Raw genomic sequence first — 56,883 nt, forward strand, 5'->3', positions numbered from 1 at the left:
CCACGGCCCGGCCCGGCCGTCGCCCCGCAGCCGTACGGTCAGCGGGGCGCGGGTCGGGTTGGTCACCGAGAGCCGGTCCTGGAGCACCGTCGCGGGAGCGCCCTCCAGGTAGACGTACGGCCGGGCATCCCGGCCGGCGCTCCCGCCGCCCGCGGGCCGGGCCGTCCAGCCCGCCGGGGCGCCGGGGCCGTCGTCGGCCGCCGCCGCAGGTGCGAGGAGCAGCGCCGGCAGCAGGGCGGCGAGCAGGCGTACGCACAGGGTCCACGGCAGGCGTACGTACGGGGTCGACGGATCCATGGCGGCTCCCTCACGCTGACGGTCGCGGCGTTCAGCCCGTGGGTCGCTGTCCTCGCCGGGTCAGCCAGAGCACTCCGGCCGCCCCGGTCAGGAGCACGGTTCCGCCGAGGGTGCCGAGCGCCGCCGCCGAGTCGAGCGGGCCGGTCTTCGGCAGTTCGCCGCCGCCGGAGGTACTGCCTCCGGTGCCGGTCGAGCCGCCTGCCGTGGAGCCCCCCGATCCCCCTGATCCCCCGGCGCCCTGGACGTCGAGTCGCAGGGAGGGGCCCGGGCTGTTCTTCGGCGTACAGGTCGTGGTCGTACCGAGCGCCTTGATGGTGAGCACCCCGGCGGTGAAGGTGACCTTGCCGCTCTTCTTCGGGGTGTACGTCCCCGACAAGTCACTGATCTTGATGGGGGTGTTGGCCGGAATCGCCTCGGCGTTCGCCGGTCCCGAGACCTGGACCCTCCCCGTCTCCGCACCGCCGACCTCGATCGCGGCGCTCGGGTCCATGGCCCCCCTGCCCAGCTCGACCGGGCTGGAGGAGACGCCCTTCCGGAAGGACATGGTGAGCTTGTAGCCGCTGCCGCTCTTGACGCTCTTGATGTCTATGGGCGAGACGGCCCCCTTGGGCCCGATGGGCGTCTCGCACTGGTAATTGACGTCCACGACCTCTGCGTGGGCGGCGGGCGCGGCCATCAGGGCCACCGAGCCCGCCATCGCGACCGTGAGCGCGGCCGTCAGAGCGAGAGCTGTCCGCTTCTGGTTCGACACCTCGTGTTCCCCTCATGCCGGACGTCGCCGCGCGCCACGATCCGTACGGGCGCTCGTTGCTGACGACACATCAGATTGGGCGCTCAAGGTACGCCCGGGGCCTGATGGAGGGAAGACAAAGAGCGCGCCGGATCGGCGCGCTCCTCGATGTGCGGGATGCCTCTGCTGCTACGCGGGGGCGGCGAGCTCCGCCCAGACGGTCTTGCCCGGCGTCTCCGGCGTACGCTGCACGCCCCAGTCAAGGCAGAGGCGCTGCACAATGAACATGCCGTGCCCGCCGGGGCGGCCGGCGCGGTGCGGCGTACGGGGGGCGGGCTGGCCGGCCCCCCGGTCGACGACCTCGACTCGCAGCGCCTCGGGCGTACGGCCGATCCGGAGCTCTTCGGGACCCTCGGCATGCAGGCAGGCATTGGTCACGAGCTCGGAGACGACCAGCAGGACGTCCTCGGCCGCCGCCCGGCGGTCCGCGCTGGACGCCGGGAGCCATCCCCAGTCGTGCAGGGCCTGCCGGGCGAAATCACGGGCCATGGGGACGATGCCACTGGCCTGCCCGAGTGAGAGCGTGCGCCACTGCCGCTCGGCCGGAACGGGCGAGGCTGCGCCCGCTCCTTCCGGCTCGCGGCCGAGGTCGCCCGGCGGATGCTGCCGGGTGGTGCTCATCAGCGCTTCACCTCACCGATTCGCCATGTCGCGTTTGAACAGAAATGATCAGTTGTCGACTGTGCCGGATCTTTGCGGGATGCCGACGGGGGTCTCCTGCCCGGCCGAACCCTTACGACACCCACTTCGGGCTGTCGATCGCTCAACACGGCCGCCATCCGGGACGACGCGCGAAGCGCACCGTACCGGATCTAGGTCCGTAGAGCGTCTTCGAGCGTGGCGTGGACGGTGAAGACCGCCTCCGCGCCGGTGATCTCGAAGACTCTCGCCACGACCGGTTGCATTCCGGCCAGATGAACCGCCCCTCCGGCCGCCTCCGCCTTGAGGCGGGCACCGAGCAGCACGTTCAGCCCGGTGGAGTCGCAGAAGTCCAGGCGTGAGCAGTCGACCACGAGGCGTGACCGCCCTTGCTCGACCGCGCTCTCCAGCGGCTCCCGCAGCAGATCGGCGGTGTGGTGATCGAGCTCACCCACCGGAGTCACGACCTCGCTGCGCCCCTCGGTCCGGGCCTCGACCTGAAGCCGACCCCGGTTCGCACTGCCGACCGTCCCGCGGTCCATGCCCATGTACCTCTTCGCCGTCCGTCACCGTGCGCGTCAATGCCTGTGCGGCTGAATGCAGAGCTGCCGCCGACGTGCCTAAAACAGTACGCGTTTCGTGGGCCACGCGGTAGTCGGAGACCTCAACAAACCGGACATATACGGTCAATTGGCGCTTGTAACTGCTGGCAGGAACCGGGTAAGGGTAGAGGGACACCTCAAACACGACCGGCTTTGGAGGCGCCGCTTCACCGCAGGAACACGTATGGGCATCGGCAGCCATATGCCGAGAACGATGGAGGAGACCCATGTCACCCCGGCTCGACGAAGCGCGTACCCCCAACGCGCCGTCGGCATGTCCTCAGGGACCGACCAATTCCGACTCCCCCGCCGCGACCGCCGTTCCCGGCCCGCGCACCAGCTCCACCACCAGCATCATCAGCACCACCCCTGACTCTTCCGGCGAGGGGCTCGATGGCTTCACGGGGCTCTTCACGGGGCTCGAAGGACTGCCCGAGATCCCGCCCTACGCCGAAGTGGGGGCTCTGGACGCCAGGGCCCTGTCGAAGACGCTCTTCGAGCGCCTCGAATCCCTCGAAGAGGGCACGCACGAGTACGCGTACGTCCGCAACACCCTCGTCGAGCTCAACCTCGCGCTCGTCAAGTTCGCCGCCTCCCGGTTCCGCTCGCGCAGCGAGCCGATGGAGGACATCGTCCAGGTCGGCACCATCGGCCTGATCAAGGCGATCGACCGCTTCGAGCTGAGCCGCGGTGTCGAGTTCCCGACGTTCGCGATGCCGACCATCGTCGGCGAGATCAAGAGGTTCTTCCGCGACACCAGCTGGTCCGTGCGCGTCCCGCGCCGGCTCCAGGAGCTCCGGCTCGACCTGGCCAAGGCGACGGACGAGCTCTCCCAGCAGCTGGACCGCGCGCCCACCGTGGCGGAGCTGTCCGAGCGCCTCGGCATCACGCCGGACGAGGTCGTCGAGGGCATGTCCGCGAGCAACGCGTACACCGCGAGCTCACTGGACGCCAAGCCCGAGGAGGACGACAGCGAGGGCGCCCTCGCCGACCGCCTCGGCTACGAGGACCACGGGCTCGAAGGCATCGAGTACGTCGAGTCCCTGAAGCCGCTGATCGCCGCGCTGCCCGCGCGGGACCGGATGATCCTCTCGCTCCGCTTCGTCAGCAATATGACGCAGTCGGAGATCGGGGAGGAGCTGGGCATCTCGCAGATGCACGTGTCCCGGCTGCTCTCGCGCACGCTGGTCAAGCTCCGCAAGGGGCTGACCCTGGAGGAGTAGCCGAACCCGGTCCGCCGCCCTTCGCGGGGCCGCGCGGGCCGGTGCCGAGCATGCGGAAGGACCCGGCCCGGATACGGGAGCGGGTCCTTCCGCATGCCGGACACCCAGCGACTACTCCACCCGCTCCCCGCCCCGCCACACCGCGCTGACCAGCGGGACGCCCGGGCGGTAGGCGAGGTGGACGTGGCTCGGGGCGTCCAGGAGGACCAGGTCGGCGCGGGCGCCCGGGGTGATGCGGCCGATGTCCGTGCGGCGCAGGGCCGCGGCGCCGCCCGCGGTGGCGGACCAGAGGGCCTCGTCGGGCGTCATCCCCATGTCGCGCACGGCCAGGGCGATGCAGAACGGCATGGACGAGGTGAACGACGAGCCGGGGTTGCAGTCCGTGGAGAGCGCGACCGTGGCTCCGGCGTCCAGCAGGCGGCGGGCGTCGGGCCAGGTGGCGCGGGTGGAGAACTCGGCGCCGGGGAGCAGCGTGGCGACCGTGTCGCCCTGGCCGAGCGCGTCCACGTCCGCGTCGGTGAGGTGGGTGCAGTGGTCGGCGGAGGCGGCGTCGAGCTCCACGGCGAGCTGGACGCCGGGGCCGTACGTCAGCTGGTTGGCGTGGATGCGGGGATGCAGGCCCTTGGCGCGGCCCGCCGTGAGGATGGCGCGGGCCTGGTCGCCGTCGAAGGCGCCGCGTTCGCAGAAGACGTCGATCCAGCGGGCGTGCGGGGCGCAGGCCTCCAGCATGGGGCCGGTGACCAGGTCGACGTAGCCGGCCGGGTCGTCGGTGTAGTCCGGGGAGACGACGTGGGCGCCGAGGTAGGTGACCTCGGCGGTGTGGCGGGAGGCGATGCGCAGGGCGCGGGCCTCGTCCTCGACGGTGAGGCCGTAGCCGGACTTGGTCTCCAGGGTGGTGGTGCCCTGGCGCAGGGCCTCGGCGAGGTAGCGGGCGACGTTGTCGGAGAGCTGCTCGTCGGAGGCCTGGCGGGTGGCGGCGACCGTGGTGCGGATGCCGCCGGCGGTGTAGGGCTGCCCGGACATCCGGGCGTTGAACTCCTGGGTGCGGTCGCCCGCGAAGACCAGGTGCGAGTGGGAGTCGACGAAGCCCGGAATCATGGCCCGGCCCGCCGCGTCGAGGACGTTGTCAGTGGCGGGTGCTTTGCTTGATTCACCGGTCCAGACGATGCGGTCGCCCTCGATGACGACGGCCGCGTCCTGGATCAGGCCCAGGGGGGTCCCGTTGCCGAGGGAGGGGTCATTGGTGACCAGGCTGGCGATGTGGGTGACGGCGGTGGTCGTCATCTGGAGAGTGTTCTCCTTGCGTTCCGGGAGGTCCGCGGTCGGTGGGGTGGGGTGGCCGTCGGTCAGCCGTGCAGGGCTGCCACAGCGGCCGCCAGCGCTCCGGGCACGTCCTCGATCAGCGCGTGACGGCCGTCGCGGACGATGTGACGGCCCGCCACGACCGTGTGCCGCACATCAGCGGCGGAGGCGGCGAATACGGCGGTCTCCGCTGCCAGTCGGGGCGCCGGTCCCGCCGTTCTGACGGAGTCCAGGGCGATCGTCGTCAGGTCGGCGCGGGCGCCCGGTTCCAGGACGCCCGCGTCGGGGCGGCCGAGTGCGGCGTGCCCGTCGGCGGAGGCGGCCCTCAGCAGAGCGGCGGCCGTCCAGTGTCCCCGGATGTGGGTGCGCAGCCGCTCGTCGAGCTCCATCGCGCGCGCCTCTTCGAAGAGGTCGATGACGGCGTGGCTGTCGCTGCCCAGCGAGAGCGGCGAGCCCGCCTTCTGGAGTGCGGCGGCGGGGCCGATGCCGTCGGCGAGGTCGCGCTCCGTCGTGGGGCACATGCAGGTGCCGGTGGTGGAGGAGCCGAGCAGCGCTATGTCCTCCTCCGTCAGATGCGTGTTGTGGATGCCGGTGGTGCGCGGGCCGAGGACCCCGTGGTCGGCCAGGAGCCGGGTGGGGGTGCGGCCGTGGGCGGCCCGGCAGGCGTCGTTCTCCGCCGGCTGCTCGGAGAGGTGGACATGGAGGGGGGCGTTCCGCTCCTCGGCCCACTGCGCGACGGTCGCCAGCTGGTCGGCCGGGACCGCGCGGACGGAGTGGATGGCCGCGCCGATCAGGGTGTGGTCGTCGCCCTTGAGGAGGGAGGCGCGTTCGGCCCAGGCCTCGGCGGTGGTGTCGGAGAAGCGCAGTTGGTGCCGGTTGGGCTTCTCGCCGAAGCCGGCGGCGAGGTAGGCGGTGTCCAGCAGGGTGATCCGGATGCCGGCCTCGGCCGCCGCCGCGATCAGCGCCTCGCCCATGGCGTTGGGGTTGGCGTAGGGAATGCCGCCGGGCGCGTGGTGCAGATAGTGGAATTCGCCGACGGAGGTGATGCCGGCCAGAGCCATTTCCGCGTACGTGGCGCGGGCCAGGTCGAAGTAGGTGTCCGGGGTGAGCCGGGACGCCACCTGGTACATCAGCTCGCGCCAGGTCCAGAAGGTGCCGGACCCCACCTGGACCGTGGCGCGCAGGGCCCGGTGGAAGGCATGGGAGTGGGCGTTGGCCAGGCCGGGGAGGGTCAGGCCGCGCAGCGCCGTGGCGCCGGGCGGGGGCGTCTCGACCCCGGTCCTGACCCCGGCGATGCGGCCGCCGGCCACCTCCACGGTGACGTCGGGCTCGACATGGGTCCCGAGCCAGGCGTGGTCCATCCAGTACGTCGCGGTGACGGGCCCGCCCGCCGCCCGGGTTGTCAGCTGCACGCGAGACCTTCCAGTACGTCGGCGAGTGCCCGCACCCCGGCCGTGCAGTCGTCCTCTGCGGCGTGCTCGGCCGGAGAGTGCGAGATGCCGGTGGGGTTCCGTACGAAGAGCATGGCGGTGGGCACCGAGGCGGACAAAATACCCGCATCGTGGCCCGCGCCGGTGCCGAGGACGGGGACGGGGCGCCCCGTGTCGCCGCTCCCCTCCAGGATCTTGGCCAGCTCGTCCCTCAGCGCGTGCTCGAACTCGACCACGGGCGTGAAGGACTCCCGTACGACGTCGAGGTCGATCCCCACCCGCTCGGCGTACTCCCGGGCGGCCCGCTCGATCCCGGTGACGACGGCGTCCAGGGTGGCCTGGTCGGCGGCGCGGGAGTCGAGCCAGCCACGGACGAGGGAGGGGATGGCGTTGACCCCGTTGGGCTCGACCGCGATCTTGCCGAAGGTGGCGAGGGCGCCGGTGAGTTCGGCCTCGCGACGGGCGGCGAGCACGGTCTCGGCGTACGTGAGCATCGGGTCGCGGCGGTCGGCCAGGCGGGTGGTGCCCGCGTGGTTGGCCTCGCCCCGGAAGTCGAACCGCCAGCGGCCGTGCGGCCAGATGGCGGAGGCGATGCCGACGGGGTCGCCGGTCAGGTCGAGGTCGCGGCCCTGCTCGACGTGGAGTTCGACGAACGCGCCGATCCGGGCGAGCCGTTCGGGGTCGGGGCCGATGGTCTCGGGGTCGTATCCGGCGCTCTCCATGGCGGCGGGCAGGGCGATCCCGTCCGCGTCCCGGAGGCGGTGGGCGTCGGCGACGGTGAGCTGTCCGGCGGCGAGCCGGGACCCGACACAGGCGAGACCGAAGCGGGCGCCCTCCTCGTCACCGAAGTTGGTGATGGCCAGGGGGCGCGTGAACACCACGCCCCGGGAGCGGAGTTCGTCGAGCGCGGCGAAGGAGGAGACCACACCCAGCGGCCCGTCGAAGGCGCCGCCGTCCGGTACGGAGTCCAGGTGCGAGCCGGTGACGACGGCGTCGCCGGCCAGGGGGTCGCCGAGCCAGGCCCACTGGTTGCCGTTGCGGTCCCTCTCGTAGGTGAGGCCGCGCGCCTCGGCCTGCGTACGGAACCAGGCCCGGCAGTCGAGGTCCGCCGCCGACCAGGCGTAACGCCGGTAGCCGCCGCTGTCGGGGTGGCGGCCGACGGGGGCCAGCTCGCGCCACATGGAGAGGAAGGAGTCACCCGTACGCCACATGGCGCCCGACGTGCTCTCCGTCGTGCCGGACGGCATCAGTTGCCCTCCGCCATCGGGACGCGTACGCCCTTGTCCGTGGCGACGGACTCCGCGATGTCGTATCCGGCGTCGACGTGGCGGATGACGCCCATGCCGGGGTCGTTCGTCAGGACGCGGCGGATCTTCTCGCCCGCGAGCTTCGTGCCGTCGGCGACGGTGACCTGGCCCGCGTGGATGGAGCGGCCCATGCCGACACCGCCGCCGTGGTGGAGGGAGACCCAGGAGGCACCGGAGGCGACGTTGACCATGGCGTTCAGAAGCGGCCAGTCGGCGATGGCGTCGGAGCCGTCCAGCATGGCCTCGGTCTCGCGGTACGGGGAGGCGACCGAGCCGCAGTCCAGGTGGTCGCGGCCGATGGCCAGCGGGGCGGCCAGTTCGCCGCTCGCGACCATGTCGTTGAAGCGCTCGCCGGCCTTGTCGCGCTCGCCGTAGCCGAGCCAGCAGATGCGGGCGGGCAGGCCCTGGAAGTGGACACGTTCGCCGGCCATCTTGATCCAGCGGTGCAGCGACTCGTTCTCCGGGAAGAGCTCCAGCATCGCCTTGTCGGTCTTGTGGATGTCGGACGCCTCGCCGGAGAGGGCGGCCCAGCGGAAGGGGCCCTTGCCCTCGCAGAAGAGGGGCCGGATGTAGGCGGGGACGAAGCCGGGGAAGTCGAAGGCGCGGTGGTACCCGGCGAGCTGGGCCTCGCCGCGGATGGAGTTGCCGTAGTCGAAGACCTCGGCCCCGGCGTCCATGAAGCCGACCATGGCCTCGACGTGGCGGGCCATCGACTCGCGGGCGCGCTGGGTGAAGTCGGCGGGCTTCTCGGCGGCGAGGGTGGACATGTCGTCGAAGTCGACGCCGATCGGGAGGTAGGCCAGCGGGTCGTGGGCGCTGGTCTGGTCGGTGACGATGTCGACCGGCGCACCTTCGGCGAGCATCCGGGGCAGCAGCTCCGCAGCGTTGCCGAGGAGGCCGATGGAGAGCGGGCGGCGGGCGTCACGGGCCTCGACGGCGAGCTGGAGGGCGTGCTCCAGGTTGTCCGCCTTGACGTCCAGGAAGCGGTGTTCGATGCGGCGCTCGATGGCGCGCGGGTCGCAGTCGACACAGATCGCGACGCCGTCGTTCATGGTGACGGCGAGCGGCTGGGCGCCGCCCATGCCGCCGAGCCCGGCCGTCAGCGTGATCGTCCCGGCCAGGGTACCGCCGAACTTCTTCGCGGCGACGGCGGCGAAGGTCTCGTAGGTGCCCTGGAGGATGCCCTGGGTGCCGATGTAGATCCAGGACCCGGCGGTCATCTGGCCGTACATGGTGAGGCCGAGCGCCTCCAGGCGGCGGAACTCCTCCCAGTTGGCCCAGTCGCCGACCAGGTTGGAGTTGGCGATCAGGACGCGCGGCGCCCACTCGTGGGTCTGCATGACGCCGACCGGCCGCCCGGACTGGACGAGCATCGTCTCGTCCTGCTTGAGCGTCCGCAGGGTCCGGACCATCGCGTCGAACGAGCGCCAGTCGCGGGCCGCCTTGCCCGTGCCGCCGTAGACGACGAGCTTGTCGGGGTGCTCGGCGACCTCGGGGTCCAGGTTGTTCTGGAGCATGCGCAGGGCGGCTTCCTGCTGCCATCCCAGGGTGCTGAGGGCGCTGCCGCGCGGCGCTCGTACGGGGCGGGGTCCTGACATGGCGGTGTCTCCTCGCGACGGTGAACATCTATTCACATCCTGAGGCGCTGAATACTCGTAGTCAACAGGTGCGGTTCGCGCCACGTCCGGGAAAGCGTCTCCCGACCCGTCGCAGGCCCGTCCCGGAGGCACCGATGAGCACGCCCGGCACACCCGCACCCGCAGCTCCCGAGGCGTCGCCACCCCTCAAACGGGTGCTCGGCCCCAAGCTGCTGATCCTCTTCGTCATCGGCGACATCCTCGGCACCGGCATCTACGCCACCACCGGGGACGTGGCGGGCAAGGTGGGCGGCGCGCTCTGGCTGCCGTTCGCGATCGGGTTCGTCGTGGCACTCCTGACGGCGGCCTCGTACGTGGAGCTCGTCGGTAAGTACCCGAAGGCCGCCGGGGCCGCGCTCTACACCCAGAAGGCGTTCAGGATCCCCTTCCTGACCTTCATCATCGCCTTCATGGTCATGTGCTCGGGGCTCTCCTCGGCGAGCGCGGCGGCCCGGGCGTTCGGCGGCGACTACCTGGGGGAATTCACCGACGCCGTGCCGCCGACCCTTATCGCGGTCCTGTTCATCCTCGCGCTGGCCGCGATCAACCTGCGCGGGGTCTCCGAGTCGGTGAAGGCGAACGTCGTCCTGACCCTGGTGGAGGTCAGCGGGCTCGCGGTGATCCTGGCGATCGGCGCGTACGCGGTGTTCAGCGGCGACGGGGAGCCCTCCCGGCTGACCCAGATCGAGTCCGGCGGGACCGGATACGCCCTGCTCACCGGCGTGCTCGGCGCCACCGCGCTCGGCTTCTTCGCCTTCGTCGGTTTCGAGGACTCGGTCAACATGGCCGAGGAGACCAAGGACCCCACCCGCAACTTCCCCCGTGCCATCTTCATCGGCGTGGCCGTCACCGGCACCATCTACATCCTGGTCGCGCTGGTCTCCTCGCTCCTGGTCGACTCCCGCACCCTGGCCGACTCCAGCGGCCCGCTGCTGGAAGTGGTGAAGGCGGGCGGCGTCGCTTTTCCGCCGAAACTGTTCGCACTGATCGCTCTCTTCGCGGTCACCAACTCGGCGTTGATCAACCTCATGATGGCCTCGCGGCTCTGCTACGGCATGGCCAACGAACGCATCCTCCCGCCCCAGATGGGCAAGGTGCTGGCGGGCCGGCGCACCCCCTGGGTCGGCATCGTCTTCGTCTCCGTCCTGGCGATCGGCCTGGTCTCCACCGGCGAGATCGAAGGGCTCGGCGACACCACCTCGTTCCTGCTGCTCTGCGTCTTCGGCGTGGTCAACATCGCCGTACTGGTCCTGCGCAAGGACCGGGTGGAGCACCGCCACTTCCGCACACCGACCGCGCTGCCGGTGCTCGGTGCGATCACCTCGCTGATCCTGGCGAGCCCGCTCGCCGACCGGGGCACCGACGTCTATGTACGCGCGGGGGTCCTGCTGTTGATCGGCATCGGGCTGTGGGCGGTGAACAAGGCGGTGATGACGGCCCGCGAGAAGTCCGACACCACGAGGGACTGACGCGACGTCACCTCGTCCTGGCCAATGCTTTCCAGCCGCTCCTTTACACCCTGGGACGCATGTACCAAAGGAAAATGCCAGAACCTCCACCTGCCGTGAGTACGTTGCGTAGCCTCAGGGTCACAGCCGTACGCCGCGTCGGGAGGGAATCCGCGTGCCCGGAATCGACGAGTGCCTGCTCGAAGTCATGAGGCTGCCCGGCGCCCGGGGCGCCTCGGTGGTCGACTGGACGAGCGGCCTCGCGCTCGGCACCATCGGCGAGTCCCCCAACGGCGACCACGAGGCGACGGCGGCCGAAACGGCGGAGGTCGCCCGGATGACCGCCGAACAGCCCGCCTTCGCCCACCTGGCCGCAGGGGGCGGAAGCGAACGTTCCGGGGAAGCGCCGAGCACCTCCGTCGAGGACGTCATCGTCACCACACAAGACGGTTACCACATGCTCCGCTTCGTCGAGACGGCTTTCGACAGCAGCGTCTTCCTCCACCTCTGGCTGAGCCGCTCCGAGGGCAACCTCGCGATGGCCCGGTTACGTCTGGGCGAGCTGGCCGAGCGGCTGGTGCTGGCATGAGCGCGATAGCCGCCGACCCCGGCGCCCCCGGGACGGACCGACTCCCGGTCCTCTCCCCGATGCTCCAGCGCCTCGCCGCCGAACGGGCCACCGGCGCCCTGATGCGCGACCGCGGCACGCTCTACCTCGCCGACGGCCAGGTGGTGCATGCCGAGAGCCCCGCCACCCCCGGCATCGACGTCCTCCTCACCACCGGCGGCACGTTGCGGCACGAGGGCTGGTGGGACGCGGTGGCGCAGGCCGGGGCGGGGCGGCGGGTCGGCCGCTACCTCGTGGACAGCGGTCATGTGCCGGGCGGAGCGCTGGAGTTGTGCCACCTGGGCGCGCTGTACGACGCCGCGTTCTTCGCCCTCGCTCCGACCGGGACACCCGCCCGCTTCCGTTACGGGGTGTCCCACTGGATCGGCCCGGTGCGGCCGGTCCCGGTGGCCGCCGTCCAGCGCGAGACGCTGCGAAGACGGGAGCTGCTGGACCGGATCTGGCCCGACGCCGCCTGCGACAGCGCCCCGGTCGTCCGGTCGGCGGCGCACCCGGGCGGCAGCCCCGTCCCCGCCCGCCAGCGTGCCGTCCTGGAGCTGGCCGACGGTCTGCGTACGGCGTCGGACATCGCCCTGGCACTGGGCCGTTCGGCGTTTCACATCCTGGTCGACCTGCGGCGGCTCGCCGCGGCCGGCCTGGTGGAGGCGGTCCGCGCGCAGCCCTTACCCGCCGCCGCCTCGGCACACGGCCGGGTCACGCTCCCCGAGGTGACGGCCGACCCCGATATCGCCCTGCTGCGCCGGCTCCGAGACGCATTGGAGGCCCTGTGATACGCGCGCTCAGACAGCGTGCCGGGAGGAGACAGCCGATGGTTCCCGAGGCCGAGACGCGCGGTGTCCTCGACGAGCTCCAGCGGTTACGGGCCAGGGTCCCCCTCCTCGCCGGGGCGCTGGCCGCCTCCACCGACGGACTGGTCCTGGCCCACGACACCCCGGGCATCGAGGCCGAGGGCGTCGCCGCCCTCACCGCCGCCGCGCTCGGCGTCTCGATCCGGATGACGGAGGCCACCGGCCGCGGCGGCTTCCGGGAGCTCCTGGTCCGCGGCGAGAGCGGCTACATCGCCACCTACGCCGCCGGCTCCTCCGCCGTCCTGACGCTGCTGGCCGAGGACCGCATCAACGTCGGCCGGCTCCACCTGGAGGGCCGGCGCGCGGGCGCCCGCATCGGCGAACTCGTCGACACCGCCTTGGAACGCGCCGAGCGCACGCCCCCCATGCCACGCACCGTACCCTCGCGCGGCGCCCCCAACCGCACGCTCCCGCAGCGCCCCACGTGACCGCTTCCCCCCACCCGTACGCCCCAGACCACCGGGACCCACGCCATCACGCGGAACCCCACGCCACGCACACAGAAACGGACCCGGTCACCACGACCGGCCACGGAAAGGAAACGAGCCTCCATGGCGAACACCGAAGCCTCACTGAAGGAAGCGATGAGCTCGATCGAGGGCACCACGGGTGTCGCCCTCGTCGACTACACGAGCGGGATGGCCCTGGGCACGCTCGGCGGCGGCAAGGACTTCAACCTGGAGGTCGCGGCCGCGGGCAACACCGACGTGATCCGCGCCAAGCTCCGCACCATGGAGCACCTGGGGCTCAAGGAGGAGATCGAGGACATCCTCATCACGCTGGGCACCCAGTACCACCTCATCCGGCTGCTCAAGACCCGGGGTAGCAACGGCCTCTTCCTCTACCTGGTGCTGGACGCGAGCCGCGCGAACCTGGCGATGGCCCGCCACCAGCTGAAGAAGATCGAGGCCGAGCTGGAGGTCTGACCCCTCCGGAACCCCTCACCGGCGGCGACGCCGCGCCCCGCCCGGCGCGGCGTCCCCCGCCACCGGACCCGTCGTGCGGTGCCCCTGCACCCGCTTCGCGACCGGGCTGCCGCGCCCGGCCCAGTCGGTGCGCACCCAGTACAGGACGTCGTCCCGGCGCTCCCGCTGCCCGATCCGCACCGCCTTGGCCCAGAGACCGGCGCCCACTCCCGCGAGCACCAGCCCACCGGCGCCCGGCAGCGCGAACGAGGACGCCACCGCCGGCACGAACGCCCCCAGCAGCCACCACCGGTGCCCGCGCCGCCACACCCGTACGGTCACGGCCCGGTCCTGGAGGAAGTCGCCGCGCCCCGCCCGGGAGGCGCCCCGCGCCAACTCCGGGTACCGCCCGCCGCGCGCCAGGACCACGACGGCCGCGGTGACGATGAAGAGCGCCGCCCCCGTCAGCAGCCCGATCCGGCGTCCGGTCAGCCCCGGTACGAACGCTCCCGCGGCGGCGGCCACCAGCCCGGCCCACCACAGCGGCGCCGCTCCGGCCCGTACGATCACGGCCACTCTCGCCAGCGACTGTCCTCCGCGCCCCACGTTCGTACCCCTCTCGCTCCACGCCCGCCGGTCCCTGTGCCGGTCGTTCCGGTCGTTCGGTCGCGGAGATTAGCGGTCGCGGATGAGGGGTGCGTGAGAATCCGCGAAGTCGCTGGGCTCGGGCCTTCGCCGAAGAGTCCGGCCGCGGGCCCTCACTCCACGAACAGGCCCCGCGCCGCCGCCCGTACGTCGAACTCCTCCAGCCGTGCCTGGGCGTCGGGCAGTTCGTCGCACATAGCCTCCAGCAGCACCCGCCCCAGCAGCATCGGCGCGCAGACGGTGTCGAAGGAGAGCCCGGAGCCGATGGCCGCCGGGAGGAGCAGATCGCTGTGTTTGGCGACGGGCGCGAAGGCGGAGTCGGCGACGGCGACGACGGTGAGCCCCTGCTCCCCGGCGTACGCCAGCGCCTCCACACACTCCCTGGGGTGGCGCGGCAGCGCGAAGCACATCAGGGCGGTGGCTCCGGCCCGGCGGACGGAGTCGATCCGGTCCAGGAGCATGGAGCCGCCCTCGTCGAGGACGCGGACGTCGGGGTGCACCTTGGCGGCGAAGTAGCCGAAGCCTCGTGCCTGCGAGGAGGCCGCGCGCAGCCCCAGCACGGGCAGCGGCCGGGACCCGGCCAGCAGGCGGCCCGCCCGCTCCACGGGTCCGGGGTCGGCGAGGAGGTCCGAGAGGTGCTGGAGGTTCTCGATCTCGGCGCGGACGGCCTGCTGGTACTCGTTGTACGTCTCCCCGGCCTCCTCCTGCTCCGCGTCGGCGGGTGCGACCTCGCGGAGGTGGCGGCGGAGCGCCGGGTAGCCGTCGAAGCCGAGGGCGACGGCGAAGCGGGTGACGGAGGGCTGGCTGACGCCGGCGAGCTCGGCCAGCTCGACGCTGGAGAGGAACGGCGCGTCGGCCGCCCGGCGGACCATGCAGTGCGCGATGCGCCGCTGGGTGGGCGTGAGCCGGTGCCCCTCGAAGAGCTGCTGCAACCGCGCGGCGGGGCTGCTCCCACTCATGCTGTCCCCTTGCTGGATCCGTCGCGCCACGATCGGCGCCGACAGATCCATTCAGCCAGGAAGGTTCCTGCATGTCCATATGCAGCGGGTGGACGGGCGGCTTCCTCCCCGGGAAATACGGGGGCTAGCCCCCGTGTTCCGGCCCGCCACCGCTCGTAACGTAACGGGTATGGAAGCCCGTGACCACGAGATCGAGAAGGAGCTCGCCGCCACTCTCCAGGCGCGCCGCGAGCTGGGGCCGGAGTACGAGTCCGCGCTCGTCGACTCGTTCCTGGAGAAGGTCGAGCAGCGCCTCGACGCCACCCTGGACCGCCGGGTCCGGCGCCACCTCGCCGAGCAGCAGGTGACGGCCGCCCGGGACCCCCGGTCCATACGGACGCCGTCCGCGGGGGCACCGACCGGCTTCGGGGAGCGGTTCGGGTTCGGGGTCGTCTCGCTCGTCCTGGCCGTCCCGCTCTCCGCGATCGGGGTCGTCAACGCGGGCATCGAGGGGCTGGTGGTGGCCTGGCTGGGCATCGTCGGCGTGAACGCGGTCCACGCGGCGCGCAGCGGGGGCCTGTTCCGGCAGCGGGAGCGGCGCGCGGCCCCGGCCTCGGAGTGGCAGGACTGACCGGGTGAGGTCGCCGCGTAGGTGACGTAGCCGGGGACGACGGCGCGGCCGGGCCCACGGGGGGTCCGGCCGCGCGTCGAAGTACGTCGCGGGGGCCGCCGCACCCCCGGTGGCCCGGGGGGCGGGACGACGGCGGTCCCCGCGAAGGACGCGGTCCGGGTCAGGGCCGGGTGCCCGCGTCCGGGCGACGGTGGAGGTCCGGGAGCCGCTCCGTAGTCCGGTGTCGCCGTTCTGGGTGCCGGCGGGTTTCCCTGCCGACACCCACCAATGTGCCGGAGCCGTGTTAAGCGGGTGCTGCGCGGACGTGACGCGCTCGTACCGTTTTCGCGAAGCCCCGAAGCCGGTCGGTCAGACCTTCGCCGCCCCGGCGTCCTTCGCGAGGAACGCCAGCACGTCCTGCCTGCTCACGACGCCCTTCGGCTTGCCCTCGACCAGCACGATCGCCGCGTCGGCACCATCGGCACCGCTGAGCGCGGCCATCAGGTCCTCGACCGGCTCACCCGAGCCGACCTGCGGCAGCGGGGCCGACATGTGCTTCTCCAGCGGGTCGCCGAGCGAGGCGCGCTGGGTGAACAGGGCGTCCAGCAGCTGCCGCTCCACGACGGAGCCGATGACCTCGGCGGCCATCACGTCCGGGTGTCCGGCGCCCGGCTTCACAATCGGCATCTGGGAGACGCCGTACTCGCGCAGGACGTCGATCGCCTGACCGACCGTCTCGTCCGGGTGCATGTGGACGAGGGAGGGCAGCGGGCCCTCCTTGTAGTTCAGCACCGCGCTGACCTGCGGGGAGGAGCTGGTGTCCTCCAGGAAGCCGTAGTCGGCCATCCACTCGTCGTTGAAGATCTTGCTGAGGTAGCCGCGGCCGCTGTCAGGCAGCAGCACCACCACGACGTCGTCCGGGCCGAGCCGCTTGGCGACCTCCAGGGCCCCGACGACCGCCATGCCGCAGGAGCCGCCGACGAGCAGGCCCTCCTCCTTGGCGAGGCGGCGGGTCATCTGGAAGGTGTCCTTGTCGGAGACCGCGACGATCTCGTCGGTGACGCTCGCGTCGTAGGCGGAGGGCCAGAAGTCCTCGCCGACGCCCTCGACCAGGTAAGGCCGGCCGGAGCCGCCGGAGTAGACCGAGCCCTCCGGGTCGGTGCCGATGACCTTCACTGCGCCGTTGCTGACCTCCTTGAGGTAGCGCCCGGTGCCGGTGATCGTGCCGCCGGTGCCGACGCCCGCGACGAAGTGGGTGATCTTCCCCTCCGTCTGCTCCCACAGCTCGGGACCGGTGGTCTCGTAGTGCGAGCGCGGGTTGTTCGGGTTGGAGTACTGGTCCGGCTTCCAGGACCCCGGCGTCTCGGCGACCAGCCGGTCGGAGACGTTGTAGTACGAGTCCGGGTGCTCCGGGTCAACCGCGCTGGGGCATACGACGACCTCGGCCCCGTACGCGCGCAGCACGTTGATCTTGTCCGTGGACACCTTGTCCGGGCAGACGAAGATGCACTTGTAGCCCTTCTGCTGGGCGACGATCGCGAGGCCGACGCCCGTGTTGCCGCTGGTCGGCTCGATGATCGTGCCGCCGGGCTTGAGCTCGCCGCTCTGCTCGGCCGCCTCGATCATGCGCAGGGCGATGCGGTCCTTCACCGACCCGCCGGGGTTGAAGTACTCGACCTTGGCCAGGACGGTCGCCTGGATACCTGCCGTGACGTTGCGCAGCCTCACCAGCGGGGTGTTGCCGACAAGAGTGATCAGCGAATCGTGGAATTGCACCGTGTACTCCGGGATCTCCGAGATGGTCCGGCCCAGAGTATGCGTACGAGCCGGACGATGCGTACGTACAAGCTCCGTCCGGGAAAGGGAGGCCGGAAAGCGAGGTCGGACACGGAGCGTACGGGCCGGGAAACGCCCGGTGCGATTGGGCGGCGCACTGCACGGGGCAGGTAGGTACATGTAGGGCGGTACGGCGAGAAGGAGGTGGACCGGACTGTGTCGAGAGCAAGGGTGGCACGGCGGATCGCGGCGGGCGCGGCTTACGGCGGCGGCAGCATCGGACTGGTCGGTGCGGCGGCCGTCGGCGTGTTCCTGGCGGAGGTCCAGCTCGCGAAGAGGCAGGTGGGCGGCGGTACGGCTCCGGTTCCGCCGAGCGCGGACGGGCGGTACGGGGTGGCGTTCGCCGGCCCGAACGATCCGTTGCGGCTCGGGATGCTCGGGGATTCGACGGCGGCGGGCCAGGGCGTGCGGCGGGCCGGGCAGACCCCGGGGGCGCTGCTCGCCTCGGGGCTCGCGGCGGTCTCCGAGCGGCCGGTGGACCTGCGGAACGTGGCCCTTCCGGGGGCCCGGTCGGACGATCTGGAGCGGCAGGTCTCGCTGCTGCTCGCGGACCCGGCCCGCACCCCGGACGTCTGCGTGATCATGATCGGGGCGAACGACGTCACCCACCGGATGCCCGCCACCCAGTCGGTGCGCTGTCTGACGACGGCGGTGCGCAGACTGCGGACGGCGGGGGCGGAGGTGGTCGTGGGGACCTGCCCGGACCTGGGCACGATCGAGCCGGTCTACCAGCCGCTGCGGTGGCTGGCCCGGCGGGTGAGCAGGCAGTTGGCTGCGGCGCAGACGATCGGCTCGGTGGAGCAGGGCGGGCGCACGGTGTCGCTGGGCGACCTGCTGGGCCCGGAGTTCGCGGCGAACCCGCGCGAGCTGTTCGGTCCGGACAACTACCACCCCTCCGCCGAGGGGTACGCGACGGCGGCGATGGCGATGCTGCCGACGCTCTGCGCGGTGCTGGGCCTGTGGCCGGAGTCGGACCGGCTGGACGGCTCGCGCCGCGAGGACATCCTCCCGGTGGCCAAGGCGGCCTCCCAGGCGGTCCGCGAGGCCGGTACGGAGGTCACGGGTGTCCGAGCCCCCTGGGCTCTCCTCAAGCACCGCAGGCGGCGGCGTCTGCCCGTCTCCACGGAGACGGAACCCGCGGCGCCCCATCCGCACCCGGACGCGGCGCACGGGCACGCGTAGGGCTTTCCGGGCCGGGCGGACCCGGCAGACCACGGGGCTGAGCAAGCGCTTAGAAAAGAGTCGCTCATCACACGGCCTGCCGGGTGACCCGGGCCATACGCCCGGGTAGCTTCCAAGGGAGTTCCCCCGTCCACTCAGCTTTCCAGCCCTCATGGAGCCGCGTGATGCCCGAAGCCGTGATCGTCTCTGCCGCCCGTTCGCCGATCGGCCGCGCCTTCAAGGGGTCCCTCAAGGACCTGCGCGCGGACGACCTGACCGCCACGATCATCCAGACCGCGCTGGCCAAGGTCCCCGAGCTGGACCCGAAGGACATCGACGACCTGATGCTGGGCTGCGGCCTGCCCGGGGGCGAGCAGGGCAACAACCTGGGCCGCATCATCGCCGTGCAGATGGGGATGGACCACCTTCCCGGCTGTACGGTCACCCGCTACTGCTCCTCCTCGCTGCAGACCAGCCGCATGGCGCTGCACGCGATCAAGGCGGGCGAGGGCGACGTCTTCATCTCGGCGGGCGTCGAGATGGTGTCCCGCTTCACCAAGGGCAACTCCGACAGCCTCCCGGACACGCACAACCCGCTCTTCGCCGAGGCCGAGGCCCGCACCGCCGCCCGTGCCGAGGAGTCCGGCGCGGGCTGGCACGACCCGCGCGAGGACGGCATCGTCCCGGACGCGTACATCTCGATGGGGCAGACGGCGGAGAACCTGGCCCGGTCCATGGGCGTGACCCGCCAGGACATGGACGAGTTCGGCGTACGGTCGCAGAACCTCGCCGAGGAAGCCCTGAAGAACGGCTTCTGGGAGCGGGAGATCACCCCGGTCACCACCCCCGACGGCACGGTCGTCTCCAAGGACGACGGCCCGCGCGCGGGCGTCACGCTGGAGGGCGTGCAGGGACTGAAGCCGGTCTTCCGCCCCGACGGCCTGGTCACCGCGGGCAACTGCTGCCCGCTCAACGACGGCGCCGCCGCCCTGGTCATCATGTCCGACACCAAGGCGCGCGAGCTGGGACTGACCCCGCTGGCCAGGATCGTCTCCACCGGCGTCTCCGGCCTCTCCCCCGAGATCATGGGCTACGGCCCGGTCGAGGCCAGCAAGCAGGCGCTGAAGCGGGCCGGCCTGACCATCGGCGACATCGACCTCGCCGAGATGAACGAGGCGTTCGCCGCCCAGGTCATCCCCTCCTACCGGGACCTCGGCCTGCCGCTGGAGAAGCTCAACGTCAACGGCGGCGCGATCGCGGTCGGCCACCCCTTCGGCATGACGGGCGCCCGTATCACGGGCACGCTGATCAACAGCCTCCAGTTCCACGACAAGCAGTGGGGCCTGGAGACGATGTGCGTGGGCGGCGGCCAGGGCATGGCGATGGTGATCGAGCGCCTGAGCTAGGGCCTTGAGCTGAGCCTCTCCGGCCCGGGCTTGCTCACGCGCCGCAGGGCTTCCCTCACCATGAGGTGTCCGAATCCGACCGAGCCCCGACCGTGACCGAATCTCCCCCAGGATGTGATCTGCGTCCCGGGGGAGAGTCGTTTTCCCAGGTCACAGCAGTATGGGGGTAAACCTCGGACCGAAAGACCTGTCCATTTCGTGACGTAATGCACTGACAGCCGGTACGGGTACAGGCCAAGCTGATGTAGGAAGTCGGGGGTATCGATAGAAACCGGGAGTTGTCAGTGAGCGCCATGTCATTTGCCCTGTTGCTGACCACCGCCGCTGCCACGGCCGTCGGCGCCGCCGCGCTGCATGCCGCTCACGGGCTGCGCAAGCAGGTCGCGGGCCTGCGCACGGAGTTGGCCGAGGGCCGGGCCCCCGGTGCGTCGGTGCCACCGCAGAGCCGTAGTGCCGCCACTCCCCCCGAGGAGATACGCGCGGCCGTGGCCGAGGCGCTGGCCGAGGAGCGCGAGCGCGAGCTGGCCGAGGCGCGTGCCTTCTGGGCCGCCCAGGAGGCACGCGACGCGGCGGACGCCCCCTCCCTGCTGGGTGGGATGCCGGTGCTCGGCGAGGACGCCCCGTTCTACCTTCCGCGCCAGGCCGACTTCGCGGGCCTGGAGTCGCTGGACCTCGAATCGGCCGAGGCGATGGAGGAGCTGGCGGAGCTGAGCGAGCGGACGCTCGCGGAGCACGAGGCCGGTGAGTTCGCCGGTGAGTTCATGGACCTGCCGGAGATCGCGGACCACCCCGAGGACTCCCCCGAGCTGGCCGCGGCCCGCCGCCGCCACCCCTCGCACCCGGACTTCGTCCCCGTACAGACCCCGGTGGTCACCGACCACGAGCGCACCGTGAGCCGCCTGGAGGAGCTGGCCGACCTGGCCACCGAGCTCACCGATGTACGGCCGGGACCGCTGGGCACGCTCGATGTGTACGTCTTCGCCGACGGCACCACGCTCTGCATGACCCCCGGCCACCGCGAGACGGCAGAGCGGCTCGCGGACGCGCTGCGGGCCGGCCGGCAGCCGGTGCTGCTGGGCGGCTCGGGCGTCTCCGGCGCCTACGCGCTGACCTTCTCCTGCGGCGAGGACAACGTCTACATCCTGGCGGACCGCGTCATCGCCTCGTTCTGATCCCCTGCCGCGCGGGCCCTGCTACGCGAAAGCCCGCGCCGCCGCTTCCTCGACGTATCGCACGGCCTCGTCCAGCTCTCCGGGCGGGGCCGTCACCAGTGCCACGGACAGATCCCGCCCCGCGACGGCGAGTTGGTCGCCCACCGCGAACATCCCGGCGTCCGGCAGCACCCGCGGCTCCACCCCGGGGCTCTCGAAGCGCTGCGCCCGTACGGCGAGTTCGCGGGCGGCGGCCAGCGCCTCGGCGGCGGCACCGCGCTGGAGGCGGCTCTGCGGGGCCGAGCGCAGCCGGTCGGCGAATCGGTCCACGGCCAGGATCAGAGGCGTCGTATCGAGCACGCGCACGACCCTACGCGCCCCTCCCGCAGGGTGGCCAACGGCCCCGACGCTCAGGCACGGTGCCGGAAGGGACAGCAACGCGCACCGCGTCGCAGACCCCGATCACGGACACGCCCTACGGGCACGCCAGGGCGATCACCCACGAGTGCGGCCTCGGGCGGTCCGCACGCACGCTGCCGGACCGCGCAGCGGCACGAACAGGGGACGGCCCGCAGGCTTGGTGCCTGCGGGCCGTCCCGACGTACTCACCGGTGCGTCGCCGGTCAGTCGTCACCGCTGAGGATGGCGACCAGGCGCAGCATCTCGATGTAGATCCACACCAGGGTCACGGTGAGACCGAAGGCGGCCAGCCATGCCTCCTCGCGCGGCGCGCCGTACGCGATGCCGTCCTCGACCTGCTTGAAGTTGAGGGCGAGGATGCACGCGCCGATCACGATGGCCACGATGCCGAAGACGACACCGAGGGCGCCGCTGCGGAAGCCGAGGCCGTCACCGCCGCCGAAGACGGCGAACAGCAGGTTGACCATCATCAGCAGCATGAAGCCGATGGCGGCGGCCATCACGAAGCCGTAGAAACGGCGCGTGACCCGGATCAGCCCGGTGCGGTAGGCGATCAGCACACCGGCGAACACCGCCATCGTGCCGAGCACCGCCTGCATCGCGGCGCCGGGGGCGACGTAGACACTGACGATGTTGCTGACGATGCCGAGGAAGACACCCTCGAACGCCGCGTAGGTAAGGATCAGCGGCGGCGAGGGCCGGCGCTTGAACGAGTTCACCAGCGACAGCACGAAGCCGATGATCGCGGCACCGATGGCGACACCGTAGGCGCTGCCCAGGTTCGCCTGGTCGACCGGCATGACCCACCAGGCGATGGCGGCGGCCACGACGACCAGACCGAGCGTCATCGCCGTACGCGTCACCACGTCGTCGATGGTCATCGCGTCGGTGCGCGCGGGCGCCGGAGCGCCGGGCTGGGTGCCCTGCTGGGCGTAAGGGTTGGTGGCGTACGGGTTTGCGGCGGTGCCCTGCGCGAACGGGTTGGCCCCCGTCGTGGCGGCCCCGGCCTGCGGCGCCGCGCTGAAGCCCGCGTGGCCGTTGTCGCGGCTGAACCCCCGTCGCGAGAAGACCGGGTTGCTGCTCCTCATCTCACTCCTCCATGGCCACACTGCGCGGCCTTGCGACAAGAGTAATGGGTAGGCAAAAGAAGCACCCAGCGCCGGAGGAGGATCTTTGTCACCGTCGACCGCAGGTGAGGGCGCGGCCCGTGCGGGCAGGAGCCGGGGATCTGTCCGCCCGGGGGCCGCCCGGGGCTACGGGGAGAACCGTCCGGGTCACGCTCCGTACTGTGCGTGGTGCCCGGAGCCGGACTCGAACCGGCACGCCCCCGAGGGGCAGCGAGGTTTAAGCTCGCCGTGTCTACGTTCCACCATCCGGGCGTGCCGCGCGGCTCCGCGTTGGCAACTGACCCTATCCGGGGGCATCCCCCGATCAGCGGAACAGTGGCGCGATGTTGTCCTATTTTATTGACCGCTTGAGGGACCGTCAGCATATTCGCGCGGCCTCACCACGCACCAGCACCGGATCCCGGCCGACACGACCCCCTGCGGGATTGACGGAAAGTCGCCGCACCCGTACGGCCCAACGCGCCAGGTGCGCGCCATGCTTCGCCAGGGGGTGCGCCACCCTCGGGATCCGGGACGTCGGGAGCGGCTCCCGTTCCGTGTGCGGGGGCGCCTCCGCCGCCGCGGAGCGGCGGTCACCCTGCGTCACGGGACCACCCCTCGGATGAAGCATCAGGGTCGGTGTCATACCCGAGGAGGACGGCTCCACCCCTGGGATGCGACTCGAGAGGGCCACGGGAACGGGCATCGGGAGTGACGACCTGGGGCGATCGGGACGTGACGATGGAGTAGTCCCCAAGGCCCCGCCGTCAGCGCGGGCCGCGCCACCCCCGTATGCATCCGCATCACCCGAACCAGGAGCGTCCCTGTGACCACCACTCCCACCGTTCACCGCGCCACCGCGGTGGCTGCCCGCGCCACGGAGCTGTCGAAGGTCTACGGCGAGGGGGAGACGCAGGTCGTCGCCCTGGACCGGGTGACCGTGGACTTCCCGCAGGGCGAGTTCACGGCGATCATGGGCCCCTCGGGCTCCGGCAAGTCGACGCTGATGCACTGCGTGGCCGGTCTCGACAGCTTCAGCAGCGGTTCGGTGCGCATCGGTGACACCGAGCTGTCCACGCTGAAGGACAAGCAGCTCACCCAGTTGCGCCGGGACAAGATCGGCTTCATCTTCCAGGCCTTCAACCTGCTGCCGACGCTCACCGCGCTGGAGAACATCACCCTGCCGATGGACATCGCGGGCCGGAAGCCCGACGCCGCGTGGCTCCAGAAGGTCATCGACATGGTGGGGCTCTCGGACCGGCTCAAGCACCGGCCGACCGAGCTCTCCGGCGGCCAGCAGCAGCGCGTCGCCGTGGCCCGCGCCCTGGCCTCGCAGCCCGAGATCATCTTCGGTGACGAGCCGACCGGGAACCTGGACTCCCGCTCGGGCGCCGAGGTCCTGGGCTTCCTGCGCAACTCGGTGCGCGAGCTGGGCCAGACCGTGGTGATGGTGACCCACGACCCGGTCGCCGCCTCCTACGCGGACCGGGTGATCTTCCTCGCGGACGGCGCGGTCGTCGACCAGATGATGCACCCGACCGCCGACGGGGTCCTCGACCGGATGAAGGCGTTCGACGCGAAGGGCCGCACGAGCTGACCCGGGCGGGCCGCCGCACCCCGGCCCCGCCCTCCGCGCTCCACGTCCCCCTTCCGGAACCCATCCCAGGACACACAGACATGTTCCGTACCGCCCTGCGCAATGTGCTCGCGCACAAGGCCAGGCTGCTGATGACCGTGCTCGCCGTCATGCTCGGCGTAGCGTTCGTCTCCGGCACCCTCGTCTTCACCGACACCCTCGGCAACGCCTTCCGCAACCAGTCCGCCAAGAGCTACGACGATGTCGCCGTCGCCGTGGAGACCTACGCCGGCGGGCGCGACGAGAAGACCCCCGGCCTCGACGAGGCCACCCTGGACAAGATCCGCGCGGTGGACGGCGTCGCCTCCGTCACCGGTCGGGTCAACGGCTTCGCCGGGGTCGCCGACCCGGACGGCAAGCTCATCGGCAACGGCTGGTCCAACACCGGCGCCAACTTCGCCCCCGGCAAGGACGGCAGGGACGGCGCGTACGACTTCACCCAGGGCAGCGGTCCGGTGAAGAGCGGTCAGATCGCCCTCGACAAGGACACCGCCTCCCAGGGCAAGTACCGCGTCGGCGACCCCGTGCGCGTCGCCACCAACGGCCCGGTGAAGGAGTACACCCTCTCCGGGGTCTTCACCACCGAGGACGGCGCGGTCAACGCGGGCGGCAGCCTGGTGCTGTTCGACACCAGGACCGCCCAGAAGCTCTACCTGAAGCCCGGCGTCTTCCAGAACGCCACCGTGGCCGCCGCCGCGGGCGCCTCCGACCGGAAGCTGCTGGACGCCATCACGCCGCTGCTGCCGGAGGAAGCCACCGCGCAGACCGGCAAGGCCCTCGCGGACGAGCAGGCCGAGCAGATCGAGTCCGGTCTCAGCAGCCTCAACGCGATGCTGCTGGCCTTCGCGGGCATCGCCCTCTTCGTCGGCGTCTTCCTCATCGCCAACACCTTCACCATGCTGGTCGCCCAGCGCACCCGTGAGCTGGCCCTGATGCGGGCCATCGGCGCCTCCCGCCGCCAGATCAAGCGCTCGGTGCTGGTCGAGGCCGGCGTCGTCGGAACGCTCGCCTCCGTCATCGGCTTCGCCCTCGGCCTGGGCCTCGCCACCGGGCTGCGCTCCGCGATGGGCCTCCTCGGCGGCAAGATCCCGGCCGGACCGCTGGTGATCTCGCCCACCGCGGTCGGCTCCGCCTTCGCCGTCGGCATCCTGATCACCGTCCTGGCCGCCTGGCTGCCCGCCCGCCGGGCCGCGAAGATCGCCCCGGTCGCCGCGATGAGCAGCGTGCACGCCACCGCCTCCGTCAAGTCCCTGGTCGTACGGAACTCGATCGGCGGCGTCATCGCCCTGCTGGGTGCCGTGGGCATCGTCGGCGGCGCGGCGACCGGCGGGGAGAGCGGCCGGTACCTGGTCGCGGCCGGTGCCTTCCTCGCCCTGATCGGGATCATCATCCTGATCCCGCTGCTCTCCCGCCCGGTGATCGCCCTGGTGCGGCCGATGATCACCAAGCTGTTCGGCGTCTCCGGGAAGCTGGCCTCGCAGAACGCGGTCCGCAACCCCCGGCGTACCGGAGCCACCGCCTCCGCCCTGGCCATCGGTCTGACCCTGGTCACCGGCATCTCGGTGCTCGGCGTCACCCTCGGCCAGGCCATCGACAAGATGACCACGGACAACATCAAGGCCGACTACATGGTCTCGATGGCCAGTGGCGACTCCCTCGACGAGTCGGCGCTCACCGCCCTGTCGAAGGCGGACGGCGTCTCCGCGCTCTCCCCGCAGCAGGCGACCTGGTTCGTGGTCGACGGGGAGGACCACGCCGCCTCCGGCGTCACCCCGGGCGCCGTGGAGAAGGTCTTCTCCCTGGACACGGTCTCCGGCTCGCTCGCCTCGCTGAAGGAGGGCCAGATCGCGGTGGGCGCCAAGACCGCGAAGTCGAACGGCTGGAAGACCGGCGACACCCTCCCGGTGAAGTTCGACGACAAGAAGAAGCTTGAGCTGACGATCGGGGCGGTCTACAAGGAGAACGAGTTCCTGTCGCCCTTCGTGATCCCCAAGGAGCTCGCCGACCAGCACAGCGCCGCCTCGCGCCCTGAGATCCGCGAGATCTGGATCAAGGCGGACGGCGGCGCGAGCAAGGCCAACGAGCAGTCCATCGTGGACGCGCTCGGCGACAACCCGGCGATGAGCGTCATGGACCGACAGGACATCCGTGACATGTTCGGCGGCTTCGTGAACACCGCGCTGAACATCATGTACGGGCTGCTCGCCATGGCCCTGCTGATCGCCGTCCTCGGGGTCGTCAACACCCTCGCCATGTCGGTCTTCGAGCGCCAGCAGGAGATCGGCATGCTGCGGGCGATCGGTCTCGACCGGGGCAAGGTCAAGCGCATGATCCGCCTGGAGGCCGTCGTCATCTCGGTCTTCGGCGCGGTGATCGGGGTCGGCCTCGGTGTCTTCCTCGGCTGGGCGATCGGCCAGACCCTGGCCGCCGACATCCCCGGCTACGCCCTGGTCATCCCGTGGGACCGCCTCGCGGTATTCCTGGCCCTGGCCGGCCTGGTGGGCGTCCTCGCCTCGCTGTGGCCCGCCCGCAGCGCCGCGAAGCTCAACATGCTGACGGCGATCAAGACCGAGTAACCGGAGCTCCCGGGGATCAGGACGGGACAGGGACGACGAGGGGCCGGTGCACCGCTGGAAGGCGGCGCACCGGCCCCTCGCCCGTCGCCGTACGGACACACGTGCGCGTACGGGTCAGCTCGGAGACGTACGGTCAGCCGCCCGCCTCCTCCGTCCAGGCCCGGCTCCGCAGCGGCAGCCGGGAGGAGCCGCCCTCCAGCGGGCGCACCGCGAGAATCTGGTTGACGCCGATCTTGTTGCGCTCGAAGGAGAGCGCGGAGGCGGCCATGTAGAGCCGCCAGACCCTGGCCCGGCCCGGGGAGGTGGCGCGTACCGCCTGCTCCCAGTGGCGCTCCAGGTTGGCCACCCACCGGCGCAGGGTCAGCGCGTAGTGCTCGCGGATCGCCTCCACGTCCCGGGCCTCGAACCCGGCCTCCTCCAGTGTGGCCAGGGTGCGTCCGAGTGGGGCGAGTTCGCCGTCGGGGAAGACGTAGGAGTCGATGAACGCGTCGATGCGGTAGGCGTCCTCGTCCTTCTCGGGGCGGCGGGCGATCTGGTGGTTCAGCAGCCGTCCGCCGGGCTTCAGGAGCGCGTGGAGGTCCTCGGCGTACTCGCGGTAGCGGAGCGAGCCGACGTGCTCGGCCATCCCGATCGAGGAGATCGCGTCGTACGGTCCGTCGCGGACGTCCCGGTAGTCCTGGACGCGGATCTCGATCCGGTCGGTCAGCCCCTCCTCGGCGATGCGCTTGCGGGCGTGGGTGGCCTGCTCCTGGGAGAGGGTGATGCCGGTGACCCGCGCCCCGTACTCGCGGGCCGCGTGGATGGCCATCGAGCCCCAGCCGCAGCCGACGTCCAGGAGGCGGTCGCCCTCCTTCAGGGCCAGCTTGCGGCAGACCAGGTCCAGCTTGTCGCGCTGGGCGTCCTCCAGGGTCCCGCCGTCCTGCCAGTAGGCGCAGGAGTAGACCATGGACGGGCCGAGGACCAGGGCGTAGAAATCGTTGCCCACGTCGTAGTGGTGGCTGATGGCCTCCTTGTCCCGCCGCTTGGTGTGCAGCGGGCCGCTGCGGCGGCGGACCTCCTCGGCGGGCGGGGCGGGCGGCGGCCAGGGGCCGGCCAGCTGGAGGAGGCCGGCCGCGAAGGCGCGGACGGCGCGGTCGCGGACCGGGTGGACGGCGTCCTTGGCGTCGGCGCCCCGGTCCCACAGGAGCCCGGCGATCCGGTCGAGCACCTCGTACAGATCGCCCTCGACATCGATCTCACCGGCCACCCAGGCGCGGGCGAGACCCAGTTCGCCGGGCTTCCACAGGAGTCTGCGCAGGGCGCGGCGGTGGCGGATCACGAGGACGGGGGCGCCGGGCGGACCCGATTCGCTGCCGTCCCAGGCCCGGATGCGGACCGGTAGGGGTTCCGAGAGCAACTCTTCGGCAAGAGCGGTCAGCCGCGATGCGGCGCGTGCCATGGCGCACACCTCCGTGGTGGTGTTCCCGACAAACACAACAAGCCCGATGCATACGTACGTGCCCATAGTCCCGCCGTGGCAGGGGTCGGTGCCACGGCGAGGTACTTCTGTGTCAACTCTCCCTCCACGCTCCGTCATCCCGCTACCGGACAACGAAAGGGCAAAACGCGCGCCGGCCCCCGGTGGACACGGCCACGGATACGCCGAAGGGGCCGTCCGCACCACGGATGGCGGACGGCCCCTTCGGGCGTCGTACGGTGCGCTCCGCGCGGAGCGCTTCACCGGTGGGTCAGGAGGCCTTGGCCTTCTCGCCCTCGGACTTGGCGGCGACGGCCGGGGCCGGGGCCGGCTTGGCGGCCTCGTAGAACTCCTCGCGCGGCGTCTCCATGGCGCCGAGCGAGACGACCTCGCGCTTCAGGAAGACCGCGAGGGTCCAGTCGGCGAAGACCCGGATCTTGCGGTTCCAGGTCGGCATCGCCATGCCGTGGTAGCCACGGTGCATGTACCAGGCGAGCCGACCCTTGAGCTTGATCTTCACCTTGCCCATGACGATCATCGCGACGCCCTTGTGCAGGCCGAGACCGGCGACCGCACCCTTGTTGGCGTGGCTGTACTCCTTCTGCGGGAAGCCCCGCATGCCGGAGATCACGTTGTCGCCGAGGACCTTCGCCTGACGCAGCGCGTGCTGGGCGTTGGGCGGGCACCATGCGTTCGGGTTGCCGGCGCGGCGGCCGACCATGTCCGGCACCTGGGCGTTGTCGCCCGCGGCCCAGATGTAGTCGGTGCCCTGCACCTGGAGCTTCTCGGAGGTGTCCACGTGGCCGCGGGGGCCGAGCGGCAGACCGAAGCGGGCGAGCGCCGGGTTCGGCTTCACGCCGGCGGTCCACACGATGGTGCTGGAGTCGACCTCCAGGCCGTTCTTGAGCACCACGTGGCCGTCGACGCAGGAGTCCATGGAGGTGGAGAGGTAGATCTCCACGCCGCGGCTCTCCAGGTGCTCCCTGCCGTAGGCGCCCAGCTTCGGGCCGACCTCGGGAAGGATCTTGTCGGCGGCGTCGACCAGGATGAAGCGCATGTCCTCACGCTTCACGTTGGTGTAGTACTTCGCCGCGTCGCGCGCCATGTCCTCGACCTCGCCGATGGTCTCCGCGCCGGCGAAACCGCCGCCCACGAAGACGAACGTCAGCGCCTTGCGGCGGACGTTCTCATCGGTCGTGGAGTCAGCCTTGTCCAGCTGCTCCAGGACGTGGTTGCGCAGGCCGATGGCCTCCTCGATGCCCTTCATGCCGATGCCCTGCTCGGCGAGGCCGGGGATCGGGAAGGTACGGGAGACCGCGCCCATCGCGATGACCAGGTAGTCGAAGGGCAGCTCGTAGGCCTCGCCGACGAGCGGCGCGACCGTGGCGACCTTGCGGTCCTGGTCGATGGTCGTGACACGACCGGTGAGAACCTCAGCCTTGGGCAGCACGCGTCGCAGCGGGACGACGACATGCCGAGGCGAGATGCTGCCTGCGGCAGCTTCGGGGAGGAAGGGCTGGTACGTCATGTACGACCGCGGGTCGACGACCGTGACGGTCGCCTCTCCATATCGCATCTTCTTCAGAATGCGACGAGCTGCGTACAGGCCTACGTACCCACCGCCTACAACGAGGATCCTGGGACGCTCCGTGGTGCTCATGCCATCGAGTATCCACCTCGCCCCAGGGGGGTGCTCGTGAGCCCCTTCACAAGGATTCACCCACCCTCTGCTACACTTCGCCGCCCACGTGACCCAGGTCATGGCCCCGCAGGGGAACCGCAACGCCCCGGGAAACGTTCCTGACCGCCTGTGAGCTGGCCCTTGACCCTCCAGGAGCCCCGCGACGGCACCCCTTTTCCCACCTGCGCAACACCCCCGGAGCGCGCCCGTACGCCTTCCGCGAGGCCCCTGATACGGCCCGTACGGCCCTTGCGGGGACGAACTTCGCCCAACAGGGCCGAATTCCTTGTGAAGAAGTTCACGAACTTTGTGGCGGCGCCTCTCCGGAAGGGTCCCCCGAGCGGCCCAGCAGGGCTCCAGGGCGGCTCAAAGGTGCAGGTGGCGCTGCGACTGAGCGGGCAGGAGCCGGGGCACGGTCCGGACGTAGAGCACCATGCCGACGACCTCGACGAGGGTCTGCGTGACCACCACGACGGCGGCGATCGCGTACGGGGCGGGCAGGGACAGCGCGAGGGGGAGCACCACCAGGGAGTTGCGCGTCGCCCCGCTGAAGACCACCGCCCGCCCGCCGGGCACGTCCAGCCGGAAGAGCCGGGCCACCGCCTTCCCGGCGAAGGCCATCACCACCAGGAACGCCGCGTAGAAGGGGACGACCGCGGCGACGTCGGTGAGGTTCCCGCCCACCTTCGGCACCTGGGAGGCGACGACGACCAGCAGGGTCGCGGCCATCAGCGGGACCATCGTCGTGGTGGCGGCGTCCGACATCTTCCGCCCGCTCTCCCGCCGACCCGCCCAGGCCTGAAGCCCCCAGGCCAGCGCGAGCGGGATGACGATGAGGAAGGCGAACGCCTCCAGGAACGGTCCCGCCTCCACGATGTCGGCGAGCCCGGAGCCGAGGAACGCGTACAGGAACACCGGCAGCAGCACCATCTGCGCGACCAGCAGGACCGGGGTCACGGCGAGGAGCCGACGGGCCGAGCCCCCGGCGAGACCGCTGAAGACGATCACGTAGTCGACGCAGGGGCAGAGCAGCACGAGCAGCACGCCCAGGCGCACCGCCCGGTCAGCGGGCAGGAACGTGAACAGCGCGGCGACGACGAGCGGCACCACGACGAAGTTCACCACCAGCGCGGCGAAGAGGAAGCGCCCGTCGCGCAGCGAGCGCAGCAGCTCGGCCGCCGGGACCTGAAGGAAGGTCACGAACAGGAGCGCGCCCAGGACGGGGTTGATGAGGTGCTGGAGACCCGGCCCGAAGGAAGGCGCCGCGAGACCGAGAAGGGCGCCGACGGCCATCGCGGCGAGATAGACGGCCACCTGGTGGCGTTCCAGCCGCTCGCCGGCCCCGCGCGGTGCGCCGGTCATACCGTGACGTCCCCCACCCCTGCCCGGGCTGCTATGCGGCGCTCCAGGCGATCCCGTCCAGGATGTCGTGCTCACTGACGACGACCTCGTGCGCGCCCGTCCGCTCCATCACGGCGAGCAGGACGAGGGCGCCCGCCGCGATCACGTCGACCCGGCCCGGGTGCATCACGGGGATCGCGGCGCGCTCCTCGTGGGTCGACTGGAGGAGGTGCTCGGTGATCGCGCGGACCTGGCCGCGGGAGACCCGGGAGTGGTGGATGGCCTCGGAGTCGTACTCCTCCAGCTCCAGCGCGATCCCCGCGATCGTGGTGACCGTGCCCGCCAGGCCGACGAGCGTGCCGGGCTCCGTCAGCTGCACGGTCCCGGCGGCCACGTCCAGGGCGGCGTCGACGTCCGCGCGGATCGCGGCGACCCGCTCGTGGGTGGGCGGGTCCACCACGGCCCCGTCCGCGAACAGGTGACGTTCGGTCATCCGCACGCAGCCGATGTCCACGGAGCGGGCCGCCTCGACCTCGTCCGAGCCGAGCACGAACTCGGTGGAGCCGCCGCCGATGTCGACGACCAGGTAGGGCTTGGCCAGATGGTCGCCGCCGGCCAGCTCCTTGGTGGCCCCGTCGAAGGAGAGCTGCGCCTCCTGGTCGCCGGTGATCACCTCGGGCTCGACGCCCAGGATGTCCCGGACGCCGGAGACGAACTCCTCGCTGTTCTCGGCGTCGCGGGAGGCGGAGGTGGCCACGAAGCGGACGCGTTCGGCGCCCAGCTCCTCGATCACCGCGGCGTACTCGCGGCAGGCCGCGAAGGTGCGCTCCAGCGCCTCGGGGGCGAGCCGGCCGGTCCGGTCGACGCCCTGACCGAGGCGGACGATCGTCATCCGCCGGTCCAGCTGGGTGAAGGAGCCGGTGGCGGGGTCCGCGTCGGCGACGAGGAGCCTGATGGAGTTCGTACCGCAGTCGACGGCGGCGACCCTGGTCATGCGCCCTGCCCTTCCGTGGAGCCGTCGAGGGGGCGCGCGGTGAAGTGGCCGCCCTCGCCCGCCTCGGTGCACGGCGTGACGCACGGGCCCTTGGCCCACCACTCCGGCAGCATGGCGATGGCCTCGTCGCCCAGCGGGTTCACCCCGGGCCCGGCGGCCAGCGAGTGGCCGACCAGGACGTGCAGGCACTTCACCCGGTCCGGCATGCCCCCGGCGCTCGGGAAGCCCTCCAGGACCTCGATGGCGTCACGTCGGGTGATGTAGTCCTCGTGCGCGGCCCGGTAGGCGGCGGCCAGCTCCGGGTCGGTCTCCAGACGGGCCGTCATCTCCCTCATGACCCCGTTCGCCTCCAGCGTGCCGATCGCCGAGGCCGCCCGGGGGCAGGTCAGGTAGTACGTCGTCGGGAACGGCGTGCCGTCCTCCAGACGGGGCTGGGTCTCCACCACGTCCGGGTTGCCGCACGGGCAGCGGTGCGCGATGGCGCGCAGGCCGCGCGGCGGGCGGCCGAGCTGCTGCTCGAACGCGGCGATGTCCGCGTCGGTGGGCTTGGTGGACTCGGTCTGCGGAGGGGGCGTTTCCATGCCTGCCTAGGTTCTGCTCGGAAGCTCGTCGGGGGAACGGTCGTGTGGGAGGAGGGACGTCAGTCGCGGTCGGCGCTGTCCACGCCGTCCCAGACGTTCGAGTGCCAGGGGCGGTGGTTCGCGCCGGGGTCTGCGCGGCGGTCCTCCACCGCGTCGGGGTCGGCCACGATGTAGCCGGTCTCGCCGGGGAGGACGTAATGGAGGTGCTGGCGGGCCAGACGCATGATGTACGCGTCGTCCTGGAGCCGCGCCTTCTCGTCCCGCAGCTCCTCGGTGCGCGCCTTCGCCTCCTGCGAGAGCCGCTCCTGCTCGGCGATCTCGTCGCGCTGGGAGACGTACTGACGCATCGGGTAGGCGAGCGCGACCACCAGGGAGCAGACCACCAGCGCCAGGAACGCGGCCCGGCCGGTGAGCCGGGAGCGGCGGGCCTGGCGGCGGTTCTGGGAGCGGTACACGCGGGCCGCGGTCTGCTCGCCGAGCAGTCGCAGCCTGGTCGCGGTGGAGAACCGGTCGCGGTCCTTCCCGGCCATGTCTCCCGCCTCCCCGTTACGCACGTCCGTCCCCGCACACGGTACGGGACCGGGTGCGGGGACGGGCGGAGGCTACCGTCTCAGGGCCGCGGGTCAGCCCTGAGAAGGGATCAGCCCTTGAAGCGCGGGAAGGCGGAGCGGCCCGCGTACACCGCGGCGTCGTCGAGGATCTCCTCGATGCGCAGCAGCTGGTTGTACTTGGCGACGCGGTCCGAGCGGGCCGGGGCGCCGGTCTTGATCTGGCCGCAGTTCACGGCGACGGCGAGGTCGGCGATGGTGACGTCCTCGGTCTCACCGGAGCGGTGCGACATCATGCACTTGAAGCCGTTGCGCTGGGCCAGCTCGACGGCGTCCAGGGTCTCGGTCAGCGAACCGATCTGGTTGACCTTGACGAGCAGGGCGTTGGCGGAGCCCTCCTCGATGCCGCGGGCCAGGCGCTCCGGGTTGGTGACGAAGAGGTCGTCGCCGACGATCTGGACCTTGGCGCCCAGGCGGTCGGTGATGACCTTCCAGCCGGCCCAGTCGTCCTCGTACAGCGGGTCCTCGATGGAGACCAGCGGGTACGCGGAGACGAGCTCCTCGTAGTACTCGGTCATCTCGGCGGCCGAGCGGGACTTGCCCTCGAACTCGTAGACGCCGTCCTTGTAGAACTCGGACGCGGCGACGTCGAGCGCGAGTGCGACGTCGCGGCCCGGGACGTAGCCGGCCTCCTTGATGGCCTCGACGATGAGGTCCAGGGCGGCGCGGTTGGACTCCAGGTTCGGGGCGAAGCCGCCCTCGTCGCCGAGTCCGGTGGACAGGCCCTTGGTCTTGAGGACCTTCTTCAGCGTGTGGTAGATCTCCGCGCCCCAGCGCAGGGCCTCGGAGAAGGACTCCGCGCCGATCGGGGCGATCATGAACTCCTGGATGTCCACGTTGGAGTCGGCGTGCGAGCCGCCGTTCAGGATGTTCATCATCGGAACGGGCAGCAGGTGCGCGTTCGGGCCGCCGAGGTAGCGGAAGAGCGGCAGGTCGGACGCCTCGGAGGCGGCGTGCGCGACGGCGAGCGAGACACCGAGGATGGCGTTCGCGCCGAGCGAGGCCTTGTTCTCGGTGGCGTCCAGGTCGAACATCGCCTGGTCGATGAGGCGCTGCTCGGTGGCGTCGTACCCGACGAGCTCCGGGCCGATCTGCTCGATGACGGCGAGGACGGCCTTCTCCACGCCCTTGCCCATGTAGCGGTTGGGGTCACCGTCGCGAAGCTCGATGGCCTCGAACGCACCGGTGGAGGCGCCGGACGGAACGGCAGCACGGCCCGTGCTGCCGTCGTCGAGGCCAACCTCGACCTCGACCGTGGGGTTGCCCCGGGAGTCGAGGATTTCCCTGGCTACGACGACGTCGATGGACGGCACGAGGCATCTCCTTCTGGGATATGACACTGGTTGTGCAGGGTCACTGTGGCCTTGCGACACGAGCCTAACCGGCCCGGCCGCGTCAGTCGGCCGACCGCCCGTCTCCTGGGACGAAAAAGGACCCAAGGGCCAGCATCACGGGACAAATCTCTAGAAATCTACTGAGCAGTAACAAGCAGCGGCGGCGTGCTGCCGACAAGAAGTGAACGGATCCCCTCGCCCGCCCGCGCCCCTCCCACGGAAAAACCCCGGCCCGGCGCGCACGGGGGGAGCGCGCCGGGCCGGGGAGCCGTGCGGGGGAGGGTGCCGCCGGCCCCCTCCCCCCGGGGAGGAGAGACGGCTGTTACTTCAGGTGGAGCTGCTGACCCGGGAAGATCAGGTCCGCGTCCTTGACGATGTCGTCGTTGAGCTTGAAGAGCTTGCTCCAGCCGCCCTCGACGCCTTCCTTCTGAGCGATCTTGCTCAGCGTGTCGCCGGACTTCACCTTGTACTCGCCGTCGCCCTTCTGGACCTTCTCACCGGTCGGGGTGGTGACGGTCTCCTTGGAGCTCTCGGCCTTGGGTGCGGCCGGGGCGGTGCGCTGCTCGCTGCGCGTGGTGGGCTGCTCGGCCTTGCGCTCCGGCTGCGCCTTCTCGGGCTTGCTCGCGGACTGGCCGGAGCCGGTGTTCACGCCCGGGTCCACACCGTCGTTGGTGAGGCCGCCGGCGCCGGCGCAGGCCCAGGCGCCCGGACCCTGCATGTCGAGGAGCTTCTCGGCGGTGGCGATCTGCTGGTCCTTGGAGGCCAGGTCGGCGCGGGAGGCGTACTGCGTACCGCCGGCGGCGGCCCAGCTCGACTGCGAGAACTGCAGCCCGCCGTAGTAGCCGTTGCCGGTGTTGATGGACCAGTTGCCGCCGGACTCGCACTGGGCGACGGCGTCCCAGGTCTCGACGGAGGCGGCGGAAGCGTTGGTCGCGCCCATCAGCGGGACGGCGACGGCGGCACCGGTGATGCCCGCGAGGGTGGCGAAACGGACGGTCTTCGAGGGGCGGCGGTGCTTGCCCTTGCTGTTAAGCAGCATGGAACGGATCTCCTCACCGACGCCTACGAGGTGAGCTGTCGGGTTCGGGCTGATGAGTTGCCCGGTCGCGCGACCTTGCGCACGACTTCACCCCAAGCCGTTCCCGTACGTCCCGACTTCGAAGGGACTGCCCTTCGAAGGGGCTGTACGGACCCGGCGGCCTACCTGGGTCCCCCGCTCCTGCCTACGGCGCTTTACGCGTCTGTTCCCTTCGACCGACGGCAGGATTCGGCGTGACGGTCGACGGGGCCCGCGGTGCGAGCGGTTCCGACCGTAAACACAGGCAACCCCGACATTCAAAGATGGACATACTAGGCCAATCGGCGCTTACTTGCTCACCCTGACGGATCGTTTCCGCAGGTCGGAGGGGATCTACGCCGAGCGGGCGGACGCGACACGCCAGTTGCAGCAAAGAGACCCATGTCTCACTTACGCATAAGTGGACATAGGCCTCTGAACTACCCGCGATTTTGGGGTGTTTTCCCGAATTCGATCAGTTGGCGGCGGGCGCCTCGGCGCTTGCCCCGGCGCTCGCCTCGACACCTTCCCCGGCGCCCTGACCCAGCCCCAGATCCAGGCTCTGGCCGGGCAGGATCAGGTCCGGGTCGGAGCCCAGGAGGTCCTTGTTGGCCTCGTACAGGCCGGTCCAGCCCTGGGGGAGTTCCTGGGCGTCGGCGATGGCCCAGAGGCTGTCCCCGGGCTGCACGGTGTAGCCGCCGGCGACCGCGCCGCCGTCCCGCGCGTCACCCTCACCCCGCGAGGCGTGACGGCCGGACTCCCGGGGGTCGTCCGCCCGGCCCACCGCACCGGTCTCGTCGGGGGCCGGAGCGCCGCGGTGCTTGCCGCCGGTGCTGTCGGTGCCCTGCGAGGCGTCGGGAGCGGAAGTGGAGGGCCGCGAGGCGTCAGGAGAGCCGGGGGTTTTGGTCTTTCCGCCGGCGGGGGGCGTGGAAGGCACCGAGGGGCCGGGCGTGTCGCCGCCGCCCTTCTTCGCACCCTTGCCGGTTCCGTCCGCCTTGCCGACCGAGTCCGTGGTGCCCGTGTTGCCGGTCGAGCCCGTGTTACCGGAACCTTCCGCTTCACCCTTTTCATCCGCTTCGTCCGCCGGGGCGGTCGTCGGGTCCTGGGTGGAGTCGGTGGAGGGCGCGGTACCGGGGTCGACACCGGGCAGGCTGCCGTCCACCGCGAGGCCCGAGATCACCGCGCAGCTCGGCCACGCCTGCGGGCCCTTGTCGTCCAGGACCTTCTCGGCGACGGAGATCTGCTGCGAGCGGCTGGCCAGGTCGGCCCGCTCCGCGAAGGCGTCGCCGCCGTACGCCGACCAGGTCTCCTGCGAGAACTGGAGCCCGCCGTAGTAGCCGTTGCCGAGGTCGGCACTCCACATGCCGCCGCTCTCGCACTCCGCGACCCGGTCCCAGGTGGTGGCGTCGGCTGCGTGTGCGCCCGCCGCACCGAGGAGCGGAATGGCGATGGCCGATCCGGTCACGCCTGCGGCGACGACGATGGCGGGTGCCTGACGAGGGCGGCGGTGTCTGCCGTTCGCGGAGCCCATGGGATATGCCTTCCGTGCGACTGACAAGCAGGAACTGAGGAGCATGAAGCGGTTGGGCACGTGGCGCCGTTGAGCGCACAGCGCTGTTGAGCATGTGACGGACGGGGCCAACGGTGAACAGCGGCCGCCACGTCGAACCGTGAACCTAGCGGGACTCGAACGCATGTCACAAGTCGATGCAGCGCAGATCACGTGAAAGTCACAGAGGTGACAGCGTGTCACTTGTTTCGAGGCGGCGTCCGGGCTCGAACTCCACCGGCAGGGTGCGCAGTCCGCGCATGATGAGCCCGCCACGCCGACGCAGATCGCCGGGTTCTTCAGCAAGTCGCAGGCCAGGAAGGCGTTTCAGCAGCGTCGCCACCGCGGCCTGGCCCTCCAGCCGGGCCAGCGGCGCTCCCAGGCAGTAGTGGATTCCGTGACCGTAGCCGAGGCGCTGGTTGTCACTCCGTGACAGGTCGAGCGTCAGCGCCGAAGCCGTCGAGCTGGTCCAGGGTGGAGGCACGGGCATATTTCGCCACGATGATCGCGGCGGATTCGGGTAGGCAGGGGCGTGCCACGATGGGCATGTTCAGCCCTCCGAGACCGTTCCGTCCCCGGGGTGGCTGCACACCGCCGGGAAGGTTCCGGCCTCGTTGCGCTCACTACAGCGCTCTCCACCGTCTGCCGTCCTCGCACCGCCATGCTGCGACAGCACTACGCTTTGCTGTCCTCGTGATTGCCCTGGAGCGTCACAAGCCTCCGGGTCGAGATCTCAACGCCATGCCAATGGGCTCTCGCCGCACAAGCGCCCGATACCGTCGCCGGATGAACGACACCCCGACTCCGGAACTCTTCTCCTGGGAGTTCGCGACCGATCCGTATCCCGCGTACGCCTGGCTGCGGGAGCACGCACCCGTGCATCGGACAGAGTTGCCGTCCGGAGTGGAAGCGTGGCTCGTGACACGTTACGCCGACGCGCGGCAGGCGCTGGCCGACGCACGGCTCTCCAAGAACCCCGAGCATCACGCTGATGACGCCCAGGGCCGCGCCAAGACCGGAATCCCGGGGGAGCGCGGCGCGGGCCTCATGACGCACCTGCTCAACATCGACCCGCCGGACCACACCAGGCTGCGACGACTCGTATCCAAGGCGTTCACCCCGCGCCGGGCCGCGCTCTTCGCGCCACGGGTCCAAGAGCTGACGAACAGCCTCATCGACGGTTTCGCGGAGAAGGGGGAAGCCGACCTCATCCATGAATTCGCTTTCCCGCTCCCCATCTACGCCATCTGCGACCTGCTCGGCGTACCCCGCGAGGACCAAGACGACTTCCGTGACTGGGCCGGGATGATGATCCGGCACGGCGGAGGCCCCCGCGGCGGCGTCGCCCGCTCCGTGAGAAAGATTCGTGCTTACCTCTCCGAGCTGATTCACAAGAAGCGCGCCGACCCCGGCGACGACCTGATTTCGGATCTGATCCGGGCGAGCGACCATGGCGAGCACCTCACCGAGAACGAGGCCGCCGCAATGGCGTTCGTGATCCTGTTCGCGGGTTTCGAAACGACCATCAACTTGATCGGCAACAGCGCCCATGCGTTCTTCCGGAACCCTGCTCAGCGATCCGTTTTCCAGGGTGCGGTAGAGCAAGGCAACGGCCCCCTCATCGATAGTGCCGTGGAGGAACTGCTGCGTTTCGACGGCCCGGTGGAGCTGGCAACCTGGCGGTACGCCACCGAGAGGCTCGAAATCGGAGGGCAGCCGATTCGAAGAGGTGACCCGGTCCTCGTGGTGCTCGCGGCGGCGGACCGCGACCCCGAGAGGTTCAAGAACCCCGACACTCTCGATCTCGCCCGCCGGGACAACCAGCACCTGGGGTATGGGCACGGCATCCACTACTGCCTCGGTGCACCCCTCGCGCGGCTGGAGGGGCGCACTGCTCTGGAGACGTTGTTCCGCCGTCTGCCGGACCTGCGGCTCGCGGTAGATCCGGCCGATCTGCGGTGGCGTGGCGGCCTGATCATGCGAGGCCTGCGCACCCTTCCGGTGGAGTTCACACCGGAAGCACCGGCTAGTTGACCATGGTGCCGGTCCCGTGCCGCAGAGGCTTCGAGGCGGAGAGCACCCACACACCTACCGGGCCCCCGGCCCCCCGCCCTCCGCCGCCACGATCGCGTCCCTGTACGCCCGGGCCGCCGCGCGCAGGGCGGCCTCCGGGTCCGTGCCGTTCGCCTCGGCGCGTACGGCGAGGGCGAGGAGCTCGTAGCCGATGGTGTCGCCGGTGGGGAGGGGGACGTCGAGGCCGGCCGTACGGACGCGGCTGCCGAGCTTCGCGGCGAGGGCCAGACCGGGCTGGCCGAGGGGGATGCCCTCGGTGACCGAGGTGCGCTGCTTCTCGATCGCCTTCGTGCGCAGCCAGTGCGCGTGGACGTCCTCCGGGGTCTCGGCGCTCTCGTCGCCGAAGACGTGCGGGTGGCGGTGGATCAGCTTCTCGACGAGGCCGCCCGCCACGTCGTCGATGGCGAACGGCTCCTCGGGATCCTCCTCCGCGATGCGCGCGTGGAAGACGACCTGGAGCAGGACGTCGCCGAGCTCCTCGCGCAGCTCGTCCCGGTCGCCGTCCTCGATCGCCTCGACCAGTTCGTACGCCTCCTCGATGGCGTACTTCGCGAGGCCCTTGTGCGTCTTCCGCGAGGTCCAGGGGCACTCCCGGCGGATCCGGTCCATGACCTGGACCAGGTCCAGGAGGCGGGCGCCGGGCAGGTCGTACGAGCCGGGGAGCAGCTCCAGGTCCGGCATGGCCACCCGGCCCGAGCCGCCGAGCCGGGCCAGGCCGTCGGTCAGCCGGCTGTCGCCCTCGCCGCCCACCAGGACGACGACGCTCCGGCCGCCCGCGCAGGCGGCGACCAGCTCGTCGGCGGAGGGCGCCGCGTGCTCGACGCGGACGCCCGCCTCGCGGAGGTAGGGCAGCTGCGGGTGGTCCGGGTCGGAGTTGAGGACCTGGTCGGCGGCGTGCAGCGTCTGCCAGGCCGGCCAGGACAGCAGACCGGGCGCGACCCGGTGGCTGGCGGTGAGCAGGACGATACGGCCGGGGTCGCCGGGGGCTTCAGCGTTCACCCCGCGAACCTACCCGGCACGCCGCCGGGTCAGGCGCCCGGCGGGTGCCCGAACGGCGACCGGCTCAGGCACCCGCCTGCGGGTCCTGCGGTGCGAACTCGGTGACCTGGCTGATCCACGGCGCCTTGTAGCTGCCGAGCTGCATCTTCTGGTCGTCCCAGGCGCCGAAGCGCGGGTTGACTTCGATCTTCAGCTGCTTCGACGCCTTGGTCAGCGCCTCGCCGACGACCTGCTGGCCTGCGGGGGTGCCGAGGTCCGCGCCGAGCGCCTCGGCCAGCTTCGGGAGCAGCACCTCCTGGCGCATGTCGCCGTCGATCTGGTCCGGGGCGACCCAGCGCTGCTGGAGCATCATCGCCCGCAGCTGCTCCTCGCCGCCGTACTGCGCGCGGCCGGCGGTCCGGGCCTCCTGGATCTCCTTGCGGGTGACGGTGACCCCGGCGTCCTCGGCGGCCTTGTCCAGGATCCGGCCGAAGATCAGCCCGTGCAGCTTGGCACGGTTGAGCTGGCCCGACTTGTTGACCAGCTGGGTGGCCTCGGGCGAGCTCTCCTGGGCGGCGCGGACGTCGGCCGCCTGGGCCTGGACCGACCGGACCTCGATCCGCTCGCCGCCCACGACGGCCGCGGCACCGGGGTGGGCCTCGTTGCCGCAGGCGGCCAGGAGTGGGGCCGCGAGCAGGGTTGCGGCGGAGACGGCGAGCGCGGTGCGACGACGGCGGTGCAAAGGAGCCTCCCGTGGAGAGTTTGTGCATCGGTGCACAAGCCTTGCGGTGACCGATGTTAGGCAGTGGATGTGATCGGTGCCACTGATTCGACCAACGAACTGATCCGACCAACGATTCGGAGGAGTTGGGGTGTGGTGCGGCGGTGGCCCCGGACTCAGCCGCCCCGGACGTCCTGCTGATGGCTGAGTCGGCGGCGCAGGTCGACGGGGAGGGGGTGGTGAGGCCCGTACGTGCGCTCCGCGTCGTACAGCAGGGCCTGGAGCTGGGCGCGGCCGGCCGTGTGGTCCCCGACCGCGAGCAGGAGCTGCCCGATGCGGTGGCGGATGTCGAGCGCCCGGCCGGGGTCGGTGGTGACGGCCCCGTAGGCGTTCTCGTAGTACGGGAGGACCGCGCGGTACTCGCCGAGCGCGGCCGTGGCCTCACCGAGCTGCTCCAGGCACTGGGCGGCGTCGTATCGGAACTGGAGGACCTGGATGTCGGCCGGTCCCGTCTCGGCCGTGCGGTCCTCCGCGAGGCGCCGCAACTCCGGGAGGGCGCGGCGGTACTGCCCGTCGTCCATCAGCGTCGCCGCGTACTGCTTGCGCAGGATGCGGACGACCGGGGAGTGCTCGCCGTGCTCGGCGGCGGCCGCCGGGAGGATGGCGCCGAGGATGTCCACGGCCTGGGTGATCCGGCCCTCGCCGAGCAGCTTCTTGACCTCGTCCACGGCCTGGGCGACGTCCGGCCGGGCGGGCGGCGGGGTGAAGTCGACCGGCGCCGTGAGCGGCGGGGGCGGGGAGAGGAGGGAGGCGACGGCGGGCCAGGGGGTGGTGCCGGCCTGGGCCTGCGACGGTACGGAGACGGCTGCGGGTACGGGCGCGGAGGCCGGGGTCGTGGCCCGGTCCGGCCAGGGGGCGTGCGGGCGCAGGAAGGGGCGGGTCGGGTCGAGGGGCCCGGCGGGCGTCCCGTGCTTGGGCAGCAGCGGGGCCAGCTCCTCGTACACCTCCTGCGCGGAGGCGGGCCTCTCCTGCGGGTCCTTGGCGAGCAGCCGCAGTACGAGCGCTTCCAGGGCTGCGGGGACCTCGGGCCTGCCCTGCCGGACGGGGACCGGCGGCTCGTAGAGGTGGCGGTGCAGGACGCCGAGGGCGGTGGACCCGGCGAACGGCACGTCCCCGCTGAGCAGTTCGTGCAGGACCACCCCGAGGGCGTACAGATCGGTGTACGGGCCGACCGCGCCGCCCATCGCCTGCTCGGGGGCCATGTAGGCCGGGGAGCCGATCGGTGAACCGGTGTGCGTGAGGCGGGTGGTGTCCGTGTCGAGGACGGAGGCGACACCCAGGTCGAGGACGGTGAGGGAGCCGTCGGGCCGGACCATCACGTTCCGGGGCTTCAGGTCGCGGTGCACGATCGGCACCGCGTGCACCGCGCACAGGACCGCGCAGAGCTGCGCGGCGACCGCGACGGCCCAGGGCCACGGGTACGGGTCCTGCTCGGCGAGGTGGTCGGCGAGGTCGGCGCCCTCCACGTACTGCATGACGAGGAAGAGGTCGTCGCCGTCGCTGCCCGCGTCGTGGACGGTGACCAGGCCGGGGTGGTCGACCTGCGCGGTGACCCTGCACTCGCGGACGAACCGGCGGCGCAGCTCGTCGGCGGCGTCGCTGCCGGTGGGCCCGGCGACCCGGTCCGGGCGCAGCAGCTTCACGGCGACGCGGCGGTCCAGGCGCTGGTCGTACGCCGTCCACACCTGGCCCATGCCACCCTGGCCGAGGATGGTGGCCAGCTCGTACCGCCCGGCGATGACCCGGTTGCTCACCGGCCTTCGCCCTCCTTGCGGAGGTAGTCGCTGAGCTCGTCCAGCTCGGCTCGGACCTGGTCGAGCCGCTGGGGCGCGGGGATGGGCGGCGGGGTCGGGACGGTGTACGGGTTCGGGGCGGGCGGCGGCGTCGGGTGCTGGGCCTGGGGCTGGACCGGCGTCTGGTTCTGTACCTGGGCGGGCGGGTGCTGGTGGACGGCCGGCCGGTACGGGGTTGTCGCGGGGCCGGGCACCGGCGTCCGGGTGTCGTGCGGTCCGGGCGCCGCGAAGTGGCGTGTCTCCATGATCAGGTAGTACGTGATGACACCGACCAGGATCGCTATGAGCCACCCGACCCCGATCAGCGCCTGGGCGTCCGTCATCTCGTCCTCCTCGGGCAGGGCCGCGAAGAACGCGAACAGGCCGATGGTGAGGACGACCGTGACCGCGAGCAGCCACCAGTCACGGGGTTTGCGGGTGACGACCGCGAGCCTCAGCATCGCCACCCACCCGAGGAACCCGCAGCTCAGCACGGTCAGCACAACAAAGATCGCGCGCAGCGTGGTGAGCGTCCCCGAGGACGGCCGGGGCGTCGGCGGCTGCTGCGGCGGATAGCCGTAGCCGTGCATGTGCTGCTCCTGGGAGGCGTACGTGAGTCGGGCGTGTGAGGTGAGCGTATACACCGCCGCCGACAGACCGTCCCCGGTTGTGCCCAACCGTTGCCCATGAGGTCACCGGGGCGTGACCGTACCGTCCGTCAGCCCGTCGTACATCCCCCTCACCAGCTGCCCGCCGAGCCGTCCCGCCGTCCGCAGGGCGTCCTCGAACGCGGCGAGCGCGCGGAACTGTTCCCCGTACCGCTGCTGTTCGGCCAGCGGCAGCCGGGGCAACTGGAGGCGGCGGGCGTCCAGCCGCGCGGCGGTGGAGGCGTAGCTGCTGGCCTGCCGGTGGTTGGCGGTGCCGCGGAGGAACCCGGCGAGGAACCAGGGGTCGATGGCGGCCGGGTCGGGGCGCAGGAGCTGGAGGTTGCGGCCGAGCACGGCGCCCGCGGTCGCCTCGTCGACGACCCGGGCGACGGAGCCGCCGCCGAGGACGGGGACGATGACGTCGCCGGGTTCGAGGAGGACGGGGTCGTCGGAGACGGTGGGGGTTCCGCTGCCGGCGGGGGCCGGGGCGGGGGTGCCGGAGGGGGCCGCGCCCGCGAGGACGTCGTGCTCGGTGAGGACGGAGGCAGTGCCTGTGCCTGTGCGTGGGGCTGTGCCCGTACCCGTACGCAGCAACAGTGCTCCGGCGCGGGCGAGTTCGCCGACCGTGGTGAGCGGCCAGTGGGCCGGGGCGGCGAGTTCGGCCGGCGGCGGGGTGAGGTCGGCGGTGAGGCGCAGGGTGTCACCCAGCCTCTCCCGTACGTCTTCGAGACCGGCCGCTCCGCCCCGGGCGGCGGGGCGGGGCAGATGGCGGGCGGGGGCCAGGTCCACGTCGTCGTCGAGGAGTTCGATGACGGGCACGACCCGGCTGACTCCGGGGTGGTCCGCCCGGTCGCGCCAGGCGTCGAGTACGGCGGCGTGCACGGCGGGCCAGTCCAGCCGGTCGCGGCCGCCGCTCGTCTGCGTTCCCGTCGCCGCACCCGGTTCGGCGGGGTCCGTGGTGTCCACGAGGAGGAGTTCGGGGACGGGGCGGAGCTCGCCGCCCGGCTTGCGCAGGACCCAGAGGTGGAGCGGGATGCCGTACGGGGGTGCGGCTCCGGCCGGCAGGGCGATCACCGCACGCAGGGCGCCCCGGCGCAGGAGGTCGGCCCGGATGCGGCGGCCGGAGCGGCGGGAGGCGGCGGCGGGCGGCATCAGCAGGACGGCGGTGCCGCCGGTGCGCAGGCGGGCCAGGGCGTGCTGGACCCAGGCCAGTTCGGACTCGGTGCGGGCGGGGAAGCCGTACTCCCAGCGCGGGTCGTAGGCCAGTTCGTCGTGGCCCCAGTTGCGGTCGTTGAACGGCGGGTGGCAGAGCACGGTGTCGGCCGCGAGTCGCGGAAAGGCGTCGGCGCGCAGGGCGTCGCCGCCCCGTACGGTCCGGGCGGGGGTGTTGCGCGGCGAGCCGTCGCCGTGGAGGGCGAGGCGCAGGGCGGTGAGCGCGGCGAGGGCGGGGTCCGCCTCCTGGGCGAGGAGCTCGGCGGGCCCGGCGACCGCGCGCAGCAGCGTCCCCGTACCGGCGGCGGGGTCCAGGACGCTGCGGACAGGCCGTCTGCCGCCCGGCGGGTCCGTGTCCTTGCCGGTCTCCGCGAGGGCGGCCATCAGCTCGGCGAGGCCGCGGGGCGTGAGCGTGTACTGCCGCGGGTTGGCGTCGAGTTTCCGGCCGAACAGGAACTCGAAGGTCTGCCCGGCCCCGATCCCGGCGGCCAGCTCGGCGGCGGCGCGGAGGAGCGGGACGGAGGGGAGGAGGGCGTCGGTGGAGGGGGTGGGGACAGCGCGGGTGGTGTGAACGGCCGACGGGCTGTGAACAGCCGAGGCGTCGCCGAGAACGCCCGCAGCCTTGCGAACTCCTCCAGGGGCGGGCGGACCAGCGACCGGTGAACCGACGGCAGGCCGGTCGGCAGAGGGCCGACCGGCAGCGGCAGCACCGCCCATCGGCGGCGCCGCGCGGCCCGGCGGGACGGGGTCGCCGCTGCGGGCCCGTACCTCCGCGTCCGGGCCGAGCCGGGCACCGAGCACCTCCTCCATCGCGTGCGGCAGCACGGCGGCCATCCGCTCGTCGGAGACGGCGGTCAGCTCCAGCCACGCGGTCGGCCGGTCGCGGACGAGCAGCAGGGCGCAGCCGGTGTGGATCAGGGCCGTGACCGCGCCTTCCGGGTGCCCGGTCACCTGCTGCCAGACACGTTCACGGAGCGGGACTTCTGCGAGTTTCCCCTGGTCGCGCAACCACCGCTCCACGTCGGGCAGCGCGAAGGAGGGGCTGGTCTCGGTGCCTCCGACGGGCTTGGGGAAGTCGGCGTGGCGCCGCCGCCAGTTGCTGACGGCGGCCCGCCCCACTCCCGCGAGACGCGCGATCCCCGCCGCGGTCACCTCTGTCGCCTGCTCCGGCACTGACTGTCTCCCCGCTTCGCCCGCGCTGCCCGGTCCGCCCGGCCCGCACCGTCCAGGTCTGCTCACGTCGTCCGACGCCGTCAAGCCGTCCGACACCGTCCGACGTCCTCCAGCGCTGTTCACGCTGTGTCGCGAGCATAGCGACTTACTCGGACGACACCCAGGAGCAGCATTACCCGACCCGTCACGCGTGAACGATGTTGACTCGGTTCACAAGCTCTGCTCTTATTGCCTCGTTCACACACCTGATCACCTTCCTCGCCCATTCACCGGAGCTTCGCCATGCGTCTCGTCACCCGTATCGCCGTCAACACCGTCTGCGCGACGGCTCTCCTGGCCCTCGTCTCCTGTGGCGCGGGCGCCGACAGCGGTCCGTTCGGGGACCTTTCGGGGCCCGAAGTCGCCAACAAGGCGCTCACCACGACGAAGAAGGCGGAGTCGATGCGGCTCTCCCTCGACATGGACACCACGGACGGCCGGGTCAAGGCCGACTTCTCCAGCAGCACCTCCGGGGAGTGCACCGGGACCATGGCCATAGGCCCGAAGGGGACCGTGGAGATCATCAAGACCGGCGACACCGTCTACACGAAGTACGACGAGGCTCTGCTGCGCCAGGAGAGCGAGGGAGAGCCCGCCGAGGAGGTCGACGCGGCGGTGAAGCTGCTGGCGGGCCGGTGGATGGAGTCGAAGGCGTCCGACCCGGACACCAAGGACATGATCGAGTTCTGCGACCTGAAGGGGCTGTTGAAGAGCATCGAGGCGAACGACACCGAGGCGCGGAAGGCGGGCGAGGCGAAGGTCGGCGGAAAGCCCGCCCTGCGGCTGACGGAGAAGGACGGCAAGGAGACCCACACGTTCCTGGTGGCCGCCGAGGGCGACCCCTACATCCTGCGGATCACGTCCAAGGGCGGCGAGGAGCCGATGACGCTGAACCTGTCGGAGTTCAACCAGCCGGTCCTGGCGAAGAAGCCCGCAGCAAAGGACATCGTCGACCTGGGACAGTGAAGTCGGCCCAGGTGAGGTGCGCTCCCGGTGAGGTGCGCTGCCGACTGAAGCGCTCTCCTGGGTGAAGTTCACCTCGGAGGCGGGCAGGACGCGGATGGTCCGCCCGGGGAAGCGCAGGTTCCGGTAGATCTCGTCGTGGTGGGCGATCGACGCCCCCGGCGCGGCGTACGGGCCGGGGGTGTGCGGCACGGGCAGCCACGCTAACGCCGACGGGTCGCTGGCGCACCGGAGTCACGTACCGCCGGATCCCCCGGGCGCCACCTCACCGCCAAGGGCGCGACCTCACCGCTGGGCCGCCCCCTCACACCCGGTGCCGCACCCACACGTTCGGCTCGGTGTAGACGGCGTACCCGTGCGTCGGCGAACAGTGCACCGGCACCAGCGCGCCCGGCACCTCCACCGGACCCTCCGTGTCGAAAGGCAGCCCGGTCCACCCCCGCCACTGCTCCAGCGTCCCGCTCACCGTCATCGACACCGGGGCCACCGAGTCCACGACCCCGCCGGCCCGGACGTGGACCCGCAGCCACGGGTCCTCGGGCAGCCCGTCCTCGGCTCGGGTGAGCCGGACGTACTCCTCCATCGACAGTGCGGCCCGCAGGTGCTTGCCGCTCGGCCGCACCGGGGCGACGACCTCGCCGAAGCCGTGCCGCCCCGCGTTCTCCCGCATCGCTGCCAGCATGCGGCCCGAGATCCCCTTGCCCTGATGGCCGGTGGCCACCGTGATCTCCAGCGCACCGACGGTGTCGGGGGTCCGCCCGCGCCGCAGGTCCGAGAACGCCCACAGCAGCATCCGGTCCCAGCCGCCCACGGGCAGCTTGCCGCGCCCGGGGGCGTTCAGCTCGAAGGGAACGCTGTAGGCGCGGGCGACCACGCTGCCGTCCGGGCCGGTGGCGACCAGGACGTACTGCGGGAACTCGACGGCTATCCGCCCGAAGCTGGCCCAGCCGACGATGTCCTCCAGGACGAACTCCGGCCAGTTGTCCGGCATCCGGTCCAGGGCGTCGGTGAGCTCGGGGCGCTCGGCGAGCGTGGTGATGTGCAGTTCCATGCGGCCGATGCTAACCAGGCGGCACCACCTGCGACCAGGGGTTTTCCACGCGCCGGGCCCTGGGGAGGTCCGCCCGGCGACACCCGCCAAAAGCCCCGGGACCCACCGCGACCCGGCGGGAACCATGAGGTGTCCATGTCGCGTCCCCACCCGTGACTTCGTACCCCGAGCGCCACGCGATGAGGAGCAGCCCCATGAGCCAGCCAGGCAGTACGCCGCCCCGCCCCCGGAGAGGAGCCGGGTGTCTGCAGAGCCTGTTGGTGCTCGCGGTGATTCTGGGCCTGGGCTACGGCGCGTCCAAGGTGTTCGGTGACAAGGACTCCTCCTCGTCGTCCTCGGCGTCCTCGTCCCCTTCCTCCGCCTCGGACGGCAAGGGCGGTTCGTGGGAGGTCGGCGACTGCGGAGGGCCGGACCCGGAGAACAAGCCGGACGGCTACCGCGCGTTCGACTGCGACGACGCCGGGGCGACCTTCGAGGCGCTGGAGATCAAGAGCGCCAGCATCATGCCCAACGCGATCCAGTGCCCGGCCGGAACGGACTTGATCATCCAGGTCTCCCGGGTCTTCGGCTCCGGCGACAACAAGAAGAGCAGCGGCATCCCCACCAACACCGTCTGCGGCCGCAACCTGACCGGTGACCACCCCGGGGACGCGGGCGCCGGCGGCGGACAACTGGTGAAGGGCGACTGCATCACGTCGACCGCCAAGGAGATCGCCTGCGCGTCGGCCGGGCCGGACGCCTTCAAGGTGCTCGACCTCGTCAAGGAGAAGGAGGAGTGCCCGGCGGCGACCACGGAGCCGATGCAGCTGATGATGGCGATGGGCCGGCCGTACAACGTGATCTGCGGCGGCAAGGTCTAGGGGCGTCCGGCGGGACCACGGCCCGTGGTCCCGCCGGGCGGCCGGCTCACCCCCCGCACTGGGCGAGCATGGCCTGCTTGTCCGGAGCGGTGACCGGGAGTTCGTACTTCAGCGAGACCTGGGCGAACCGCACCGCGTACGAGCAGCGGACCGGCTTGTACGGCGGCAGCCAGGCGGCCGGGCCGGAGTCGCGCTTGGCGTTGTTGGCCGGGCCGTCCACCGGCAGGAGGTTGAGCGGGTCGTTGGCGATCTGCTGCCGCTTGGTCTCGTTCCAGCGGGCGGCGCCCATCTGCCAGTTGTAGGACAGCGGCATCACGTGGTCGACCTGCACCTCGGTCGCCCGCTGCTTGCGCCAGTCGATGGACTTGCCGGTGTAGGGGTCCTTGAGCTTCAGCGAGACGACGACGCAGTCGGAGCCCGAGCGGTGCTCTATGTCCTTGCCGTCGCGGGCGAGGAGGTCGTTGCGGGTGTCGCAGCCGTTCCGGGCGAGCGGGATGCCGTCGATCCCGTCCTTCCACGCGGAGCCGAACTTGCTCCGCTCGTAGCCGGTCTTCGGACCGCGGCCCTTGGTGGCGACCTTCTCGATGATCTTGCGGGCGGCGGCCCGGTCGGCGTCGCCGGTGAGAGGCGCCAGGCCCGGCTTCGTACCGTCGGGGTTGTCCAGCGGGCTGACGCCGAAGCCTTCGGCGGACTGTGCGCCGCCGTTCGCACCGCCGCTGGTGCCGCCGCCGCTCTCCGCCGCGAGGTCGTCGGGGTCGCAGCCGGCCAGGGCGAGCACGACGAGGGCGCTGAGGGCGGGCAGGGCCGCCGCTCGGTACGTACGGGGAGATATCACGTGAAGCCATCCTGACGGGGAGAAAGCCGAACGCTCAGAATCCTATGGGCGTCTTCCCCGTCGAGGGTGCTTTCATGACTCGCCTTCAGCCGTTCCGCCCCCCGAGGGCCGGGAGGGGGACGGGGCCTCGCACTCAGTCCATGAGCGCTCAGACCTTGCCGATGCCGAGCGTGTTCTCACCGGGCAGCATCCCCGAGCCGATGATCTCCAACCACGGCTCCCCCAGCAGCTCCGCGAGCCGCACGCGCCCCTCCTCTCCCAGAGCCCGCCACGGCGCGGCGGCCTCCTCGTCGGTGCGCAGCTCCACCTTCGCGCGCAGCTCGCGCCCGGCCTCCGTGGCCGTGCCGTCCGCCGCCAGCAGCCCGCGCTCCTGGAGCCGGCGCCGAGCCGCGCCCCACTCCTGCTCGCCCCAGCCACGGCTCGCGAAGACCTCGGGGCGGGCGGCGCCGACCGCCGCGAAGGAGACCAGCGTCTCGACCGGGTCGAGACCGGCCGCTTGGAGCGCGGCGATGTGCCCGTCGCCCCGGTGCTCGCGCAGCACGGTCGCCGCCTGCCAGAGGGCGAGGTGCGGGGCGTCCGGCCAGGGCAGGGCGGAGTTGGCGGGGCCGAGGGCGCCCAGGGCACCTGGGGTCGTCGACTCCGCCGCCCGCCGAGCCAGCGCGGCGGCCTCGGCGAAACCGGCCCCCTCCACCCTCCGGTCCCCGAACAACGCCCGGTAGGACCGGTCGACCGCCCGCAGCCGGGCCGCGAGCACGGCCTGGGGCGGGGCGGTCGCCCAGCTCGCCGGTACGTACCGCGCCACCGCCGCCGGGGCGAAGCTGTGGAACGTCCGCACCACCTCGTCCGCCCCGGCCGCACCGAGCGGAGCCGCGCGCCAGGCGAAGTAGCTCGCCCAGCGTTCCTCGGTGTCGTACCCCAGCGCGGCGGCCTCCCTGAAGGCCTCGGGTGCGTAGTACAGGACGGCGTGCAGGGGCTCCAGGAGGTGCCACATCTGCCGCACGCGCGCCGCTTCGCCGGTCATGATCTCCGCCTTCTCTCCCCGCCCTTCCCTACCGGGAAGCGCGAATCTTGCCAGTGACTAGATTGAGTCTCCAGCATGCGCGCGCCGCCAGAACTTGTCAATGACTAGATGACGGCTAGGGTGGCGTCATGAGCAGCAGCGAGCGCGAGCGCACCTACCACCACGGCGACCTGCGGCGCGCCATCCTGGCCGCCGCCCTCGACGTCATCGCCGCGAACGGTCCGGCCGCCCTGAGCCTGCGCGACCTCGCCCGCCGGGCCGGCGTCTCGCACGCCGCTCCGGCGCACCACTTCAAGGACCGCACGGGCCTGCTGACCGCCGTGGCCGCCGAGGGGTACGCCCTGTTCGCCGACGCCCTGGCCGGGGCTCCGGACCTGCGGGAGCGGGGCGTCGCGTACGTACGGTTCGCGGCGACGCACCCCGCGCACTTCCAGGTGATGTTCCAGCCGGACCTCTACCGCACCGACGATCCGGAGCTGCTCGCCTCCAAGGCGCGGGCGACCGAGGCGCTGCGCGCGGGCGTGGCGGACCTCCCGCCGGGCGGCCGGGGCGGGGACGACCGGCTCGCGGGGGTGGCCGCCTGGTCCCTGGCGCACGGCTTCGCGACCCTGCTGCTCAGCGGCAACCTGGCGGAGGCGATGGAGGGCCGGGAGCCGGATGCGGTCTTCCGGTCCCTCACGGGCCTGATCTTCACTCCTGACAGCCGGGGCGGCGACTGACGACGAACGGACAGCCGCCCCCTGGCCGGTGACCTCAGCCGGTTTCGGGCGTGAACTCGTACCGCACCTCGTACAGACGACCCGTCTCGGCCATCACCGTGGCCCACGGTGGGCCGGTCGTCGTCGCTGAACACCACCCGCAAGGTGCGCAGGACCGGCAGGTCGCCGGGGAGGCGGAGGAGGCGGTACCGCGTCGGCCCCGCCGGAATTCCGGCGGGGCCGACGTACAGCGGACTCCAGACTTACGACCCCAGGATCGTCGTCAGGAACTCCCCGGTCCACGACAGCAGTTCGCGCCCCACCACCGGCTTCCCGCCGATCTTGCCCGTCGTCGGGCGCGGGACCAGGATCTGGTGGGCGGTCGGCTTGATGACCGTCTTGGGGTGCAGGCGCTTGAGGCGCAGCTCCTGGGATTCGCGGAGATCCACCGGGGCGAAGCGGATGTTGGAGCCCTGGAGGACGATCTCGCCGACTCCGCAGGCGCGGGCCAGCATGCGCAGGCCGGCCACCAGGAGGAGGTTCTCGACCGGTTCGGGCAGGGGGCCGTAGCGGTCGGTGAGCTCCTCGCGGACCGCGCGGATGTCGTCCTCCGAGGTGGCCTGGGCGATCGAGCGGTACGCCTGGAGGCGCAGCCGCTCGCCGGGGGCGTAGTCGTGCGGGACGTGCGCGTCGACCGGGAGCTCGATCTTGACCTCCAGCGGGGGCTCCTCCTCCACGGAGCCGTCCATCTGGGCCCGGTAGTCGGCGACCGCCTCGCCGACCATGCGGATGTACAGGTCGAAGCCGACGCCCGCGATGTGGCCGGACTGCTCGCCGCCCAGCAGGTTGCCCGCGCCGCGGATCTCCAGGTCCTTCATCGCCACGTACATGCCCGCGCCCATCTCCGTGTGCTGGGCGATGGTGGCCAGGCGCTCGTGGGCCGTCTCCGTCAGGGGCTTCTCGGGGGGGTAGAGGAAGTAGGCGTAGCCCCGGTCTCGGCCTCGGCCCACCCGGCCGCGCAGCTGGTGGAGTTGGGAGAGGCCGAAGTTGTCGCCGCGCTCCACGATCAGCGTGTTGGCGTTGGTGATGTCGATGCCGGATTCCACGATCGTCGTGGAGACCAGGACGTCGAACTTCTTCTCCCAGAAGTCCACCACCACCTGTTCCAGGGCCTGTTCGGACATCTGGCCGTGTGCCGTGGCGATCCGCGCCTCCGGGACGATCTCGCGCAGGCGGGCGGCGGCCCGGTCGATGGACTCGACCCGGTTGTGGATGTAGAAGACCTGGCCCTCGCGCAGGAGTTCACGGCGGATCGCCGCGCCGATCTGCTTCTCCTCGTACGGGCCGACGAAGGTCAGCACCGGGTGGCGCTCCTCCGGCGGGGTGGTGATCGTGGACATCTCGCGGATGCCGGTGACCGCCATCTCGAGCGTGCGGGGGATGGGCGTCGCGGACATCGTGAGGACGTCGACGTTGGCGCGGAGCTTCTTCAGCTGCTCCTTGTGCTCCACGCCGAACCGCTGCTCCTCGTCCACGATGACCAGGCCCAGGTCCTTGAACTTCGTGTCGGCCGAGAAGAGGCGGTGGGTGCCGATCACCAGGTCGACCGAGCCGTCCTTCAGGCCTGCGAGGGTTGCCTTGGACTCCGTTTCGGACTGGAAGCGGCTCAATGCTCTTACGTTGACCGGGAATTGGGAGTACCGCTCGGTGAACGTGCCGTAGTGCTGCTGGACCAGGAGCGTCGTCGGGACCAGGACCGCCACCTGCTTGCCGTCCTGCACCGCCTTGAACGCCGCCCGGACCGCGATCTCCGTCTTGCCGTACCCGACGTCGCCGCAGACCAGCCGGTCCATCGGGACCGTCTTCTCCATGTCCTCCTTGACCTCGGCGATCGTGGAGAGCTGGTCCGGCGTCTCCGCGTACGGGAACGCGTCCTCCAGCTCCCGCTGCCACGGGGTGTCGGGGGCGAAGGAGTGGCCGGGGGCCGCCATCCGGGCCGAGTACAGCTTGATCAGGTCGGCGGCGATCTCCTTGACCGCCTTCTTGGCCCGCTGCTTCGTCTTCGTCCAGTCGGCGCCGCCGAGCCGGTGCAGGGTCGGAGCCTCGCCGCCCACGTACTTGGTGACCTGTTCCAGCTGGTCGGTCGGGATGTAGAGCCGGTCGCCCGGCTGGCCGCGCTTGGCGGGGGCGTACTCGACGAGCAGGTACTCACGCGTCGCGCCCTGGACCGTGCGCTGCACCATCTCCACGTACCGGCCGACACCGTGCTGCTCGTGGACGATGTAGTCGCCCGCCTCCAGCGTCAGCGGGTCGATCGTCTTCCTGCGGCGGGCCGGCATCCGGCCCAGGTCCTTGGTGGCGGTGCGCTGGCCGGTCAGGTCCGTCTCGGTGAGCACCGCCAGCTTCAGCGCCGGGTCGACGAACCCCTGGTCGATCGCCCCGCAGGAGACGTGGACCACGGAAGGGGCGATCTCGGCGAGGTCCGGCACGAAGCGGGCCGCGATGCCCTCGCCGCCCAGCACCTCGACCGTACGGGTGGCGAGCCCCTGGCCCTCGGTGACGTACACCGTGCGCCATCCGTCGGCCAGCCACCCCTTCGTGTCGGCGAGCGCCCGGGCGGTGTCGCCCCGGTACGCCTCCGGGGCGTGCATCGACAGCTTGAGCGTGTCCTCGTCGTGGTCGGCGTCCTCGGCCGCGAACGGGGAGGTCGACCACCACATCATCCCCAGCTCACGGGCCCTGTCCCGGACGTCCGCGATGCTCCGCAGCGAGGCCGCGCCCACGTCGATCGGGGCCTCGCCGCCGCCCGCCGTCGCCGCCCACGACGCCTGGAGGAACTCCTGACTCGTGGCGACCAGGTCGGACGCCCGGGTCCGGACCCGCTCCGGGTCGCAGACCAGCGCCATCGACCCCTTGGGCAGGACGTCGAGCAGCAGCTCCATGTCGTCGACCAGGACCGGGGCCAGCGACTCCATGCCCTCGACCGCGATGCCCTCCGCGATCTTGCCGAGCAGCTCGCCCAGCTCCGGGTGCGCCTCGGCGAGGGCCGCCGCTCGCTCCCGTACCGCGTCGGTCAGCAGCAGCTCACGGCAGGGCGGTGCCCACAGCCCATGGTCCGCGACCTCCAGGGAACGCTGGTCGGCGATCTTGAAGTACCGGATCTCCTCGACGTCGTCGCCCCAGAACTCCACCCGAAGGGGGTGCTCCTCGGTCGGCGGGAAGACGTCCAGGATCCCTCCCCGTACGGCGAACTCGCCCCGCTTCTCCACCAGCTCCACCCGCGCGTACGCGGCGGCCGCCAGCGCGTCCACCACTTCCCCCAGGTCCGCGTTCTGCCCGCTCGTCAGCGCCACCGGTTCCAGCTCGCCGAGCCCCTTGACCTGCGGCTGGAGCACAGAACGGACCGGCGCCACGACCACCGAGATCGGACCCGTCTCCGGGTCGTCCTCGCGCGGGTGCGCCAGGCGCCGCAGCACGGCGAGGCGGCGGCCCACGGTGTCCGAGCGGGGCGAGAGGCGCTCGTGCGGCAGGGTCTCCCAGGACGGGAACTCCGCCACCGTGTCCGGCGGCAGCAGCGTCCGCAGGGCGGCGGCCAGGTCCTCGGCCTCCCGGCCCGTCGCGGTGACGGCCAGCACGGTCCGGCCGGTCTGCCGGGCCAGCGCGGCCACGGCGAACGGCCGGGCGCCGGGCGGACCCACCAGGTCGACACGCATGCGGTGGCCGTCGGCGGCGGCCTTCACCGCCTCGGCGATCGCCGGGTCCGTTACGACGACATCCAGCAGACCGTGCAGGCTCATAGGGGCATCCGTCCGGGTCATGAGGTGATGAGATGTTCCCGGCAGCCGGCTGCTGCCAGGGGGCAACGCGAAGAGCCCGACACGTGGGACGAGCCGGGGGTTCCCAGACTACGACCCGCCAGTGACAGCCGCTCCCCGCGACCAAACGCGCCGGTGTACCGGGCGGGCCCGGTGGGGGGTCGCCACGGCACGTCATTGACGGTCTACGCGCGGAGCAGGGGGCCCGTACACCGCCTCCGCAGGGCATCGAGCAGCTGGAGGGGCTCACCCAGATCCGTAACCGGATCGACGACCTCGCCTTCTTCGCCCGGGACGAGATCCTCTCCGTGGAGCCGTACCCCGGCTCTCCCTGGAGAACATCGCCCGCTCCGGACCGCTGGACCTGCGCTGCCTCAGACGCGGCGTCCGGATCCGCAACGTCGTCTCCAGCGTCGCCCTCCAGGACCGGCCGACCGCCGCCTGTCCACGGAAGCTGTCCGAGCACGGGGCGTCGATCCGGGTCACCGCGGACACCACCGAACGGCTCCTCGTCTACGACCGCCGCGCCGCCCTCGTCCCGCTGGCCTCCCGCTCCCGGCCCCGGCCCACCTCCGGGTGGCAGCACGGTGACCGGGGAGCAGGGCGGGCGGGCCGTCACCCGAGGTCCGGTTCGCGCGGGGCACCCGATGCGGCGGCCTGGGCCGTACGACGCGTTCGGCGGCGTCCGGCGGGCGGTCGTCGTGTCCGTGCTGCACACGTGCGGCCGCCCGTGCAACAAGCTGACGGGGCGCGCCGTGACCGGCGGGCCCTGTCAGGGAACCGGGTGGAGCATGGGCGGGGAACGGAGTCGGCCCCGGGGCGTTTGGAGGAACGTCCCGGGGCCTGCCGGTCATCCTACGGTGAACCTCTGCTGCTCAGGGGCTCGTCGAGAGGTGCCTCAGCCGTCCGTCGCGATGGCGTTGAGCACGTTCATCCGGCCCGCCCGGAAGGCCGGGACGAGTGCGGCGAACAGTCCGACCAGCGCCGAGCAGGCGAAGACCGTGAGGATCGTCGGCCACGGGATCTCCAGGACCTCCAGACCCTCCAGCGCCAGCAGCTTCTGCGCTGCCGTGCCCCAGCCCATCCCCAGGCCCAGTCCGAGCAGCGCACCGAAGAGGGCGATGACCACGGACTCCAGGCGGATCATGCGGCGGAGCTGGCGGCGGGAGAGGCCGATGGCCCGCATCAGGCCGATCTCCCGCGTCCGTTCGACCACGGAGAGGGCGAGGGTGTTGACCACACCGAGCACCGCGACGATGATCGCGAGGGCGAGCAGGCCGTAGACGATGTTCAGCAGCTGGCCGATCTGGTTCTTCAGGTCCTCCTTGAAGTCGGCCTGGTTCTGCACCTTGTAGACCGGATACTCGGCGAGCGCGCTCTTGAGGGCCGCGTACGCCTCCTTCTCCTTGCCCTCCTCGGCCTTGCCGAACATCGCCACGTTCTGCGGCATCTGGTCGGCGGCGATGTAGGAGGTCGCCGTGATGATGTTGGTGTACATCGCGCCGCGGTCGATGTTGGTGTCGTCGGAGGTGATGGCCTCGACCTTCAGCTTCGCGCTCTCCCCCGACTTGAACGCGACGGTGAGGGTGTCGCCGACCTTGACCCCGTGCTTGTCGGCGTAGTCCTCGCCGACCGACATGGCGTTCTTCCCGTACGCCTTCGCCAGGTCGCCGGAGAGGGCGGTGCGGCGGACGTCCTGCTGGTAGGTCGGGTCGGTGGCGGTGATGCCCTCGTCGACCGTCCTGCCGTCGGGGGCGGTGATCTTCGCCTTGATGTACGTGTAGTCCGTCAGGTGCTCCAGGCCGGGCACGGCGTGCAGGGCC

48 protein-coding genes, 1 tRNA gene, 4 pseudogenes and 1 riboswitch (2 of these 54 cut by a window edge) are annotated in these 56,883 nt (G+C 71.6%); of the genes and pseudogenes, 17 read left to right on the top strand and 36 right to left on the bottom strand.

What is annotated here, in order from left to right; all coding sequences use genetic code 11:
* The 4 genes from AMK21_RS18490 to AMK21_RS18505 form a co-directional block, all read right to left on the bottom strand.
* Positions 1–297: the 5' end (the start) of a hypothetical protein gene (locus AMK21_RS18490; RefSeq protein ID WP_073879302.1), read on the bottom strand. The gene continues 657 nt to the left of window position 1, outside the view; only the first 297 of its 954 coding nucleotides appear in the window; the start codon lies at positions 295–297; the stop codon falls past the left edge of the window.
* A gap of 31 nt (positions 298–328) precedes the next feature.
* The gene (locus AMK21_RS18495; protein ID WP_073879304.1) at positions 329–1,048 is read right to left on the bottom strand and encodes a peptidase; all 720 of its coding nucleotides are present in this window, start codon (positions 1,046–1,048) and stop codon (positions 329–331) included.
* A 168-nt stretch (positions 1,049–1,216) separates the two neighbouring features.
* On the bottom strand, positions 1,217–1,708 hold the full coding sequence (locus AMK21_RS18500; protein ID WP_073879306.1) for an ATP-binding protein: 492 nt from the start codon (positions 1,706–1,708) through the stop codon (positions 1,217–1,219).
* A gap of 191 nt (positions 1,709–1,899) precedes the next feature.
* Positions 1,900–2,268, bottom strand: coding sequence for an STAS domain-containing protein (locus tag AMK21_RS18505; RefSeq protein WP_073879873.1), 369 nt, complete (start codon positions 2,266–2,268; stop codon positions 1,900–1,902).
* 287 nt (positions 2,269–2,555) lie between these two features.
* On the opposite strand from AMK21_RS18505, the gene AMK21_RS18510 reads away from it, so the two are divergent.
* Positions 2,556–3,551, top strand: a complete 996-nt coding sequence (locus AMK21_RS18510) for an RNA polymerase sigma factor SigF (RefSeq protein ID WP_073879308.1) — start codon at positions 2,556–2,558, stop codon at positions 3,549–3,551.
* A 111-nt stretch (positions 3,552–3,662) separates the two neighbouring features.
* On the opposite strand, the gene hutI is transcribed toward AMK21_RS18510, so the two are convergent.
* From hutI to hutU, 4 genes are all read right to left on the bottom strand, one after another.
* Complete coding sequence (gene hutI, locus AMK21_RS18515) at positions 3,663–4,835, bottom strand: imidazolonepropionase (protein WP_073879309.1); 1,173 nt, start codon at positions 4,833–4,835, stop codon at positions 3,663–3,665.
* Between the two features lie 62 nt (positions 4,836–4,897).
* On the bottom strand, positions 4,898–6,265 hold the full coding sequence (locus tag AMK21_RS18520) for a formimidoylglutamate deiminase (RefSeq protein WP_073879311.1): 1,368 nt from the start codon (positions 6,263–6,265) through the stop codon (positions 4,898–4,900).
* Positions 6,256–7,530, bottom strand: a complete 1,275-nt coding sequence (locus tag AMK21_RS18525; protein ID WP_079181198.1) for an allantoate amidohydrolase — start codon at positions 7,528–7,530, stop codon at positions 6,256–6,258. The genes AMK21_RS18520 and AMK21_RS18525 overlap by 10 nt, the downstream gene beginning before the upstream one ends.
* Positions 7,530–9,188, bottom strand: a complete 1,659-nt coding sequence (gene hutU / locus AMK21_RS18530; RefSeq protein WP_073879313.1) for a urocanate hydratase — start codon at positions 9,186–9,188, stop codon at positions 7,530–7,532. Before hutU ends, AMK21_RS18525 begins: the two co-directional genes overlap by 1 nt.
* A 134-nt stretch (positions 9,189–9,322) precedes the next feature.
* Here hutU and AMK21_RS18535 point away from each other — a divergent pair, with 134 nt between their 5' ends.
* The 5 genes from AMK21_RS18535 (at position 9,323) to AMK21_RS18555 (ending at position 13,077) form a co-directional block, all read left to right on the top strand.
* A complete protein-coding gene (locus tag AMK21_RS18535) occupies positions 9,323–10,696 on the top strand; it encodes an APC family permease (protein WP_073879315.1) in 1,374 nt (457 codons plus the stop codon).
* A 154-nt stretch (positions 10,697–10,850) separates the two neighbouring features.
* A complete protein-coding gene (locus AMK21_RS18540; protein ID WP_073879317.1) occupies positions 10,851–11,264 on the top strand; it encodes a hypothetical protein in 414 nt (137 codons plus the stop codon).
* Positions 11,261–12,073 carry a hypothetical protein gene (locus AMK21_RS18545; RefSeq protein WP_073879319.1) on the top strand — a complete coding sequence of 271 codons (813 nt, stop codon included), beginning with the start codon at positions 11,261–11,263 and terminating at the stop codon, positions 12,071–12,073. Before AMK21_RS18540 ends, AMK21_RS18545 begins: the two co-directional genes overlap by 4 nt.
* Positions 12,074–12,111: 38 nt before the next feature.
* A complete protein-coding gene (locus AMK21_RS18550) occupies positions 12,112–12,579 on the top strand; it encodes a roadblock/LC7 domain-containing protein (protein ID WP_073879321.1) in 468 nt (155 codons plus the stop codon).
* Between the two features lie 123 nt (positions 12,580–12,702).
* Positions 12,703–13,077: a hypothetical protein gene (locus AMK21_RS18555; protein ID WP_018492857.1), complete on the top strand. Its 375-nt coding sequence runs from the start codon at positions 12,703–12,705 to the stop codon at positions 13,075–13,077.
* A 15-nt stretch (positions 13,078–13,092) separates the two neighbouring features.
* Here AMK21_RS18555 and AMK21_RS18560 read toward each other — a convergent pair whose 3' ends face one another.
* Entirely contained in the window at positions 13,093–13,632 is a 540-nt protein-coding gene (locus AMK21_RS18560; protein ID WP_073879323.1) for a hypothetical protein, read from the bottom strand.
* A gap of 182 nt (positions 13,633–13,814) precedes the next feature.
* On the bottom strand, positions 13,815–14,660 hold the full coding sequence (locus AMK21_RS18565; RefSeq protein ID WP_073879877.1) for a MurR/RpiR family transcriptional regulator: 846 nt from the start codon (positions 14,658–14,660) through the stop codon (positions 13,815–13,817).
* A 169-nt stretch (positions 14,661–14,829) separates the two neighbouring features.
* On the opposite strand from AMK21_RS18565, the gene AMK21_RS18570 reads away from it, so the two are divergent.
* Entirely contained in the window at positions 14,830–15,270 is a 441-nt protein-coding gene (locus tag AMK21_RS18570; protein ID WP_073879325.1) for a hypothetical protein, read from the top strand.
* 348 nt (positions 15,271–15,618) lie between these two features.
* Here the strand turns inward: AMK21_RS18570 and AMK21_RS18575 are convergent, their stop codons facing one another.
* A complete protein-coding gene (locus tag AMK21_RS18575) occupies positions 15,619–17,025 on the bottom strand; it encodes a cystathionine beta-synthase (protein ID WP_073879327.1) in 1,407 nt (468 codons plus the stop codon).
* 231 nt (positions 17,026–17,256) lie between these two features.
* Here AMK21_RS18575 and AMK21_RS18580 point away from each other — a divergent pair, with 231 nt between their 5' ends.
* From AMK21_RS18580 to AMK21_RS18590, 3 genes are all read left to right on the top strand, one after another.
* A complete protein-coding gene (locus AMK21_RS18580; RefSeq protein ID WP_073879329.1) occupies positions 17,257–18,267 on the top strand; it encodes an SGNH/GDSL hydrolase family protein in 1,011 nt (336 codons plus the stop codon).
* Between the two features lie 164 nt (positions 18,268–18,431).
* The gene (locus AMK21_RS18585; RefSeq protein ID WP_073879331.1) at positions 18,432–19,652 is read left to right on the top strand and encodes an acetyl-CoA C-acetyltransferase; all 1,221 of its coding nucleotides are present in this window, start codon (positions 18,432–18,434) and stop codon (positions 19,650–19,652) included.
* Between the two features lie 308 nt (positions 19,653–19,960).
* Positions 19,961–20,824, top strand: coding sequence for a hypothetical protein (locus tag AMK21_RS18590; RefSeq protein WP_030568697.1), 864 nt, complete (start codon positions 19,961–19,963; stop codon positions 20,822–20,824).
* Between the two features lie 21 nt (positions 20,825–20,845).
* Here AMK21_RS18590 and AMK21_RS18595 read toward each other — a convergent pair whose 3' ends face one another.
* The 3 genes from AMK21_RS18595 to AMK21_RS18605 form a co-directional block, all read right to left on the bottom strand.
* Entirely contained in the window at positions 20,846–21,163 is a 318-nt protein-coding gene (locus AMK21_RS18595) for a hypothetical protein (protein ID WP_073879879.1), read from the bottom strand.
* 263 nt (positions 21,164–21,426) lie between these two features.
* Entirely contained in the window at positions 21,427–22,311 is an 885-nt protein-coding gene (locus AMK21_RS18600) for a Bax inhibitor-1/YccA family membrane protein (protein WP_073879333.1), read from the bottom strand.
* A 205-nt stretch (positions 22,312–22,516) separates the two neighbouring features.
* A tRNA-Leu gene (locus AMK21_RS18605) sits at positions 22,517–22,602 on the bottom strand.
* Positions 22,603–23,155: 553 nt separating this feature from the next.
* Between AMK21_RS18605 and AMK21_RS18610 the strand changes: the two genes are divergently transcribed.
* Both AMK21_RS18610 and AMK21_RS18615 read left to right on the top strand, forming a co-directional pair.
* The gene (locus AMK21_RS18610; RefSeq protein WP_073879335.1) at positions 23,156–23,926 is read left to right on the top strand and encodes an ABC transporter ATP-binding protein; all 771 of its coding nucleotides are present in this window, start codon (positions 23,156–23,158) and stop codon (positions 23,924–23,926) included.
* 80 nt (positions 23,927–24,006) lie between these two features.
* Positions 24,007–26,541, top strand: a complete 2,535-nt coding sequence (locus AMK21_RS18615) for an ABC transporter permease (RefSeq protein WP_073879337.1) — start codon at positions 24,007–24,009, stop codon at positions 26,539–26,541.
* A gap of 133 nt (positions 26,542–26,674) precedes the next feature.
* Here AMK21_RS18615 and AMK21_RS18620 read toward each other — a convergent pair whose 3' ends face one another.
* The 10 genes and pseudogenes from AMK21_RS18620 to AMK21_RS18670 all read right to left on the bottom strand — a co-directional run.
* Positions 26,675–27,979: an SAM-dependent methyltransferase gene (locus tag AMK21_RS18620; RefSeq protein WP_073879338.1), complete on the bottom strand. Its 1,305-nt coding sequence runs from the start codon at positions 27,977–27,979 to the stop codon at positions 26,675–26,677.
* 289 nt (positions 27,980–28,268) lie between these two features.
* Complete coding sequence (locus AMK21_RS18625) at positions 28,269–29,657, bottom strand: NAD(P)/FAD-dependent oxidoreductase (RefSeq protein ID WP_073879341.1); 1,389 nt, start codon at positions 29,655–29,657, stop codon at positions 28,269–28,271.
* 387 nt (positions 29,658–30,044) lie between these two features.
* The gene (locus AMK21_RS18630) at positions 30,045–31,040 is read right to left on the bottom strand and encodes an arsenic resistance protein (protein ID WP_073879343.1); all 996 of its coding nucleotides are present in this window, start codon (positions 31,038–31,040) and stop codon (positions 30,045–30,047) included.
* A gap of 31 nt (positions 31,041–31,071) precedes the next feature.
* Positions 31,072–32,013 carry a Ppx/GppA phosphatase family protein gene (locus AMK21_RS18635; RefSeq protein ID WP_073879345.1) on the bottom strand — a complete coding sequence of 314 codons (942 nt, stop codon included), beginning with the start codon at positions 32,011–32,013 and terminating at the stop codon, positions 31,072–31,074.
* A complete protein-coding gene (locus AMK21_RS18640) occupies positions 32,010–32,594 on the bottom strand; it encodes a DUF501 domain-containing protein (protein ID WP_073879347.1) in 585 nt (194 codons plus the stop codon). Before AMK21_RS18640 ends, AMK21_RS18635 begins: the two co-directional genes overlap by 4 nt.
* Before the next feature lie 59 nt (positions 32,595–32,653).
* Positions 32,654–33,124, bottom strand: a complete 471-nt coding sequence (locus tag AMK21_RS18645; protein WP_073879349.1) for an FtsB family cell division protein — start codon at positions 33,122–33,124, stop codon at positions 32,654–32,656.
* A gap of 110 nt (positions 33,125–33,234) precedes the next feature.
* Positions 33,235–34,515, bottom strand: coding sequence for a phosphopyruvate hydratase (eno, locus tag AMK21_RS18650; protein ID WP_073879351.1), 1,281 nt, complete (start codon positions 34,513–34,515; stop codon positions 33,235–33,237).
* A gap of 343 nt (positions 34,516–34,858) precedes the next feature.
* Positions 34,859–35,575, bottom strand: a complete 717-nt coding sequence (locus AMK21_RS18655; RefSeq protein ID WP_073879352.1) for a transglycosylase family protein — start codon at positions 35,573–35,575, stop codon at positions 34,859–34,861.
* Between the two features lie 5 nt (positions 35,576–35,580).
* A riboswitch (cyclic di-AMP (ydaO/yuaA leader) is annotated at positions 35,581–35,777 on the bottom strand.
* A gap of 291 nt (positions 35,778–36,068) precedes the next feature.
* Entirely contained in the window at positions 36,069–37,124 is a 1,056-nt protein-coding gene (locus tag AMK21_RS18660) for a transglycosylase family protein (protein ID WP_073879354.1), read from the bottom strand.
* A 199-nt stretch (positions 37,125–37,323) separates the two neighbouring features.
* A pseudogene (locus AMK21_RS18670) lies at positions 37,324–37,587 on the bottom strand (cytochrome P450); the annotation flags it as partial.
* A 341-nt stretch (positions 37,588–37,928) separates the two neighbouring features.
* Here AMK21_RS18670 and AMK21_RS18675 point away from each other — a divergent pair.
* Positions 37,929–39,176 carry a cytochrome P450 family protein gene (locus AMK21_RS18675; protein ID WP_073879356.1) on the top strand — a complete coding sequence of 416 codons (1,248 nt, stop codon included), beginning with the start codon at positions 37,929–37,931 and terminating at the stop codon, positions 39,174–39,176.
* A gap of 54 nt (positions 39,177–39,230) precedes the next feature.
* On the opposite strand, the gene AMK21_RS18680 is transcribed toward AMK21_RS18675, so the two are convergent.
* The 5 genes from AMK21_RS18680 to AMK21_RS18700 all read right to left on the bottom strand — a co-directional run bounded on the left by AMK21_RS18680 (position 39,231) and on the right by AMK21_RS18700 (position 45,778).
* Positions 39,231–40,214 carry a nucleoside triphosphate pyrophosphohydrolase gene (locus tag AMK21_RS18680; RefSeq protein WP_073879358.1) on the bottom strand — a complete coding sequence of 328 codons (984 nt, stop codon included), beginning with the start codon at positions 40,212–40,214 and terminating at the stop codon, positions 39,231–39,233.
* Between the two features lie 64 nt (positions 40,215–40,278).
* Positions 40,279–40,935 (bottom strand): SurA N-terminal domain-containing protein, encoded by a 657-nt coding sequence (locus AMK21_RS18685; RefSeq protein WP_073879360.1) that lies wholly within the window; start codon positions 40,933–40,935, stop codon positions 40,279–40,281.
* Positions 40,936–41,090: 155 nt separating this feature from the next.
* Positions 41,091–42,728, bottom strand: a complete 1,638-nt coding sequence (locus AMK21_RS18690; RefSeq protein ID WP_073879362.1) for a serine/threonine-protein kinase — start codon at positions 42,726–42,728, stop codon at positions 41,091–41,093.
* Positions 42,725–43,336, bottom strand: coding sequence for a hypothetical protein (locus tag AMK21_RS18695; protein WP_073879364.1), 612 nt, complete (start codon positions 43,334–43,336; stop codon positions 42,725–42,727). The genes AMK21_RS18690 and AMK21_RS18695 overlap by 4 nt, the downstream gene beginning before the upstream one ends.
* Before the next feature lie 102 nt (positions 43,337–43,438).
* Positions 43,439–45,778, bottom strand: coding sequence for an N-6 DNA methylase (locus AMK21_RS18700; RefSeq protein WP_073879366.1), 2,340 nt, complete (start codon positions 45,776–45,778; stop codon positions 43,439–43,441).
* Positions 45,779–46,060: 282 nt separating this feature from the next.
* Here AMK21_RS18700 and AMK21_RS18705 point away from each other — a divergent pair, with 282 nt between their 5' ends.
* A complete protein-coding gene (locus AMK21_RS18705) occupies positions 46,061–46,783 on the top strand; it encodes a hypothetical protein (protein WP_073879368.1) in 723 nt (240 codons plus the stop codon).
* Positions 46,784–46,828: 45 nt separating this feature from the next.
* Here the strand turns inward: AMK21_RS18705 and AMK21_RS36110 are convergent.
* Positions 46,829–46,960: pseudogene (locus AMK21_RS36110) on the bottom strand (cysteine hydrolase); the annotation flags it as partial.
* Between the two features lie 124 nt (positions 46,961–47,084).
* Positions 47,085–47,831: an N-acetyltransferase gene (locus AMK21_RS18715; protein ID WP_073879370.1), complete on the bottom strand. Its 747-nt coding sequence runs from the start codon at positions 47,829–47,831 to the stop codon at positions 47,085–47,087.
* 194 nt (positions 47,832–48,025) lie between these two features.
* On the opposite strand from AMK21_RS18715, the gene AMK21_RS18720 reads away from it, so the two are divergent.
* Positions 48,026–48,691: a hypothetical protein gene (locus AMK21_RS18720; protein ID WP_073879372.1), complete on the top strand. Its 666-nt coding sequence runs from the start codon at positions 48,026–48,028 to the stop codon at positions 48,689–48,691.
* A 46-nt stretch (positions 48,692–48,737) separates the two neighbouring features.
* Here AMK21_RS18720 and AMK21_RS18725 read toward each other — a convergent pair whose 3' ends face one another.
* Together AMK21_RS18725 and AMK21_RS18730 are read right to left on the bottom strand one after the other, a co-directional pair.
* Positions 48,738–49,526 carry an HNH endonuclease family protein gene (locus tag AMK21_RS18725; protein ID WP_073879374.1) on the bottom strand — a complete coding sequence of 263 codons (789 nt, stop codon included), beginning with the start codon at positions 49,524–49,526 and terminating at the stop codon, positions 48,738–48,740.
* Positions 49,527–49,674: 148 nt separating this feature from the next.
* Positions 49,675–50,547, bottom strand: coding sequence for an SCO6745 family protein (locus AMK21_RS18730; protein WP_073879376.1), 873 nt, complete (start codon positions 50,545–50,547; stop codon positions 49,675–49,677).
* Positions 50,548–50,675: 128 nt separating this feature from the next.
* On the opposite strand from AMK21_RS18730, the gene AMK21_RS18735 reads away from it, so the two are divergent.
* Positions 50,676–51,266 carry a TetR/AcrR family transcriptional regulator gene (locus tag AMK21_RS18735; protein WP_073879378.1) on the top strand — a complete coding sequence of 197 codons (591 nt, stop codon included), beginning with the start codon at positions 50,676–50,678 and terminating at the stop codon, positions 51,264–51,266.
* Positions 51,267–51,300: 34 nt separating this feature from the next.
* Here AMK21_RS18735 and AMK21_RS36115 read toward each other — a convergent pair.
* Together AMK21_RS36115 and mfd are read right to left on the bottom strand one after the other, a co-directional pair.
* A pseudogene (locus tag AMK21_RS36115) lies at positions 51,301–51,457 on the bottom strand (GntR family transcriptional regulator); the annotation flags it as partial.
* Positions 51,458–51,508: 51 nt separating this feature from the next.
* Positions 51,509–55,042, bottom strand: coding sequence for a transcription-repair coupling factor (gene mfd / locus AMK21_RS18740; RefSeq protein ID WP_073879380.1), 3,534 nt, complete (start codon positions 55,040–55,042; stop codon positions 51,509–51,511).
* A gap of 185 nt (positions 55,043–55,227) precedes the next feature.
* On the opposite strand from mfd, the pseudogene AMK21_RS36120 reads away from it, so the two are divergent.
* A pseudogene (locus AMK21_RS36120) lies at positions 55,228–55,625 on the top strand (helix-turn-helix transcriptional regulator); the annotation flags it as partial.
* Between the two features lie 333 nt (positions 55,626–55,958).
* Here AMK21_RS36120 and AMK21_RS18750 read toward each other — a convergent pair.
* A protein-coding gene (locus tag AMK21_RS18750; protein WP_073879382.1) for an ABC transporter permease crosses the window boundary here: on the bottom strand, positions 55,959–56,883 show its end. It continues 1,661 nt past the right edge of the window; the window shows 925 of its 2,586 coding nt (coding positions 1,662–2,586); its start codon lies beyond the right edge, outside the window; it ends in the stop codon at positions 55,959–55,961.

Origin of the sequence: Streptomyces sp. CB00316 (assembly GCF_001905595.1) — a bacterium.
GTDB lineage: Bacteria > Actinomycetota > Actinomycetes > Streptomycetales > Streptomycetaceae > Streptomyces.

What these genes read in the sequence shown, in the direction of transcription:
- AMK21_RS18585 (WP_073879331.1), top strand. Translation starts at nt 18,432, where the DNA reads ATGCCCGAAGCCGTGATCGTCTCTGCCGCCCGTTCGCCGATCGGCCGC.
- AMK21_RS18500 (WP_073879306.1), bottom strand. Translation starts at nt 1,708, where the DNA reads ATGAGCACCACCCGGCAGCATCCGCCGGGCGACCTCGGCCGCGAGCCG.
- AMK21_RS18720 (WP_073879372.1), top strand. Translation starts at nt 48,026, where the DNA reads ATGAGCCAGCCAGGCAGTACGCCGCCCCGCCCCCGGAGAGGAGCCGGG.
- AMK21_RS18645 (WP_073879349.1), bottom strand. Translation starts at nt 33,124, where the DNA reads ATGGCCGGGAAGGACCGCGACCGGTTCTCCACCGCGACCAGGCTGCGA.
- AMK21_RS18675 (WP_073879356.1), top strand. Translation starts at nt 37,929, where the DNA reads ATGAACGACACCCCGACTCCGGAACTCTTCTCCTGGGAGTTCGCGACC.
- AMK21_RS18625 (WP_073879341.1), bottom strand. Translation starts at nt 29,657, where the DNA reads ATGAGCACCACGGAGCGTCCCAGGATCCTCGTTGTAGGCGGTGGGTAC.
- mfd (WP_073879380.1), bottom strand. Translation starts at nt 55,042, where the DNA reads ATGAGCCTGCACGGTCTGCTGGATGTCGTCGTAACGGACCCGGCGATC.
- AMK21_RS18735 (WP_073879378.1), top strand. Translation starts at nt 50,676, where the DNA reads ATGAGCAGCAGCGAGCGCGAGCGCACCTACCACCACGGCGACCTGCGG.
- AMK21_RS18660 (WP_073879354.1), bottom strand. Translation starts at nt 37,124, where the DNA reads ATGGGCTCCGCGAACGGCAGACACCGCCGCCCTCGTCAGGCACCCGCC.
- AMK21_RS18635 (WP_073879345.1), bottom strand. Translation starts at nt 32,013, where the DNA reads ATGACCAGGGTCGCCGCCGTCGACTGCGGTACGAACTCCATCAGGCTC.
- hutI (WP_073879309.1), bottom strand. Translation starts at nt 4,835, where the DNA reads ATGACGACCACCGCCGTCACCCACATCGCCAGCCTGGTCACCAATGAC.
- AMK21_RS18730 (WP_073879376.1), bottom strand. Translation starts at nt 50,547, where the DNA reads ATGACCGGCGAAGCGGCGCGCGTGCGGCAGATGTGGCACCTCCTGGAG.
- AMK21_RS18555 (WP_018492857.1), top strand. Translation starts at nt 12,703, where the DNA reads ATGGCGAACACCGAAGCCTCACTGAAGGAAGCGATGAGCTCGATCGAG.
- AMK21_RS18620 (WP_073879338.1), bottom strand. Translation starts at nt 27,979, where the DNA reads ATGGCACGCGCCGCATCGCGGCTGACCGCTCTTGCCGAAGAGTTGCTC.
- AMK21_RS18545 (WP_073879319.1), top strand. Translation starts at nt 11,261, where the DNA reads ATGAGCGCGATAGCCGCCGACCCCGGCGCCCCCGGGACGGACCGACTC.
- AMK21_RS18570 (WP_073879325.1), top strand. Translation starts at nt 14,830, where the DNA reads ATGGAAGCCCGTGACCACGAGATCGAGAAGGAGCTCGCCGCCACTCTC.
- AMK21_RS18705 (WP_073879368.1), top strand. Translation starts at nt 46,061, where the DNA reads ATGCGTCTCGTCACCCGTATCGCCGTCAACACCGTCTGCGCGACGGCT.
- AMK21_RS18510 (WP_073879308.1), top strand. Translation starts at nt 2,556, where the DNA reads ATGTCACCCCGGCTCGACGAAGCGCGTACCCCCAACGCGCCGTCGGCA.
- AMK21_RS18525 (WP_079181198.1), bottom strand. Translation starts at nt 7,530, where the DNA reads ATGCCGTCCGGCACGACGGAGAGCACGTCGGGCGCCATGTGGCGTACG.
- hutU (WP_073879313.1), bottom strand. Translation starts at nt 9,188, where the DNA reads ATGTCAGGACCCCGCCCCGTACGAGCGCCGCGCGGCAGCGCCCTCAGC.
- AMK21_RS18640 (WP_073879347.1), bottom strand. Translation starts at nt 32,594, where the DNA reads ATGGAAACGCCCCCTCCGCAGACCGAGTCCACCAAGCCCACCGACGCG.
- AMK21_RS18550 (WP_073879321.1), top strand. Translation starts at nt 12,112, where the DNA reads ATGGTTCCCGAGGCCGAGACGCGCGGTGTCCTCGACGAGCTCCAGCGG.
- AMK21_RS18655 (WP_073879352.1), bottom strand. Translation starts at nt 35,575, where the DNA reads ATGCTGCTTAACAGCAAGGGCAAGCACCGCCGCCCCTCGAAGACCGTC.
- AMK21_RS18630 (WP_073879343.1), bottom strand. Translation starts at nt 31,040, where the DNA reads ATGACCGGCGCACCGCGCGGGGCCGGCGAGCGGCTGGAACGCCACCAG.
- AMK21_RS18535 (WP_073879315.1), top strand. Translation starts at nt 9,323, where the DNA reads ATGAGCACGCCCGGCACACCCGCACCCGCAGCTCCCGAGGCGTCGCCA.
- AMK21_RS18600 (WP_073879333.1), bottom strand. Translation starts at nt 22,311, where the DNA reads ATGAGGAGCAGCAACCCGGTCTTCTCGCGACGGGGGTTCAGCCGCGAC.
- AMK21_RS18505 (WP_073879873.1), bottom strand. Translation starts at nt 2,268, where the DNA reads ATGGACCGCGGGACGGTCGGCAGTGCGAACCGGGGTCGGCTTCAGGTC.
- AMK21_RS18715 (WP_073879370.1), bottom strand. Translation starts at nt 47,831, where the DNA reads ATGGAACTGCACATCACCACGCTCGCCGAGCGCCCCGAGCTCACCGAC.
- AMK21_RS18565 (WP_073879877.1), bottom strand. Translation starts at nt 14,660, where the DNA reads ATGAGTGGGAGCAGCCCCGCCGCGCGGTTGCAGCAGCTCTTCGAGGGG.
- AMK21_RS18615 (WP_073879337.1), top strand. Translation starts at nt 24,007, where the DNA reads ATGTTCCGTACCGCCCTGCGCAATGTGCTCGCGCACAAGGCCAGGCTG.
- AMK21_RS18695 (WP_073879364.1), bottom strand. Translation starts at nt 43,336, where the DNA reads ATGCACGGCTACGGCTATCCGCCGCAGCAGCCGCCGACGCCCCGGCCG.